Here is a 54,316-nt window from a genome sequence, read left to right on the forward strand (position 1 = left end):
GACGACGCCCAGGAGTTCTGCGGGGCGATCCGCGGCCGCCTCGCGGAGCTGTACTCTCAGGAGCCGGCCGACACCCCCCCCCCCCCCCCCCCCCCCTCCCTCCCCCCCCCCCCCCCCCCCCCCCCCGGGCCGCGCGAACCTCACGGACATCCGTGCGATGTCAACGAGTTCAGTGGGTGCTGAACGACACCGCCAGATACTCCTTGTCGTCCGGCGACGCCGACGCCCGCGGCTTGGAGAGAATCATGGCGGACAGGAAGACCCGCCCGTCGCGGTACAGGATCTCCGAGTAGTCCGGGGAGAAGCCGTTCTCGACGTCGTGGACGGTCTTGTCCGCCGGGTTCTCCAGGAGCAGCGTCTCCTTCATCGTTCCGCCGTCGATGGAGACGATCCGGCCGCCCTTGTCGTAGGGCGGTTCCTTGTACGCGATGACGTTGCCGCCGTCCATGCGGAGCGGGATCAGGGTGTACTTGTCACCCGCGTCCGCCTTCTCCGGCGCCGTCTTCCCGGTGGCCAGGTCGAAGGCGATGAGCTCGTTCGTCTCGTCGCCGTACTCCCCGCTGGAGCCCTCGTGCTCCTCGGTCGGCACGTACAGCCGGCCGTTGCCGACGAGCACCTTCGTGCACGCCTCGACCTTGGTCGAGCGGCAGCGGCCCGCGTACTGGTCGGCGTCCGCCGTGATCTTCGCCTTCAGCTTCCCGGTCTTCTCGTCGATGGAGAAGAAGTCCGAGATGCCACTGCCGTCACCGGCGCTGTCGCCGACGTCGGCCGCGACGACCAGCGGCTTGGTGGAGACCACGGAGGCGTACTTGGCGCCGCTCGGCATCTTGAACTGCGAGAGCGGCGCCCCCGTGATCGGGTCGAGGTTCTGGATCATCACGTACGGGGCGTTGTACGAGCCGCACTTGCGGACCGCGACGAGACCCTCGCCGCCGCCGTATCCCAGGTCGTAGCAGCCCTGGTCGTTGGCCTGCGGCTTCCAGCGCGGGTTGCCGTTGGCGACGTCGAAGGCGGCGCCGCCGTCGGTGCCGCCGGCCGCGACCGTCTTCCCGCTGAGCGTGATCTCGCCGAACCGGACCTTCTGGTCTCCGGCGGTGCCGCCGGTGACCGAGGTGGACCACAGCAGCTTTCCGGAGTTCAGGTCGACCAGGCCGACCTCGGTGCACTGCTGGTAGTAGCGGGGCGCGACCCGCTTCTTGGCCTCGAAGAGGATCGGCAGCTTGTTGTCGGCCGTCAGATGGCGCGAGCTGCCGCAGACCTGACCGGTCAGGGGCAGCGTCCACAGGACGGAGCCCTTGTCGCGGTCGTAGGCGACGATCGAGCCGATGCCCGTCTTCACGTACGCCTTGTCGGTGATCCAGGAACCCGTGACGTCGGTGACGTCCGGCACCCCGGGCTGCGCCACCTTGAACGTCATCTTCGCCTCGGTGTTCGCCGGCGGCTGCTCCTTGCCGCCACCACCGATGCCCTTGGTGTCGCCGGACCCGCCGTCGCCGGTGGTGCCCTGCGAGGTTCCGGCCGTGCCCTTGGCCTCGTCGTCCTTGCCGCCGCCGTCACCGGAGTTGGCGTACCAGATGCCGGCGCCGACGATCAGGACGACGGCGACGACCGCCGCGATGATGATCTGGAGCTGCGCGGACAGCTTCTTGCCGCCGCCCGGCGCCGCGGTCGGGACCGCGGCCGTGGCGGGCTGCTGGTATCCGCCGTAGGGCTGCTGCTGCGGGTAGCCGTACGGGGGCTGGACCGGCTGCTGGTAGCCGGCGCCGTAGGGCTGCTGCGGCTGCGTGGGCGGCTGCGCCGGGTAGCCGTACGGCTGCTGCGGCGGCGTCGCCGGGGGCTGTCCCCCTGGGCCCTGCGGCCCGGAAGGTGCCCCCAGCGGATAGCCGTAGCCCTGATCCGGCGCCTGCTGCGGGTAGCCGTACCCCGGGTCGTGCTGCGGCGGCGGTGCCTGCTGCGGGTAGCCGTAACCGGGCTCCGGCTGCTGCGGCGGGGGCGGCGTCGGCGCGCCGAAGCCGCCCTGCGGGTCGGGGGGCTGGTTCGGCGGGGGCGGGGGTGGCTGCGTCATCGGTCCGTGTACCTCACTTGCTGAAGGCCATCATCGTCTTGACCAGCTTTTCTTCCTTGTCGTTGGAGGCGGAGACGCGTCCGCTCGCCACGACGAAGGTGCCGGCGCCGTACGCGTAGCCCGGGCTGTAGAAGTTGTTCTCGACCTGGGCCGTCGACGCCGGGTGCTGGAGCAGGATCTTCGGCGCACCGCCGGTGGGGGCGATCGTCGCGACGGCGCCGCCCTTGTCGTACGACGGGTCCACGTAGACCAGGACCTGGCCGCCCTCCATGCGGAGCGGGATCATCGTCTGCTCACCGGGCGCCTTGGAGCGCCACTTGGCCTTGCCGTTCTTGAGGTCGAAGGCGACGACCTCGTTGGGCTTGCCGTACGAGGTCTCGGTGGCCATGTAGAAGGTGTTCGCGTCGGCCGCGACCCCGGTGCAGCCCTGGAGGTTCTTGCCGAAGATGATCAGGCCGCCGCCGCAGGAGGGGGCGAACTTGTCCTTGCCGCCCTGGATCTGCGAGCGCAGCGAACCGTTCGCGTTGAGCGCGAAGATGGTCCACTTCTTCTGCTCGCGCTGGGTGGCGGAGACGACGAGCGGGTCGACCGAGTAGACCCGGTCCACCTCCCAGTCGGTCTCCAGCTTGAAGGTCCACTTGGGCTTGCCCGTGTTCGGGTCGACCTGGCTGACGCCCTGGACCTTCTTGGTGGTGCTGCCCGACGGGCAGTCCATGGCGGCGATCAGCTTGCTGCCGCCGGCGTACGCGAAGGGCTTGCAGCCGGTCGTCGCGCCGGTGAAGAGCTGCTTGCCGTCGGTCAGCGAGAAGCCGTAGGAGCTGCTGGTGCCGGAGACGGTCACCGTGTTGCCGCTGATGGACAGGGTGTTGTCCGAGAAGGCGAACAGGCCCTTGGGCTTCGGTACGGCCTTCTTCCAGCCCGCCTTGCCGGTCTTCAGGTCGATCTGCTGGAGCGAGGTGCACTTGGCGCCGTCCTTGGCGCTCTCGGCGTAGGCGAAGACCATGACGCCGTTCGCCGAGGGCTCCGCGGGCGCGGCGCACAGCTCGAACGGCACGTCGACGTGCCACTTGGGGGCGCCGTCGCTCAGGTTGTAGGCGGAGACGCCCTTGTACATGGCCTTGACGACGGTATCGCCGACGATCCACGGACCGAGGACGTCGGCGCCGTTGCGGGGCAGGTCGACGTCGTTCTGGAGCAGCCAGTTGACCTTGGCCTCGCCGGCCTGGCGGCCGGCGTTGAGGTTGTCCTCGCCGCCCTCGGAGCCGTCGCCCGAACCGTCGCCCTTGTCCACCGACTCGGTGGGCTTGGGGGCGTCGGAGGAGGAGCCGGCGGTGGCGGTCGGACCGGCGATCGGGTCCTTGTCGTCGTCTCCGCCGACGACGGCCCAGGTGGTGACGGCGGCCACCAGGACGGCTCCGGCGGCGATGGCGGCGACGAGACCGGTGCGGCCCTTGAGGCCGCCTCCGGAGGGCGGCGGGGTGGGGGCGCCCTGGTACATCGGCTGGGTGGGGTACCCGCCGTAGGGGTTCTGCTGCTGACCGTACGGTCCCGGCTGCTGCGGCTGGCCGTAGCCGGGCTGCTGGCCCTGCTGCGGGTAGCCGTAGGGCTGCTGAGGGGGCTGCTGGCCGTACGGGCCGGGCTGTCCCGGCTGACCGTACGGACCGGGCTGTCCCGGCTGACCGGGCTGGCCCTGCTGCGGGTATCCGTAACCGGGCTGCGGCTGCTGGCCGTACGGGCCGGGCGCGGCGGGCGGCGCCGCCGGGGGCGCGGTCGGCGGCACGCCGGGCGGGCCGGCGGGCGGCGGCGGGGTCTGCGGTGCCTGCGGCGGGACGGGCGGCACGGGCGGCGTGCCCTGGTGCGGGCCCTGGTTCGGATCCTGGGGAGCTCCGAAGCCCCCCGGCGGCTGGTTGCTGGGCGGCTGGGTCATCAGCAGTTCCCCCTTGACGTGAGCGGGTTTTCTTTCTACCACTCACGCACTGGCGCAAAAGCGACCGGTCCACCCCTTGTACCCAAGGGAGGACCGGCCTGTGATGCCCTCGTTATGCGTCCTCGGCCAGCTCGAGCCAGCGCATCTCCAATTCCTCGCGCTCACCCGCGAGTTCCCGGAGCTCCGCGTCGAGCTTCGCCACGAGTTCGAAATCGGTGGCGTTCTCGGCGATCCGGGCGTGCAGCTTGCCCTCCTTGTCGGAGAGCTTGTCGAGCTGCCGCTCGACCTTCTGCAGCTCCTTCTTCGCGGCGCGGCTGTCGGCGGCGGAGACGCCCGGCTTCGCCTGCGCGGGCGCGGCGGCGGACGTCGGGACGGCCGCCTCGATCATCTTCCGGCGCCGCTCCAGGTACTCGTCGATGCCGCGGGGCAGCATCCGGAGGGTCTGGTCGCCGAGCAGCGCGAGCGTCCTGTCGGTGGTGCGCTCGATGAAGAACCGGTCGTGGGAGATGACGACCATGGAGCCCGGCCAGCCGTCGAGGAGGTCCTCCAGCTGGGTGAGGGTCTCGATGTCGAGGTCGTTGGTGGGCTCGTCGAGGAAGAGGACGTTCGGCTCGTCCATGAGGAGACGGAGCAGCTGGAGGCGGCGGCGCTCACCGCCGGAGAGGTCGCCGACGGGCGTCCACTGCTTCTCCTTGGAGAAGCCGAACTGCTCGCAGAGCTGCCCGGCGGTCATCTCGCGGCCCTTGCCGAGGTCGACCCGGTCGCGGATCTGCTGGACGGCCTCCAGGACGCGCAGGGAGCCGGGGAGCTCGGTGACGTCCTGGGAGAGGTAGGCGAGCCGGACGGTCTTGCCGACGGTGACGCTGCCGGCCGCGGGCTGGATCTCGCCCTGGCTGACGGCTGCGTCGGCGAGTGCGCGCAGGAGTGAGGTCTTGCCCGCGCCGTTGACGCCGACGAGGCCGATGCGGTCGCCGGGGCCCAGCTGCCAGGTGAGGTGCTGGAGCAGGGTCTTGGGACCGGCGGTGACGGTCACGTCCTTCAGGTCGAACACGGTCTTGCCGAGGCGGGCGTTGGCGAACTTCATCAGCTCGGACGTGTCGCGCGGCGGCGGTACGTCGGCGATGAGCTCGTTGGCGGCCTCGATGCGGTAGCGGGGCTTGGAGGTACGGGCGGGGGCGCCGCGCCGCAGCCAGGCCAGCTCCTTGCGCATGAGGTTCTGCCGCTTGGTCTCCTCCGTGGCGGCGCGGCGCTCGCGCTCGGCGCGGGCGAAGACGTAGTCGGAGTAGCCGCCCTCGTACTCGTGGACGTCACCGCGCTGCACGTCCCACATGCGGGTGCAGACCTGGTCGAGGAACCAGCGGTCGTGGGTGACGCAGACGAGCGCGGAGCGGCGCTCCTGGAGGTGCTTGGCCAGCCAGGAGATGCCCTCGACGTCGAGGTGGTTGGTGGGCTCGTCGAGGACGAGCAGGTCCTGGTCGTCGATGAGCAGCTTGGCGAGCGCGATGCGGCGGCGCTCGCCGCCGGAGAGCGGGCCGATGACGGTGTCGAGGCCGTTCTCGAAGCCGGGCAGGTCGAGTCCGCCGAAGAGTCCGGTGAGCACATCGCGGATCTTGGCGCTGCCGGCCCACTCGTGGTCGGCCATGACACCGATGACCTCGTGCCGGATGGTGGCCTTCGGGTCGAGCGAGTCGTGCTGGGTGAGGACGCCGAGGCGGAGCCCGCCGCTGTGGGTGATCCGGCCGGTGTCGGCCTCCTCCAGCTTCGCGAGCATCCGGATGAGGGTGGTCTTGCCGTCGCCGTTGCGTCCGACGACCCCGATCCGGTCCCCCTCGGAGACGCCGAGCGAGACGCCGTCGAGCAGTGCACGGGTGCCGTACACCTTGCTGACAGCCTCGACATTGACCAGATTGACGGCCACTTTGACTCCTGTACGGGGGATCGATCGATCTCCCAGAGTACGTTGCCGCGTATACCCCGACGACGGGTGGCATCGGCGGTAGCATAAGGAGCATGAGCGAGCCCACTCAGAAGTACTCGATCAGCATGCCGCGCGACATCGCGGAGGCTGCCCGAGCCCGCAGCGGGCCCTCGGGACTCTCCGCCTACGTGGCGGCGGCGGTCGCCCGGCAGATAGAGCGGGACGATCTCAACGAACTCATCGCGGTGGCCGAGGCCGAGCACGGACCGGTCACGGACGAGGAGATCCAGGCCCGGCGCGAACAGCTGCGCCGGGCCCGCGAGCAGCAGGGCGGCGCGGAGCCGACCGGGGCGAGCGCCGCGTGACCCGTACAGAGGCCGCCCCCGGCGGCACGCTGGTCCTCGACAGCGAGGGACTGGCCAAGGCCGTGCTGCGTGACCGCGAGGTCGCCGGCTGGCTCGCGCTCGCCCGCGCCGACGACCTGCGCGTCGTAACGAGCGCCGCCACGCTGGTGGAGGTGATGCACCCGCACATCAATCGCGCGGCCCTGGAATGGACCCTGTCCCGCCTCGTCGTCGAACCCGTGACGGACGCCGTCGCGCGTACAGCTGCAGCCCTGCTCGCCGAAGCCGGGCTGCACGGCCACACCCACGCCGTCGACGCCGTGGTCGCCGCGACGGCCCTCTCTGCTCCCGGCCCCGTCACGGTGCTCACCTCGAACCCGGAGGACCTGGCCGGCCTATGCGCCGGGCGCACGACCGTCGTCAAGATCTGACACGGCCTCCCTCAAGGACACCCGAACCGGCCATTATCCGATACCTCCACCCCGCGCGTCTCACGTTCCGTTATCGAGATGTCGCCTTTCGTGCTTGTGGTGCAGATTCTCGTTCCAATCCGACAACGCATCCTGGCCGAGGAACGAAATGACCGCACGAACCACGAGGGCCGCTGTCTACCTGCGTCTCAGCCTTAGTCACGAAGGCAGCACGTCCATCGCTTCGCAGCGCGAGGACTGCTACTCCCTGTGCCGATCGCGCGGCTGGGCTGTCGTGGCCGAAGAGGTGGACAAGGACACTTCCGGCTCACGCCCTATCGGCGAGCGCCCAGGGCTGAGGAGGCTCCTGGCGGATCTCCGCGGCTTCGATGTACTCGTCGTTGCGCAGGCCGACCGGGCCTCACGCTCCGTCGCCGTTGCTCTGGGCTTGCTCGCACGCCTGGACGCCACGGACACATCGCTCGTGACGGCCCGCGACCAGCTGGAGGCGACGACCCCCGCCGGTCGGCTGTCGTTCCTTTCCGCGGTCGCCACGGCCGAGGCCGAGAGCGGACTCATCCAGGCAAGGATCACCCGCTCCAGGGTGGCACTCCGCGACGTGCCCCGCTGGATCGGCGGCAACGCCCCGTACGGGTACCGCATCGTCCCGGACGGCACCGGAGGAAAGCGGCTGGCTGTGCACGAGGAGACTGCAGGACGCATTCGGGGAATCGTCGACCGAGTCATCTCAGGCGAGGTCATCGCCACCGTGTGCCGGGATCTCAACTCCGCCCTCGTGCCATCGCCGGGAGCAGTGAGTTCCAGAACCGGCAGGACAACCCCGTGGTCCCCGACAGTGCTTCGCCGCATGCTCAAGTCCCCGGCGTTGCTGGGACATCGGGTCACGGGCAACGGGCACGATCGCCGCGCTGTCGTCGACGCGCTAGGTCGGCCGGTACCTGTCGGACCCCCTTTGATCCCCCGGGGGACCTGGGACCGGCTGCAGGCAGCTCTGTCGTCGCGAAGCGCGACGACCCAACGCTCCCGACGCCCCGCGTCGCGGCTCCTCCACATCGCCCACTGTTCGGAATGCGCAGCCCCCCTGCACTACAACGCCCGCCGCCTGCTCCACGGGGGCGGAACCAACGACGTCTACCGGTGCCCCAACGCCTGCAAGGTGCTGATCTCCGCGACGCGGCTGGAAGAGACAATCCAGGGCTGGGCGCTTGCGGAGTTCGGTGCTCTTCCCTTCATCGCCGAGATCCCTCTCGACGTCCAGCCCTCCGCATGCGTCGACCAGGTCCGGTCCGAGATCGAAGAGCTGAGCCGTCGGCTCACAGGAATGCGGGGACCGGCTGCGGACGCGGTACAGGGACAACTCGAATCCCGGTCCGCCCTCCTCGAGCGAATCCGATCGGCACCCGACGACCGTCGGCAAAGGGCCCCCACCGGCACGTCGGTACGGGAGGAATGGGAATCCCGGGGCACCGGTGGCAGGCGACAGATCCTCCTCGACCTCGGCGTGCACGTCGCGGTGCGCCCAGCACACGGCGAGCGGCGATGGGACCCCGGCAGACTGCACGTCACGGCCAGCCGCTGAGTACGGCACCTGGGACGGGCAGCTGGGTACGGGCTGCGGCGCCGGCGACCGAGTAACGCACCCACGCGCGGTGCCAACCGGTCCCATGTCGTCGGCCACGCGGGCGACCTCCCGGCCCGGGCTGCCCGCCCCCCGAACCGACGGCCCGCCATGTTCTTCTCACACCCCCACCCGAGGAGAGCCCCATGACGAGACACCCACGCCTCGCCGCCGTCGCCACCGCCACCGCCGCCCTCGCCGTGCTCGCGGCGGGCCCCGCGTCGGGCGTCGATCCGACCGTGTCCGGTCCCCGCGTCGTCGCCCACTTCGACTTCGCCGCCGGGCAGAACGCGGAGAACATCGCCCTCGAACCCGACGGCTCCGCCGACATCACCTTCGCCTTCGCCCGTCAGGTCGCCCGCGTCACCGAGGAGGGCGTGACGACGATCCTCGCCACCCTGCCCGAGGTGCCGGACGCGCAGACGCCCGTCGGCGGGGCCGTCGCCCTGGGCATCGCCCGCGCCCATGACGGCACCCTGTACGTCACCTACGTCACCGGCACGGAGGAGACCGGCGTCTGGCGCATCGCCCCCGGCGGCGGCGAGCCCGAGCAGATCGGGTTCTTCCCGGCGGACGCCTTCCCCAACGGGCTCGCCCTCGACGAGAAGTGCGGCACGCTCTACACCGCCGACACGCGGCTCGGCACGGTGTGGTCCCTCCCGGTGACCGGCGGCACGCCCACGGCCTGGGCCACCGGAGCCGCGCTCGAACCCACCGCGCAGATCCCCTTCGGCGCCAACGGCCTCAAGATCCACCAGGACGCCGTCTGGGTGTCCAACACCGCCCACGCGACGCTGCTGCGCATCCCGATCGGTCCCGGGCCCGACCACGCGGCGGGTCCGGTCGAGACCCGGGCGACCGGCCTCACGTCCATCGACGACTTCGCGTTCACCGGCCACGGCGACACGGTCCTCGCCGCCCTGAACCAGGTCGACGAGCTGGAGCTCGTACGGCCCGACGGCACCCACACGACCGTGCTGACCGCGGCGGACGGGCTCGACAACCCGACCTCCGTCGCGGTGCGCGCCAAGACCGTCTACGTGAACAGCGCGGCGTTCTTCAACACGCTGGACCCGGACCCGAACCTGCTCCTGGCCCGGATCTCCAAGAACAAGCTCTAGAGAATCGTCGCGCCCGGCGCCGGTGACGTCGCCGCCCGTGCCGTACGGCAGGTGCCCGAGGCGATCAGGGCGGCGGCGACGGTCCCGGCGGACTCCGCGTCCTTCACCAGGAACGCGGTCGTCGGGCCCGAGCCCGACACCAGGGCCGCCAGCGCGCCCGCCTCGGTGCCCGCCGTCAGCGTCTCGGCGAGCGACGGGCGCAGGGAGAGCGCCGCCGCCTGGAGGTCGTTGGCGAGGGCGGCCGCGAGCGCGGTCGTGTCGCCGGCGCGCAGGGCGTCCAGGAGGACGGGGGAGGCGGCCGGCTCGGGGACCTCGACGCCCTCGGTGAGCCGGTCGAACTCGCCGAACACCACCGGGGTCGAGAGACCGCCGTCGGCGACGGCGAACACCCAGTGGAAGCCGCCGCCGACCGGCAGCTCCGTCAGCTTCTCGCCGCGCCCGGTGCCGAGCGCAGCGCCGCCGACCAGGCTGAACGGCACGTCGCTGCCGAGCTCGGCGCAGATCTCCAGGAGTTCCTCGCGGGAGGAGCCCAGTCCCCACAGCGCGTCGCAGGCGAGCAGGGCGCCCGCGCCGTCCGCGCTGCCGCCGGCCATGCCGCCGGCGACCGGGATGTCCTTGGCGATGTGCAGGTGCACGTCGGGGGCGATGCCGTGCCGGGCGGCGAGCAGCTCGGCGGCGCGCGCGGCCAGGTTGGTGCGGTCGAGCGGCACCTTGTCGGCGTCCCGGCCCTCGCAGGTGACGGTCAGCGCGTCGGCCGGGGTCGCGGTGACCTCGTCGTAGAGGGAGACCGCGAGGAAGACGTTGGCCAGGTCGTGGAAGCCGTCGGGGCGGGCCGCGCCCACCGCGAGCTGGACGTTGACCTTGGCGGGGACGCGGACGGTGACGCTTCCCGCGGCGGTCATGCCTTCGCCTCCGCGATCCGGGCGAACTCCTCCACCGTCAGCGCCTCGCCGCGCGCCTGCGGCGAGATCCCGGCCTTCACCAGGGCCTCCTCGGCGAGCGCGGGTGAGCCCGCCCACGTCGCGAGGGCCGCGCGCAGGGTCTTGCGGCGCTGGGCGAAGGCCGCGTCGACGACCGCGAAGACCTCCTGCCGGGTGGCGGTGGTCGCGAGCGGCTCGCTGCGGCGGACCAGGGAGACGAGGCCGGAGTCGACGTTCGGCGCGGGCCAGAAGACGTTGCGGCCGATGGACCCGGCGCGCTTGACCTCCGCGTACCAGTTGGCCTTGACCGACGGCACGCCGTACACCTTGTTGCCCGGCTTGGCGGCGAGCCGGTCGGCGACCTCGGCCTGGACCATGACGAGGGTCCGCTCGATGCTCGGGAACCGCTCCAGCATGTGGAGCAGGACGGGCACCGCGACGTTGTACGGCAGGTTCGCGACCAGCGCGGTCGGCGCCGGGCCCGGCAGCTCCTGGACCTGCATCGCGTCGGAGTGCACGAGCGCGAAGCGGTCGGCGCGGGCGGGCATGCGGGCGGTGATCGTGGCGGGCAGCGCGGCGGCGAGCACGTCGTCGATCTCGACGGCCGTCACCCGGTCCGCGGCCTCCAGCAGGGCCAGGGTGAGGGAGCCGAGTCCGGGCCCCACCTCCACGACCACGTCGTCGGGCCGTACCCCGGCCGTGCGGACGATCCGCCGGACGGTGTTGGCGTCGATGACGAAGTTCTGGCCCTTCTGCTTCGTGGGGCGCACGCCGAGGGCGGCCGCCAGTTCACGGATGTCGGCGGGGCCGAGGAGGGCGTCGGGGCTTTCGGGGCCGGTGGTGGTGCTCACCGGTACAGCCTACGGGGCCCCCGTGGGGCAGCCCTACGACTCACCCCGGCCCACTTCGCCTCACCCGTGCAGCCGCCGGCCGCAGTGGGGCCACGGACTCGCCCCCCGCTGCACGTACAGCTTCTTCGCGCGGAAGGTCTGCTCCGCGGCGGGCGCGTTCTGGGCGACTCCGCTGCCGCCGAGGGAGCGCCAGGTGCCGGGGTCGAACTGGTAGAGCCCGCCGTACGTCCCCGAGGGGTCGACGGCGTTCGGGCGGCCGCCGGACTCGCAGGCGGCGAGCGCGCCCCAGTCGAGGCCGTCGGCGCCCGCGACGGAGGTGGGCATGGGCCTGGTGCCGACCCGGACCTGCCGGCTGACGGGTTCCCGGACGATCTCCTCGCCGATCCGGCGGGGCCTCTGCCGGACGCCGTCGACCGTCCGCAGGCTGTACGTGACGCGGCGGACGCCGGCCGCGCCCTGCCGGTCGACGACCTCGGTGCCGACGAAGAGCTCGGGGTCGCGGGTCCGCTCGACGGCGTACGGCACGGCCTCCTCGCGCGTCACCTTCGAGCCGGTGATCCTCAGCACGGTGACCGTCTGGCCGTCGCGCGGGAACGAATCGGGGACGACGGAGGTGACGTCCTGCGCGGAGAGGGTGATCCCGGCCTCGGCGAGGGCCTCGCGGACGGTGGCTGCGTTCGTCCGGATGGTCCGCTCGCGCCCGTCGGCGAGGAAGGTGACCGCCCGCTCGGTCCGTACGTCGAGGGCGAGCCCGTTGCGGGAGATGGGGGCGCCGCGGGAGACCGAGAGGTACGCGCCCTCCGCACGGACCCCGAGCTGGCGCAGCGCGCCCTCGACGGTCCGGGCGGTCGTCCAGACCTGGCGGCGCTGCCCGTCGAGGGTGAGGGCGACGGGGCGGCCGTACCGGACGACGATCTCGTCGCCGCCGGCCAGTGCCTCGGTGGGGGCGGGGGCGACGATGTCGTGGGCGCCGACGACCAGGCCCTCGTCGGCGAGCAGTTCCTCGACGTCGTCGGCGAAGGTGTGGAAGGTCCGCGGGACGCCGTCGACGGAGAGCCGGACGGCCTTGTCGTCGGCGACGAAGGCGCTGGTGCCGCCGGCCAGGAAGGCGACGACGAGCGCCTGCGGGACGAGCCGCCGCAGGCCTTCCCCGGCGGGTCCCGAGGCCTTGCGGCGGCGGGCGGCCCGCCGGGACCCGGCGCGGGAGCCCTGCCCGGGGACGGCGCCGGGGGCGGCGACCGGGGCGGGGACGACGAGCGGTGCGGCCTGGGTCGGCTGGTCGTGCACGGGCAGGGGCGCGCCCCGCCGTTCGGCGCGGTGACTGCCCTGGGAAGTGCTCACGAGGCCGGGACCCTACCCGCGCGCCCCTCACACAGTGCGCTGATCCGGCTACGACACGTAACCGTTATGGATCAGTAATCGAAGGCGCGGGCCGTGTTCACCGCGATCGCCTCCGCCATGTCGTTCTCCCCGATGCCGCGCACCTCCGCCATCGCCCGGAGGGTGACCGGGATCAGGTACGGGGCGTTCGGGCGGCCGCGGTAGGGCGCCGGGGTGAGGAAGGGGGCGTCGGTCTCGACGAGGACGAGTTCCAGCGGGGCGACGGCGAGGGCGTCGCGCAGGTGCTGGGCGTTCTTGAAGGTGACGTTGCCGGCGAAGGACATGTAGTAGCCCTTGGCGGCGCAGATCTCGGCCATGGCGGCGTCGCCGGAGTAGCAGTGGAAGACGGTCCGCTCGGGGGCGCCCTCCTCGTCCAGGACGCGCAGCACGTCGGCGTGGGCCTCGCGGTCGTGGATGACGAGCGCCTTGCCGTGCCGCTTGGCGATCTCGATGTGGGCGCGGAAGGAACGCTCCTGCGCGGCGATGCCCTCGGGGCCCGTACGGAAGAAGTCGAGGCCGGTCTCGCCGACGCCGCGGACGTACGGGAGGGCCGCGAGCCGGTCGATCTCGGAGAGCGCGTCGTCGAGCGCGGAGTCGCCGCCCCCCTCGCGGGCCCCCTGCCGGGACCAGCCGTCAGGGTCGCCGAGGACGATCCGGGGCGCTTCGTTGGGGTGCAGGGCGACGGCGGCGTGCACGTGCTCGTGGGCGGCGGCGGTCTCCGCGGCCCACCGGGAGCCCTTCACGTCGCAGCCGACCTGGACGACCGTGGTCACCCCGACGGCGGCGGCCTTGACCAGCGCCTCCTCGACGGTCCCGGACTGGAGGTCCAGGTGGGTGTGCGAGTCCGCGACCTCCACGAGGAGGGGTTCGGGCAGCGGCGGCGGGGCGTCCTTGGCACTCATGACCCCGATCGTACGAGGGTCGCGAGTGCCGGCGCGCGGGGATGCGCCGGGCCCGGGGCACCTACGCCCCCGGCCCGGGGCGGGGCCGCTCCGGGACTACGGGTGACGCCGGAAGGGGTGGAGCAGGTCGGACAGATGCCAGTGGTGCGGCACCGGCGGCTGTTCGGAGTCGCCCTCGGTCAGCTCCTGGCCGATGGGTCCCGCCGGCGAGACGGGCTTGTTCTCCTTCGATCCCCGCCGGTGCTTCTCCGTCGCGGCGATCAGGTCCAGCACCGACGACACCTGCCCCGCGCGCATGATCCGGACGACGTGGCCGCCGCAGTTCATGCAGGTGGGGCTGGACAGCGGCGACGGGACCCGCTCCCCGTCGGCCTTGTAGACGACGAAATTGTGGCCTGCGGCGTCGATGTGGTGCTCGATCTCGTACGCCTGCTCCCAGCCGTACCCACAACGCATGCAGGCAAAGGCGTACGCCTCATGGGCGACGGATATGCCGGTGCCGGTGATCTCGGACATTCCAGCTCCTCTCCACTGGTCCAGTGGACGCCTTTTCGGGCCGGAGCGCATCAGCACGGGTCGAACCATGGAAGGCATTTGGCACTTCCCTTGCCAAGACCCCTGTCACGGGTCCCCGCGCCGGGTTCGGCTTTGCCTTTCAGATTAGTCCTTTACCGTTTCCGGGGCCCGGTCCAGCCGCATTCTTTGCCGCCACGACGGCATCGAACACCTCCCGCTTGGGAAGCCCCGCGTCGGCGGCGACCGCGGCGATCGCCTCCTTGCGCCGCTCGCCGGCCTCCTCGCGCACCCGCACCCTGCGCACCAGCTCCTCGGCGTCGAGTTCGGCCGGTCCCGTCGCGGGCGCGCCCTCGACGACTACGGTGATCTCGCCCCGTACGCCCTCCGCCGCCCAGGCCGCGAGCTCGGCCAGCGGGCCGCGCCTGACCTCCTCGTACGTCTTGGTCAGCTCGCGGCAGACGGCGGCACGGCGTTCGGCGCCGAAGACCTCGGCCATCGCGGCGAGGGTGTCGTCGAGCCGGTGCGGGGCCTCGAAGTAGACGAGGGTGCGGCGCTCGTCGGCGACCTCCCTGAGCCGGCCGAGGCGCTCGCCCGCCTTCCGGGGCAGGAAGCCCTCGAAGCAGAAGCGGTCCACGGGCAGGCCCGAGAGGGCGAGCGCGGTGAGGACGGCGGACGGGCCGGGGACGGCCGTCACCTTGATGTCCTGCTCGACGGCGGCGGCGACGAGCCGGTAGCCGGGGTCCGACACGGACGGCATGCCCGCGTCGGTGACGAGCAGCACACGCGCGCCGCCCACCAGGGCCTCGACCAGCTCCGGCGTACGGGCGGACTCGTTGCCCTCGAAGTAGGAGACGACACGCCCCGTCGTGTGGATGCCGAGGGCACGGGTCAGTCCGCGCAGCCTCCGGGTGTCCTCGGCGGCCACGATGTCCGCGTTCTCCAGTTCGGTGGCGAGTCGGGGCGGAGCGTCCGCGATGTCACCGATGGGGGTCCCTGCGAGTACCAGCGTTCCTGTCACACGGCCCATCCTCCCAGCCCGGAGAGGCGACGCGCACAGGCGCGTTCCCTACGATGGCGCGGTGACCAGTACCGCACCCGAGGCCCTGGAAGGCCAGCACCCCATGGCAGAGCCCGTGGCAGAGCCCTCTTCGTGGCACCAGCGGCTTCGGCGTTTCGGCTATGTGCCGCCCGCCGGAAGCGCCGCCCCCATCGGGCTGCGGGAGCGGCTCGTCCCCTCGTACGTCCGCCCGTCCAAGCGCGTGATGTCGCTGCTCGGCATCGGCCCCGACCGGTCCGAGCGGTTGTGGCGGCTGATGGCCTGGGGCGGTCCGCTCCTGGTCACGGCGGTCGCGGGGCTGCTGAGGTTCTGGAACCTGGGCAAGCCGAACGCGGTGATATTCGACGAGACCTACTACGCCAAGGACTCCTGGGCGCTGATCAACCAGGGGTACGAGGGGGCGTGGCCGAAGGACATCGACAAGACGGTCCTCAGCGACCCCGGCGCGGTCCTGGTGCCGACCGACCCCGGCTATGTCGTCCATCCCCCGATGGGCAAGTGGGTCATCGGTGTCGGCGAGAAGCTGATCGGCTTCGAGCCGTTCGGCTGGCGTTTCATGGTGGCGCTGCTCGGCACGCTGTCGGTCCTGATGCTGTGCCGGATCGGCCGGCGTCTCTTCCGCTCCACGTTCCTGGGCTGTCTGGCCGGCCTGCTGCTCGCCGTCGACGGTCTGCACTTCGTGATGAGCCGGACGGCGCTCCTCGACCAGGTGCTGATGTTCTTCGTCCTGGCGGCCTTCGGCTGTCTGGTCCTGGACCGCGACCGGACCCGGAAGCGGCTCGCGGGCGCGCTCCCGGAGGACGAGGAGGGCGTGCTGCGGCCGGACGCGGAGATCGCGGAGACGCTGCGCCTGGGCTGGCGGCCGTGGCGGATCGCGGCCGGCGTGATGCTGGGCCTCGCGGCGGCGACCAAGTGGAACGGTCTGTACGTCATGGTGGGCTTCGGCCTGATGACGGTGCTGTGGGACGTCGGCGGCCGCCGGACGGCGGGCGCGGTCCGCCCGTACCTCGCGGTGATCAAGAAGGATCTGGTGCCGGCGTTCGTGTCCGTCGTCCCGGTCGCGATCGCCACGTACCTGGTGACGTGGACCGGCTGGATCGTCAGCGACAAGGGCTACTTCCGGAACTGGGCCGCCGACCAGGACAAGCTGGACGGCGGCGGGACCTGGGGCTGGCTGCCGCAGTGGCTGCGCAGCCTCTGGCACTACGAGTCCGAGGTCTACAGCTTCCACGTGGGCCTCACCTCGCCCCACACGTACGAGTCGAACCCGTGGTCGTGGATCGTCCTCGGCCGCCCGGTCTCCTACTTCTACGAGTCGCCCGCGCCCGGCACCGGCGGCTGCCCGGCCTCGGCGAAGGAGAAGTGCGCGGCGGAGGTCCTGGCCCTCGGCACCCCGCTCCTGTGGTGGGCCGCCTGCTTCGCGATCCTGTACATCCTGTGGCGCTGGGCCTTCCGCCGGGACTGGCGCGCGGGCGCGATCGCCTGCGGCATCGCGGCCGGCTGGGTCCCCTGGTTCCTGTACCAGGAGCGCACCATCTTCCTTTTCTACGCGGTGGTCTTCGTTCCGTTCCTGTGTCTGGCGGTGGCGATGATGCTGGGTGCGATCGTCGGGCCCGCGGGTTCCTCGGAGAGGCGCCGCACATTCGGCGCGGTGGCGGCGGGCTGCATCGTTCTTCTCATCGTCTGGAATTTCATCTATTTCTGGCCGATCTACACGGGCACCCCGATTCCGCTGGACCAATGGCGGAACCGTATGTGGCTCGGCACCTGGGTGTAGCGGGGATGTGAAACGAGAGGGCGCGACCGGTGGTCGCGCCCTCTCTGCCGTCGTCGGCACGGGCCGTGGGCGGTGCGTGGGAGGTTCGGGCGCCCCGTCCTCCGGTTCCGCCGGATTCGTACAACCATCCGCACGCTCAGGAGTCGTACAGGGCGAGAGCGCCGTAGGCGTGTTCGCTTCGTTTCCAGGGGGACCCGCATGACTCACCGCATATCCCTGCGTGCCCGCGTGATTCCGGCCGCGCTCGCCGTCGGGATGCTCGTACCCGTCGTCGCGGGCGCGGCACCTGCCTCCGCCGCCACCGCGCCGCGGGTCAGCTGCACGTCCGGCAAGGCAGGGCTCGCCGCCAAGCTGCAGAGGGACATCACCGCCGCCCTCGCCTCGCGCATCGGCACCGTCGCCGTCGGCCTGCGTGACCGCACCACGAACACCACCTGCACCCTGCGCGCGACGACCGCGTACGACTCGGCCAGCGTCGTGAAGGTGACCGTCCTCGCCACGCTCCTCTGGGACGCCAAGAAGACCGATCGGCAGCTGACCTCGCGCGAGGCCACCCTCGCCACCGCCATGATCACCACGTCCGACAACGCGGCCACCAGCTCCCTGTGGAACCAGCTCGGCGTCACCAAGGTGAAGGGCTTCCTGGCCGCCGCCGGCATGACGCGGACGGTTCCGGGCTCCGGCGGGTACTGGGGGCTCACCCGGATCAACGTCACCGACGAGCAGCGGCTGCTCTCCCTGATCACCGCCAGGAACGCCGTCCTGAGCGACAACGCCCGCGCGTACATCCTCAAGCTCATGGGGCGCGTCGTCACCTCGCAGAAGTGGGGAACCCCCGCGGGCGCGCCCTCCTCCGTGGCCGTGCACGTCAAGAACGGCTGGCTGCAGCGCGCCACGCGCGGCTGGCGCGTCCACAGCATCGGCGCCTTCCAGGGCGGCGGCCACGACTACACCATCACCGTGCTCACCGATGGCAACAGCTCCATGACCTACGGCGTGAACACCATCCAGGCCGTCTCCAGGGTGATCCACCGGGATCTGACCCCGACCGCGAAGGCCGAGTCCCGTTACACGCCGCCCCTCGCGCCCGCAGAGGCGCACGTCACGGTTCCCCGGGGCTGACGCCCGGTCACGCTCAAGCCGTGCGCGGCCACGGACACGGCGACGGCGACGGCCACGGAGGGGCTGCCGGAACGTGACCTCTCCGTGTGACGGAGAAGTCCGAAGTTGCTCGACACACCCATGGGGCGCTGCTTGACTCGTGGGTTCACACGGGGAGGGAACGCAGCCATGCGCAGTGGAGCCAAGGTCGCGATCGTCGGGGGTGTGTTCGCCGTCGTGGCGGGCGGGGTCGGATACGGGGGCTACAACCTCTGGAGCGGCGTCATGGGCGGTGAGACGTCGCCGCGGTCCAACTCCGCCGCCGCGCCGAGAACGGGGCCCGTCACGGACGAGGAGGTCACCACGGCCGCACGGGACTTCCTGGCCGCCTGGGCCGCCGGGGAGCCGGAGAAGGCCGGGCAGCTGACGACCGACCCGGTCGCGGCGAGTCCGGCCGTGGCGGCCTACCGCGACGGCGCTGGCATCTCGGAGGCCGTGATCACGCCGGGGACGCCGGTCGGGACGACCGTGCCGTTCACGGTGAAGGCCACGATCACGTACGAGGACGTGTCGAAGCCCTGGTCGTACACCTCCCGGCTGAGTGTGGTCCGTGGGCAGACCACCGGCCGGGCGCTCGTGAAGTGGGCGCCGTCCGTGCTCCACCCGAAGCTCCTCACCGCGGACGCGACGCTGCGTACGGGCGTCTCGAAGACGGCCCCCGTGAGGGCGGTCGACCGGAACGGAACGGAGCTGACGGCCGCGAAGTATCCCTCGCTGGAGCCGATCCTGGCCGAACTGCGCACGCGGTACGGGGCGAAGGCGGGCGGCACGACCGGCGTCGAGACGTGGATCGACTCGGGCAGCGCGTCCGTCCCCGACTCCCCTCTCCTCGTCCTGTCGCAGGGGAAGCCGGCCACGCTGAAGACCACCATCGACGCGGACGTCCAGGCGGCGGCGGAGAAGGCGGTGAAGGCGTACGGCTCGGCGTCGGTGGTCGCGATCCAGCCCTCGACGGGTGCGGTACGGGCGGTCGCCAACAGCCCGGCGGGCGGCTTCAACACGGCTTTCTCGGGCTCGAAGATGCCCGGCTCCACGATGAAGATCGTCACGGCGGCTCTGCTTCTGGAGAAGGGCCTGGTCAAGGCGGACCAGGTCGCCGAGTGCCCGCCGAGTGCCATGTACTACGGCCGGACCATCACGAACCTGAAGAACTTCTCGCTGAACGGCGCGACCTTCGGGGAGAGCTTCGCCCGCTCCTGCAACACCGCCTTCATCAAGAAGATCGACGACGTGGAGAAGAGCGAGGGCGACGACTCCGGTCTGGCCCGCGAGGCCAGGGAGGTCTTCGGCATCGGCCTCGAATGGAAGACGGGCATCCGGTCGGTCGACGGCTCCGTCCCCGAAGCGACGGGCGGCGCGGCGGCCGAGCAGTACATCGGCCAGGGCACGGTGCAGATGAACCCGCTGAACATCGCCTCGATCACCGCGACGGCGAAGGACGGACGCTTCCGGCAGCCGTACCTGGTCCCGGCCGCCTTGGACGACCGGACCTTCGCCCAGGCCGAGCGGCAGCTGTCGCCTTCGGTGGCACGGCAGCTGCGGGACATGATGCGCACCACGGCCACGGCGGGCTACGGCACGGCGGTCGGCCCGATGGCCCCGGTGCGCGGCGACAAGGGCGCCAAGACCGGTTCGGCGGAGGCCGACGGCCAGGAGACGTCGGACAGCTGGTTCACGGGGTTCGCGGACGATCTCGCTGCGGCGGCCCTGGTCGAGGGAGCCGGCCACGGCGCGACGGCAGCCGGCCCGATCGTGGCGCAGGTGCTGAACGCGGACTGAGACCTGCACAACCCGGTCGCGTGGCCCGTACAACCACCGCTAGCGTGCGGGCCATGACCGCTGACGAGATCGCCTCCCTCGCCCACCCCCTGTTCGCCGCCGCACTCCAGGAGTCGGGTCTCGACGTCGAGATCCGCCGCTTCCCGGACGAGACCCGCACCGCGCAGCAGGCCGCCGAGGCCATCGGCTGCCAGGTGTCGGAGATCGTGAAGTCGCTCGTCTTCGCGGCCGACGGCGTGCCGGTCCTCGTGCTGATGGACGGCGCCTCGCGGGTGGACGTCGAGCGGGTACGGGTGGAACTGGGCGCCGGGAAGGTGACCCGGGCGGACGCGAAGGTCGTCCGGGAGACGACGGGGTACGCGATCGGGGGCGTCCCGCCGTTCGGGCACCGCACCCGGACCCGGGTCCTCGCCGACCGGGGCCTGCTCGACCACGCGCTGGTGTGGGCGGCGGCGGGCACCCCGCACACGGTGTTCGCGCTCGACCCGAAGTCGCTGGTGGCGCATGCCGGCGGGACCCTGGTGGACGTCCGGGAGCCCACGGCGTGACGCCGCTCGTCATGCTGGCCGTCCTGGTCGCCGCCGTCACGCACGCGAGCTGGAACGCGCTGGCGCACCACATCAGGGATCAGCTGCTCTCGTTCACGCTGATATCCGGCGGCGGCGCCCTCATCGGCCTGGCCACGGCCCTCTTCGTGCCGCTGCCGGCGCCGGAGGCGTGGCCGTTCCTGGTGGTCTCCGCGCTGCTGCACGTGGGCTACATGATGCTGCTCATGCGCTCGTTCTCACTGGGCGACTTCGGCCAGATGTACCCGATCGCACGCGGTACGGCGCCGCTGGCCGTGACGGCGCTCGCGGCGGTCTTCGTGGACGAGACACCCGACGGCCGGCAGCTGCTGGGCGTCGCGGTGGCGTGCGCGGGCCTGACGGGCATGGCGCTGTGGGGCATCCGGGGCAAGGGCGCGCGCCCCGACTGGCCGGCGCTGCTCGCGGCGGGCGCGACGGGCCTGGCGATCGCCCTGTACACGGTGGTGGACGGCGTCGGCGTCCGCGCATCCGGCACGCCGCTGGGCTACATCGCGTGGCTGATGGTCCTGGAGGGCCTGGCGATCCCGGCCTACGCCCTCTGGACCCGCCGGGCGGCCCTGCTCCCCCAGCTCCGCCCGTACGCGGGCCGGGGGCTGCTGGGCGCGGCGCTGTCGGTGGCCGCGTACGGCCTGGTGCTCTGGGCCCAGACGAAGGCCCCGCTGGCCCCGGTCGCGGCGCTGCGCGAGTCCTCGATCATCGTGGGCGCGGCCATCGGGGCCCTGTTCTTCAAGGAACGCTTCGGCGGCCCGAGGGTCGCGGCGGCCGGCCTGATGGTGGCGGGCATCGGGCTGATGCTGCACGTGGGGTGAGAGGGGCGGGCGCGGGCCGGGGCGCCGGGCGGGCGGCGACGGAGGGGTGAGCGGCGGGCGGGCGATGTCAGCCCCCGACGCCGGCGCCCACGCCCGCACCCGTGCCGGGGGCCGGGCCGTCCCAGGACGCGCGGAAGAAGTCCGTACGGATGCGGCGGAAGCCGGTGTGACCGGTGGCCTGGGCGTGGGAGAGGCACCAGACGGCGGGTCCCCGTCCGTCGTCCGCCGCGCCGGAGCCGTCGAGGCAGGTGGTGCACTCGGCCTCGGTGACGGTCCCGCTGCCCGTCCGGTCGGGACGTAACGCCCAGAGCCGGGGCCGTCGGGCGGTCCGGTGGTACGCCCCCGCCGCGCTCACCTCGACCCACCACCCGCGGCCTGCGGGGCCGTGAGTGGGCGTACGGCCGGGCGGTACCCCGGCCGGGACGGTAAGAGCCGGCGGACCGGGCCGGCACGGCGGACGCCAGGGTCGCTCACGTCGTCGCTCCTTCGAAGCGGTGGCCACGCCCCGGCCGTTCGCGCGGTCGCGGGGGTCTTGCTGTTTCTCGTACGGACCAGCAAGATCAACTCACCGTTACGGTCGAGATACGGCACGTGATCGCCATCACAGCATGCCCACGCGCACCGGAAGAATGCAAGGCTTGCGAACTCCCCCTTGGCGTTCCATGAGTTGAGGACCGGCGCGGCGACCGCGCACACCCGCGGACACCCGTCAGGCAGAGAAGGGACCGCATCATGCCGGCCAGGCGACCGCACCCGCCCACCGTCCGACTCCGGCGCCTCGCAGCGGAGTTGAGGAGGCTTCGCACCGAGGCCGGACTCACGCGCGAGCACGTCGCACAGCGGACCGGGATCAACGAGGCGACTCTCTACCGGATCGAGAGATCACGGGCGCGGCCCCAACGACGCACACTGGTCAGCCTGCTGGACGCCTACCGGGCCGACGAGGCGCACCGCGCCGACCTCCTTGCCCTGCAGAGCGGGGCCGGCGACCAGGACTGGCTGCGGCCGTACCACTCGGAACTGCCCGAGGAGTACACCGCGTACATCGGCTTCGAGGCCGAGGCGCGGACGGTGCGCAACTACGAGTCGCTGTTCGTTCCCGGGCTCGCACAGACGGAGCAGTACGCCACGGAGGTCGTCCGGGGCGTCCTCCCCTCGGCCAGCCGGAAGGAGGTCGCACAGCGCGTCCGGGCGCGCATGGAGCGCCAGGCCGTCCTCACCGGGGAGCACCCGCTGGAGCTCCGGGCGATCGTGGACGAGGCAGCCCTGCGGCGCACGGTCGGCGGGCGCGAGGTCATGCGCGGCCAGGCACGGCACCTGCTCGAACTGATGGCGGCCCCGCACGTCACGTTCCAGGTGATCCCCTTCGACAGGGGCGCGCACGCCGGCATGACGGGCAGCTTCGTCCACATGGACTTCCCCCACGCGGACGATCCCGGGCTGGTCTACCTGGACACGCAGGCCGGTGACCTGTTCCTCGAGTCGGAGACGGAGATCCGGCGCTACGAGTCGATGTTCGAGCACCTCCAGGCGGTGGCCCTCGGGCCGGACGACAGCGCCGGGTTGCTGGCCAGGGTTGCGGAAGAGTAGGACCGAGAGAGGGTGTTCTCAGTGCAGCACGACCCGGCCGAGCCGACATGGCGGAGCAGCAGCTACAGCAGCGGGAACGGCCAGTGCGTGGAGGTCGGCGACACCGCCCCCGCCTGGGCCCGAGTCCCCGCCCCCGCCCAAGCACCTGCCCAAGCCCGCGCCCAAGCCCGTGTCCAAGCCCGCGCCCGGGGCTGCGTCCGCGTCCGCGTCCGCGACAGCAAGACGGCCCCCAGCGGCCCCCGCCTCTCCCTCGGGGACGGGGCGTGGACATCCTTCGTGGCCGCCGTCAGGACCGGGCGGCTGTAGCCCGGACGGGAGGGCGGCACGGGCCCCGGCGCGAGCACATGGATCACGGCGCGGGCCGGTGCAGCAGGAGCCAGGAGTCGACCGTGGCGAGATCCGCCGGGGTGAGGCCCGTCGTGGAGTTCACCTGGTGGAGGAGGGCGGCGCCCCGGTGATGGGTCGCCACCCAGGCCCGGTCGAGGTCGGTCGGCTCGTCGTCCATCCAGACGAACGGCCGGCCGGCCGCCGTCTCGACCAGGGCCCGCGTCTTCCAGTGGAGGACGCCCGGCTCGTCCTCCTCCGGAGGTTCCGGCAGGGGGGCCACCGGGAGGTCCGGCATGCCCAGGAGCGGGGCCATCACCTTGTTGGCGTCGTGCATCCACGCCGTGGCCCACATCAGCTCGCAGGGGAGGGCGGCCAGGCGCGGGCCGTGTTCACGTACCACCTTGGCCAGTTGGGGGTTGTCCGGGCGCTGCCACCGGTCCCACTCCTCGGGCGTGGACGGCAACTGCGCCCCGCCATAGGGCAGAAGCGTTCCGTCGACGTCCAGGAAGAGCAGCGGGGAGTCCTGTGCCGTGTCGGTCATGACGGCACCGTATCGACAGCGAACCCGCCCCCTCTCAGTCCCCCAACACCTCCGCGAAGTGCCGGTTCACCGCCAGCAGTCCGCCGTCCACCCGCAGGACCGTGCCCGTGATCCAGGACGCGTCGGCCGAGGCCAGGAAGGCGACCGCCGCCGCCACGTCCTCCGGGGTGCCCACCCGCGACAGGGGGTAGACCCGGTCGGCCAGGGTCCCCAGTTCACGGTCCCTGCCCGACCACGCCGTCGTCGCGATCGTGCCCGGGTTGATCTGGTTCACCCGCACCCCGCGCCCCGCCGCGTCGCCCGCGAGCGTGCGGGTCAGCGACGCCAGGCCCGCCTTCGCCGCGCTGTAGGCGTGGCCGCCGAAGTCCGTCTCGGCGTTGACCGAGCCGATGTTCACGATCGCCCCGCGCCCGCCGGCCGCCGCCAGGTGCGGCAGCGCCGCCCGCGAGCAGCGGACCGCACCCATGAACGTGACGTCGTGCTGGACGGTGAACACCGCGTCCGGCTCGTCCTCGAAACGGTCCCGGTCGGGCGCCACGGGGCCGAGGGCGTTGTTCACGAGGACGTCCAGACGCCCGAAGGTCTCCACCGCGTAGGCCGTCGCCTCGTCCACCGACGACTGGTCGCCCACGTCGCAGTACCGGTGCTCCGCGCCCGGAATCCCCGCCGCCGTCTTCCGCGCCGCCGCCTCGTCCACGTCGGTGACCAGGACCCCGGCCCCCTCCGCCGCGAGCCTTCGCGCCGTCGCCGCGCCGATGCCGCGCGCCGCGCCCGTGATCAGTACCGCGTATCCGCCGAAGCGTTCCCTGAGGTCCATGCGCCCGATCTCAGCACCCGGGTCCCGGCCGCGCCAGCCCCCCGTAACATCCCGTTCATCAATTACCCCCGCCGCTATGCATGGATAAAGTGCGGCTACGGCAATTCGGCCAGAGCCGAAAGGCTTTGACACACCCCTGGCGTAAATACAACGATCTACCTCGCGACGACCACGCATTCATCAGGGGGAAAACCATGTCCACGTATCAGTCCGGTGTCGAGGAAATCGCCGAGTCCCTTTCCTCCCGGAGCTACGACCTGATCTCCGGGGAGAAGGTGAAGCAGCTTCTCCTGCAGCGCTCCGAGACCGCCCTCGACGATCTGGAGCCGTTCCGCGACAGCTGGTCGCGGATGCCGCTCGACGGCTACATGGCGGACGGCGGACGCTACCGCCGCCGCCGGCACGCCACCCTGAGCGCGCCCCGCGCCGGCGCCGACCACCGCATCGAGGAGCACCAGCCGCACTACCAGGGGCTCGACTACAACACCCTCAACGGCGGCGTGGCCAGGCACTACGAGCCGTTCGAGGACCAGATCCTGCGCGGCCGCACCATGGACAGCCTGCTCACCCTCGGCTGCGACATCTTCGGCCGCCTCGCCCCGTATTCGGGCTGGCACATCGAGGCCCACCAGTTCCGCATCGAGGTCGACGGCGAGGGGGCCGGCCTGCCCACGCCGGAGGGCGTGCACCGCGACGGTGTCACGTTCGTCCTGATGGCGATGGTCGGCCGCTCGAACGCCACCGGCGGCGAGAGCACCGTCTTCAACCTGGACAAGCAGCCGGTCGAGAAGTTCTCCCTGACCGACCCGCTCGACGTGGCCCTCGTCAACGACGAGCGCGTCTACCACGGCGTCTCGCCGATCGAGCAGATCGACCCCGCCACCCCGGCCTCGCGCGACGTGCTGGTCATCACCTACCGTCACAAGCCCTGATGCCAGGGGCGGGTGGGAGGGGGCGGGTCCGCGCGGACCCGGACCCTCCCACCCGCTCACCCCTTGAGTGAGTACGTGAGCGAGAAGGCGGGAAGTCGGGAACATGGGTCAGCTCATCGCCGTGGCGGTCATCACCGTTCTGGCTGTCATCAGCCCCGGCGCGGATTTCGCGATGACCGTCCGCAACAGTTATCTGTACGGAAGGACGGCCGGCGTTCTCGCGGCCGCCGGAATTGCGCTCGGCGTTCTCGTCCACGTCACTTACACCATGCTGGGTGTAGGACTTCTGGTCTCCCGGACGCCGATGCTTTTCACGGCGATGAAACTCATCGGCGCCGCATATCTGGTGTACATCGGCTACAAGACGTTCGTCACCAAGGCACAGGTGGACATCGACCTTTCGGAGGACGGCGGCCTTTCGAAGGCCGGCGCGCTGCGCACCGGCTTTCTGACGAACGCGCTCAACCCGAAGACGATGCTGTTCGTGCTGAGCACGTACACCCAGGTCGTCAGTGCCGACACCCCCGTCTTCCAGCAGGTCGGCTACGGGCTCTTCATGTCCTTCGCCCACCTGGTCTGGTTCGCCCTCGCCGCGGTCCTCTTCTCCAACCAGGCCCTGCGGTCGCGGCTGTTGCAGCGGCAGACCGTGCTCAACAAGGTCATCGGCGCCGTGCTGGTCGGACTGGGCATGCTGCTGGCGCTGACGCCCGCGATGGCCTGACCGGCCCGATCGACCTGACCGGCCCGATCGGACCCACCGGACCCGCCTGCCTGGTCCCGCCCATCGGTCAGTCCGTCGAGACCCGCTCCACGCGCGGCTCCGCGATCGCCCTGTAGTCCTCCGACGACAGGGCGATCGAACGGTCGAGGCGCGCGGCGTTGAAGTAGAACTCCGGGTGCGCCAACAGCTCCGGGTCCACGAGGAGTTCGAGTCGCTCGTCGAAGGCGAACGGCAGGATCGTGCCGCTCGGCGAACCCGCGAGGTCCTCCGCGATCTCCGGGGACGCGAAGGAGACGTACGTGCCGCCGTACAGCGCCTTCACCGCGTTCAGGTCGATCCGCCGGTCACCGGGGACGACGACCAGCGCGAAGCGCTTCTCCTTCTTGCCGATCTTCACCATGGCGATGATGCACTTGGCCGCCTCGGCGAGCGTGTGTCCCCGGAGCGCGCTGACCGCCTCGGTGCCGCCCTCGGGGGCGTGCTCGATCACCCGGTGGGCGGCTCCGCGCTCGTCCAGCAGGGCGAGCAGCTTCTCGTACGTCCCGTGATCGGGCGTCACGTCGGTCGCTGCATCGGTCTCGGCCTCGGGCGCTGCGTCGGTCACGGCGTCGGCGGTCATGGGGTTCCTCCTTGTTGCGGCATGTTTCAAGTGGTTTCGTACGACGGCGCGTTGACCCTACGCCGGTTGTCCAGGTGTCTGAGCAGCGCGACACCCGAGGCGTCCAGTTCGTACAGCACCCGTACGCCCGCCCGGCGCCTGCGCACCACGCCCGCGGCCACCAGGGACGTGAGGTGCTCGGAGACGGTGCTCGGCGCCAGGCCGAGCACCGCCGCCAGTTCCGAGGTCGTGGTCGGCGCGACGAGGCCGCGGACCACCCCGGCCCGGCTGCGGCCGAGCAGGATCTCGAGCCGGTCGCCGCGCGCGGGGTCGTCGGCCCCCTCGTCGGCCCGTCCGCCCGCCCGCCGCCCGGGCCGGATCTCGCAGGCCAGGACGGCGGCCCCCTCGGCCTGGTACGAGACCGCCGCCACCCCGTTCGGGGCGAAGCCCAGGAGCGACGCCCCCCGGCCGAACACCAGGGGGACCAGGACGATGCGGGAGACGTCCCTCTTCACCGCGATCCTGCCCGGCGGTCCCGCGTGCAGCCGCAGGACGTCGCCGCGCCGCGAGACGGCCCCGTTCAGGGTGCCGAGGAGGCGGTCCGGGCCCTGGGTGGCGAGCACGCGGGCGCGGAGCAGGATGTCGTCGTCCGTGACGGTCCGCAGGGAAGCCTCGTACGGGGCGAGGGCGGCACGTACGTAGCGCGGGAGGAAGGCGCACAGGTCGGCGATCCGCGCCCCGGGATCGGCGTACAGCGGGCGTACCTCGGCGGGGACGCCCTGCGGGAACCAGCGCTGCAGCTCCTCGCGCACCCGGACCGGCGGCACCCCGCGGAGCAGCGCGATCTCGTCCGCCAGGTCCGGCTGCCGGGCGGAGGAGGGGACGGGGAGGAGGAACGACGGCAGGGTGCCGCCGCCTGCCCGGAAGAGGTGGACGAGCCACCCCGGCAGGGTCACGTCGGCTCGCAGCAGCGAACGGCGGGCCGCCCGACCCCAGTTGGTGTACGGCCATGGCGCGAGCCCCCGGCAGGCGGACAGCAGCCCGATACTCCCGAACGTCTCCCACAGCCGGCTGTCGGCGATCCGGAGGGCTCCGGAGTGGGTCCCGTGTTCGGACGTCGCCAACGAAATCTCGATCACATGCGCCCCCGTGCGCCTGGTCCACCGAACGGTGGAGCGGGCACACGCTAGCGCCCGGATGATCAACGATCCGTGCCCCGGAAGCGCAGAATGTCAGGTCGCGCCCGGAGGAATGTCAGGTCGGGGAGATCCCGGACGCCGCCGCGGCCGGAGGCCTCGTCGCAGGAGTCGCCCGGAGCGGTTCACACCGCCCCGTTCACCACCGACCCGACCGCCCTCACCAGCGCCTGCGCCCGCGGATCCGCCGTCACCGTCCTGCGCATGCCGTTCGTTACGTACCCGAAGGCGATACCGGCGTCGGGGTCGGCGAAGCCGAGCGAACCGCCGCGGCCCGGGTGGCCGAACGAGGACGGGCCGAGGAGTGGGGACGCCGGGCCGTGCAGCATGTGGCCGAGGCCGAAGCGGGTGCCGACCAGCAGCACCCGGTCCGCGCCCGCCGACTGCTCGGTCCGGGCGAGCACGAGGGTGTCGGGGGTGAAGAGGCGCTCGGCGCCGTCGACGGGGCCGAGGGTGGCCGCGTAGAAGCGGGAGAGGGCGCGGGCCGTCGCCACCCCGGCGGAGCCGGGCAGTTCGGCGGCCCGGTAGACCGGGTCGTTCTCGTCGGGCTTGGGGTCGATGACGCCGAAGGCGCGCCGGGTCAGCGAGTCCGGGTCCTTGTACGCCTCGGTGACGGAGCGCTTGGCGCGGAGCTTGAGGGCGCCGCTGCCGGGCGGCTCGATCTCCTCGACGGGGCCGAGGCGGCCGACCCGGTGGGCCTCCGCGTCGGGGAGTCCGATCCACAGGTCGAGGCCGAGGGGGGCGGTGATCTCCTCGGCGACCCAGCGGCCGATGGTGCGGCCGGTGACCCGGTGGACCAGGCCGGAGAGCAGCCAGCTGAAGGTGTGGGCGTGGTAGCCGTGGGCCGTGCCGGGCTCCCAGACGGGGGCCTGGGCGGCCATGGCGCGGGTCGCGGTCTCCAGGTCGACGGCCTCGGCGAGGGTGAGCGGCCGGTCGAGTACGGGGACGCCGGCGCGGTGCGCGAGCAGCTGTCGTACGGTCACGCCGTCCTTGCCCGCCGCCTTGAACTCGGGCCAGTACGCGGCGACCGGGGCGTCCAGGTCGAGCAGCCCGCGCTGGTGCAGGAGCAGGGGCACGGCGGCGGCGACGCCCTTGGTGGCCGAGCGGACGACCTGCGCGGTGTCCTCGCCCCAGGGCGCCTCGCCGTCGACGTCCCGGGTACCCGCCCGGAGATCGACGACCAGGGCCCCGTCGTGGTGCACCGCGACGGCGGCCCCGCGCTCACCGCGCTGCTCGAAGTTGCGCAGGAACGCGTCCCTGACCGGCTCCCAGCCCGCCGCCACCGTGCCCTGGACGTCCACGTCCCCACTCCTCACTCGCCGATCCGACCCCCCATGGTGCAACGCGGAGGGAGGAGGCCCGATTCCGGGGCCTCAGACGACGGAGCCGGGCACGAAGCCGAAGGGCAGTTCGAGGCGGTGCCTGGCCATCAGCTCCTCGTCGGCGAGGATGTCGCCGGTGCGCCCGTCGGCGGCGATGACGCCCTCGCTGAGGATCACCGCGCGCGGGCAGAGCTCCAGGGCGTACGGCAGGTCGTGGGTGACCATGAGGACGGTGACGTCGAGCGAGCGGAGGATGTCGGCGAGCTCGCGGCGCGAGGCCGGGTCCAGGTTGGACGACGGTTCGTCGAGGACGAGGATCTCCGGCTCCATGGCGAGGACCGTCGCGACGGCGACCCGGCGGCGCTGCCCGAACGACAGGTGGTGCGGCGGCCGGTCCGCGTACTCCGCCATCCCGACCCGGTCGAGGGCCTTCCGTACGACGGCCTCCAGTTCGGCGCCGCGGAGGCCGGCCGCCGCCGGGCCGAACGCCACGTCCTCCCGCACGGTCGGCATGAACAGCTGGTCGTCGGGGTCCTGGAAGACGATGCCGACCTTGCGCCGGATCTCGGCGAGGTGCTTCCTGCCGACGGGCAGCCCGGCGACGGTGACGCCGCCCGCGCCGCCGGTGAGGATGCCGTTGAGGTGGAGGACGAGGGTGGTCTTGCCCGCGCCGTTGGGGCCGAGGAGGGCGACCCGCTCGCCGCGGCCGACGGTCAGGTCGACGCCGAAGAGGGCCTGGTGGCCGTCGGGGTACGCGTACGCCAGGCCCCGCACGTCGAGCGAGGGGGCGGTCGTCGGGGGGACGGGCGTCGAGGAGGCGGTCATAGGGTCCATCCCAGCAGGCAGATCAGAAGGGCGGTGAGCGGGAGCGCCGCCGCGTAGCTCCACTGGGCGCGGGTGGCGGTGACCTCGTCGATGACCGGCATCGTTCCCGTGTAGCCGCGGCTGACCATGGCGAGGTGGACCCGCTCCCCGCGCTCGTACGAGCGGATGAAGAGCGCGCCCGCGGACTTGGCGAGGACGCCCCAGTGGCGGACGCCTCGCGCCTCGAAGCCGCGCGAGCGGCGGGCGACGGACATCCGGCGCATCTCGTCGGTGATGACGTCGCCGTACCGGATCATGAACGAGGCGATCTGGACGAGCAGCGGGGGCAGCTTCAGCCGCTGGAGGCCGAGGAGCAGCTCGCGCAGTTCGGTGGTGGAGGCGAGGAGCACGGAGGCGGCGACGCCGAGGGTGCCCTTGGCGAGGACGTTCCAGGCGCCCCACAGGCCGGGGACGCTCAGTGACACCCCCAGGACGGTCGTCTGCTCGCCGGGCACCACGAAGGGCATGAGCAGCGCGAACGCGACGAACGGCACCTCGATGATCAGCCGCTTCAGCAGGAAGCCGGCCGGGACGCGGGCCTTCGCCGCCACGACCGCGAGGAGCAGGGCGTAGAGGGCGAAGGCCCACACGGCCTCGCGTGGCGTCGAGACGACGACCACGACGAAGCCGAGGACAGCGGCGAGCTTGGTGTGCGGAGGCAGCTCGTGGACCGGCGAGTGCGCGTGCCGGTAGAGCCTGTGGGCGTGCCCCGCTCCCATGTCAGGCGCTTCCCGTGCCGTCGGGTCCCATGTCAGACCGTCGCTTCGGCGTGGGCACGGCGGCGGCGGGCGACCCAGAACACTCCGGTGCCGACGGCGAGGGTCGCGCCGACGCCGATCGTGCCGGCCAGGCCGCCGGAGAGGCGGACGGTCTCGATGCCCTTGACGCCGTAGTCGGCGAGCGGGGAGTCGGCGGCCGCGTGGTCCTCGACCTTGCTGTCGATGCCCTTGTCGGCGGCGACCTTCTCCAGGCCGTCGGGGCTTGCGGAGGCGTAGAAGGAGACGAAGCCGGCGAGGACGAGCGCGGTGACGACACCGCCGATCCACAGCTTCTTCGGGGATCCGGCGGGCGCGGCGGCGGGCGCGGCCGGAGCCGCGTCGACCAGTTCGCCGCCGACGCGGAGCTTGAGCGGGGCGGTCAGGCCGCGGGCGCCGTGGACCAGGTCGGGGCGGACGGCGATGACCGCGCCGACGGTCAGCATGGTGATGACGGCCTCGCCGATGCCGATGAGGACGTGGACGCCGACCATGGCCGTGAGGACCTTGGGGAGCGGGACGTCGGTGGTGCCGCCGATCGCGTAGAGGCCGGTGAAGGCGGCGGCCGCGGCCGGTACGGAGACGACCGCGGCGACGAAGGAGGCCGCGGTCACCGAGGCGCGGGTGCGGGGCAGCAGCAGGACGAGGCCGCGGAAGAGTCCGTACGCGACGACGACGGTGACGACGCCCATGACCGTGATGTTCACGCCGAGCGCGGTGAGGCCGCCGTCGGCGAAGAGGATGCCCTGCATGAGCAGGACGACGGCGATGCAGAGGACGCCGGTCCACGGACCGACGAGGATCGCCGCGAGTGCGCCGCCGAGGAGATGTCCGCTGGTCCCGGCGGCGACCGGGAAGTTCAGCATCTGGACGGCGAAGATGAAGGCGGCGACGAGCCCGGCGAGCGGAGCGGTCCGCTCGTCCAGCTCCCGCCGCGCCCCGCGCAGGCTCACGGCGACGGCGCCGGCGGCGGCGACACCGGCGGCGACCGATACGGGGGCGTTGATGAATCCGTCAGGTACATGCACGCCCTGAATGATGAGCGCTCCTGCAAAGTACTTGCAAGAGCGCACAGGTCACAGAACAGCGGCGCATGGGTCGTGCGCACGCCGGGAAGGAGTGGGACATTAGTCGATAAGAGGACAAACGGTGAGGAGCCCCCGATGGCTGCCGCAGACGATCGCGCACTCGACCACGAAGCCGCCCACCCAGTCGACCGCGACACCGACCTCGCGGTCGAGGACCACGCCAGGGGACGCATCATCAGCGACGCCCCTCTCTCCCGCCCCGTCCCCGTCGACCTCCGCTACGACCCCGGCTTCTCCCCCGCGACCGTCCGCTTCGTCTTCCCCGGAGACGTCGAGTGGGCCTTCCCCCGCGTCCTCCTGGAGACGGGCCTGCGCGCCCCGACCCGCCGCGGCGACATAGGCGTCTGGCCCTGCGGCCGCGTCCAGACCGTCGTCGAGCTCCACAAGGACGACGGGTTGGTGACGGTCGTCCAGTTCGACACGACGGCGCTGACCCGGTTCCTGAAACACACGTACGCCGCCGGCTCGTCGATGACGACGAGCTGACGGCGCACGAGAGGTGGGGCGACCCCGGGGCCCGGTACCCGGGGGTCTCGCCCGGGGACCGGACTCCGGGGATCAGACCGGGGGAATCGGACTCCGGGGATCAGACCCGGGGAATCAGACCCTGGGGATCGGACTCCGGTGATCGGACTCCGGGGGATCAGACCTTCACGAGGTCCGGCTTGGAGCCGGACGCCCCGTCCGCGGGCATGTCCTTGGCGAGGCCCTCGCCCTCCACGTCCACGTTCGGCAGGATCCGGTCCAGCCACTTCGGCAGCCACCAGGCCTTGTGGCCGAGCAGCGCGAGGACGGCCGGGACGATCGCCATGCGGACCACGAAGGCGTCGAAGAGGACCGCGACGGCCAGACCGAAGCCGATCATCTTGATCATCTGGTCCGTCATGCCGATGAAGCCGGAGAAGACCGCGATCATGATCACCGCGGCGGCGGTGACCACCCGGGCGCTGTGCTTGAAGCCGGTCACGATCGCCTCGCCGGGCCGCTCCCCGTGGACGTACGCCTCCCGCATGCGGGTGACGAGGAAGACCTCGTAGTCCATCGCGAGACCGAAGACGACGCCCACCATGAAGATCGGCATCATCGACATGATCGGGCCGGTCTGCTCGACCCCGAAGAGGCTGCCGAGCCAGCCCCACTGGAAGACCGCGACGACCGCGCCGAGGGCCGCGACCACCGAGAGCAGGAAGCCGAGGGCCGCCTTCAGCGGGACGAGGATCGAGCGGAAGACCACGGTCAGGAGCAGGAAGGCCAGGCCGACGACGAGGGCCAGGTACGGCACCAGGGCGTCGTTCATCTTCTGCGAGAAGTCGATGTTCATCGCGGTGGCGCCGGTGACGAGGACGTCGTCGCCGGTGGCGTTCCGGATGTCGTGGACGAGGCTCTCGGTGGCACCGGAGGACGGGCGGTCCTTCGGGACCACGGTGATCATCGCGGCGTCGCCGGCCTTGTTCGGGGTCGCCGGGGTGACGGCGGCCCAGCCGTCGAGGCCCTTGATGGTGGCGACCGTCTTGTCGGCGGTCGCCTTGTCGCCGTCGACGACGACGAGCAGCGGGCCGTTGAAGCCGGGGCCGAAGCCGTCCGAGAGGGCGTCGTACGCGCGGCGCTCGGTGGTGGAGGTCGGCTTGACGCCGTCGTCCGGGAGGCCCATCTCCAGGGAGGCGGCGGGCAGCGCGATCGCGCCGAGGCCGAGGACGCCGATCAGCAGCACCATGACGGGGCGGCGGATGACGAAGCGGGCCCAGCGGGTGCCGCCGTTCGGCTTGTCGGCCTTCTTGTCGCCCGCCGACACGCCCTCGGCGGTCGCTGCGGCCTTGCGCTGCTTGCGGCCGATGACCTTGTCGCCGGCGAAGCCGAGCAGGGCGGGGATCAGGGTGAGCGCGATCAGTACGGCGATCACGACCGTGCCGGCGGCGGCGAAGCCCATCTTCGTCAGCATCGGGATGTTGACGACGGCCAGGCCGACCAGGGCGATGACGACGGTGAGTCCGGCGAAGACGACGGCGGAGCCCGCCGTGCCGACGGCGCGGCCCGCGGCGTCCTCCTTCTCGCGGCCCTCGGCCAGCTCCGCGCGGTAGCGGGAGACGATGAAGAGGGCGTAGTCGATGCCGACCGCGAGGCCGATCATCATCGCGAGGGTGGAGGTGGTGGAGCCGAGGTCGAGGACGTTCGCGAGCGCGGCGATCGACGAGACGCCGATGCCGACGCCGATGATCGCCGTGAGCAGCGGAAGTCCGGCGGCGACGAGCGAACCGAAGGTCAGGACGAGGACGATGCCGGCGATGACGACACCGACGATCTCGCCCGCGCCGGTCTCCGGCATGGTCTGGAGGGCGTCACCGCCGACCTCGACGGTCAGCCCCTTGCCCTGCGCGTTGTGCCCGGCCTGGGTCAGCGCCTCGCGCGTCCCGTCGGTCAGCTCCATCGAGTTGACCTTGTAGGCGACGGAGACGTAGGCGGTGGAGCCGTTCTGGGAGACGGCCTGCGCGGTGTACGGGTCGGTGACCGAGACGATCTGGTCCGAGCCGGACTTCAGCGCGGCGACGGTCTCCTCGACGACGGCCTTGTGCGCCGGGTCGGTCATCTTCTGGCCCTCGGGGGCCTTGAAGACGACACGGGCGGTGGCTCCGTCGGCGCCGGCGCCCGGGAAGCGCTCTTCGAGCAGGTCGAAGGCGCGCTGGGCCTCGGTGCCGGGGATGGAGAAGGAGCCCGAGGTGGGGGCGGGCGCGGTGGCGGCGCCGATCCCGGCGACCGCCAGGAGGGCCACCCAGAGGAGGGCGACGAGCCGTCGGCGCCGGAAGGCGGAACGGCCCAGCTTGTACAGGAACGTGGCCACGGGGGCGTACTCCCATTTCGTGGTGGGACAGGGCATGGGGAGCCGGCCCGACGGCGTGAGCGGTTCGACGTCAGGTGGAGCGTGCGGAACGGGTACTGCGGGGGTCAGACGCCGAGTGAGGGGAGCACGACGGCGTCGACGTACGCGCTGAGGAACGCGCGGTCGACCGGCTGATCGTCGATCAGCGGCCGGGCGATGAACGCACCGATCAACATGTGGGGGATGAGCTTCAGCGCCGGGTTCCCGGCGTCGACCTCACCCCTGCGGACCGCTCTGCGCAGCACTTCGTCGAGGCCGTTCATCTCGGGTTCGATGAGCAGCTCGCGCAGCGCCCGGTGCAGTTCGGGGTTGGTGTGGACGGCGTGGGCGAGGCCCCGCATCAGTGCGGAGTCCTTCTCCATCTGACAGTCGTCCGTCCGATCCATCAGTTCGTGGAAGTCGCCGCGCAGCGAGCCGGTGTCAATCTCGGAGAGGTCGGCCGGCTTGTTGGCGCGCAACGCCCTGGCGACCAGCTCGGGCTTGCTCCCCCACTGGCGGTAGAGGGTGGCCTTGCTGGAGTGGGTGCGGGCGGCGACGGCGTCCATGGTGAGGGCGTCGTAGCCGACCTCGCGGAGGAGGTCGAGCACGGCTCCGTACAGCTCGGACTCACGCTCTGGGGTGAGCCTGCTGCGGGCCATGACCGGACTCCTGCCGAACGAAACGGTTTCGTACAGTACGAAGATACCCCCGACCTCATCGAAACGAAACCGTTTCGTACGTGTCCTGGGCCACACCGAAGCGCGTCACGACCACGAAGACGCCCGCAAGCACGTACGAGTTGCCGCACCCCCTTCGCTTGGAAAGCATGAGGAGGTGAGTGACGACGTCGCGTATCTCCGTTTTCCGCACCTCCACGACGACCTGCTGTGCTTCGCCGCCGAGGACGATCTCTGGATCGCCCCGCTCGTCCCCGAGGGCCACCGCCCCGGCCGGGCCTGGCGGCTCACGGTCGACCGGACGCGGGTCGGCCACCCGCGCTTCTCACCGGACGGCCTGCAGATCGCGTACACGAACTGGCGCAGCCTCGACCCAGAGATCCATCTCGTCCCCATCGAAGGCGGATCCGCCCGGCGGCTGACCTACTGGGGCTCGACGGACACCCGCGTCTGCGGCTGGACGCCCCCCGACCGGGACGGCCGCTCGGACATCCTCGCCGTCTCCTCGCACGGGCAGCCCTTCTCGTACTACTCGTGGGCCTACAACGTGCCCACCGACGGCTCCCCGGGCGGCCGCCTCCCCTGGGGTCCGGTCTCCGACATCGCCGTCACCGAGCAGTTCGCCGCCGGGAAGGCCGGCGGCGAAGGCGGCGGGAAAGCCGACGACGGAGCCGGCAACGGACACGAGGCCGAACGCCGCACCCTCCTCCTCACCGGAAAGCCGCCCCACGAGCCCGCCGCCTGGAAGCGCTACCTCGGCGGCGCCACCGGCCGCCTCTGGCTGCACGGCGAACGGCTGCTCCCCGACATCGGCGGCCACCTCGACTGCCCGATGGCCGTCGACGGCCGGGTCGCGTTCCTCTCCGACCACGAGGGCGTCGGCAACCTCTACTCCTGCCTGCCCGACGGCACCGACCTGCTCCGGCACACCGACCACGACGAGTTCTACGCCCGGCACGCCTCCAGTGACGGGCGCCGGGTCGTCTACCAGTGCGCCGGCGACCTGTGGGTCGTCGACAGCCTCGCCCCCGGGTCCCGCCCCCGGAGACTGGAGGTGCGGCTCGGCGGCCAGCGCGTCGGCAGGCGCCCGTACCAGGTGCCCGCCGCCCACCACGTCGACGCGGTCTCCGTCGACGAGACCGGCCGGGCCAGCGCCGTCTCCGTGCGCGGCAGCCTCTACTGGCTGACCCACCGCGACGGCCCGGCCCGCACGATCGTCGACACCCCGGGCGTCCGGGTCAGGCTGCCCGAGATGCTGGGCAGCGGCGGCCAGGTCGCGTACGTCACCGACGCCGGGGGCGAGGACGCCGTCGAGGTCGCCTATCTGCCGCGCGCCAGCGGCGACCGGCCGCCCCGCCGCCTCGCCTCGGGCGACCTCGGCCGGGTCGAGGAACTCGTCGCCGACCCGGACGGCGAGCGGCTCGCCATCGCCTCCCACGACGGCCGGCTGCTCCTGCTCGACACCACCGAGGACCCCGAGGACATCTCCGGGCCGGACTCCTCCGCGGACACCCCCGGGCCGGACTCCTCCGCGGACACCCCCGGGCCGGACTCCTCCGCGGACACCCCCGGGCCGGACTCCGAGGGCAGCACCCCCCGGACGGAGTCCGCAGGAGGCCGGGTCACCGAACTCATCCGGTCCGTCAACGGCCCCGTCCGCGACCTGGCCTTCTCCCCCGACGGCAGCTGGCTCACCTGGTCGCACCCGGGCATCGGCCGCTCCCTGCGCTCGATCAAGATGGCCCGGATCTCCGGCCCCGGCGCCCGGACCGTCGTCGACGTCACCAACGGCCGCTTCGAGGACGAGAACCCCGTCTTCACCCGGGACGGCCGCTACCTCGCCTTCCTGTCCTGGCGCGGCTTCGACCCGGTGTACGACGTGCACACCGGCGACCTGTCGTTCCCGCTGGGCTGCCGCCCCTACCTGGTCCCGCTCTCCTCCGCGACGCCCTCGCCGTTCGCGCTGCTCCCCGACGGGCGCCCGGCCGCCGGCGGTCTGGACCCGGCCGACGACGACACGGAGCCGGCCACCGACGGCACGGTCACCGTCGAGATCGAGGGACTCGCCGACCGGGTCACGCCGTTCCCCGTCACCGCCTCCAAGTACTCGGCCCTGCACCCGGTGAGCGGCGGCGGTCTGGTCTGGCTGCGCTGGCCCATCTCGGGCGCACTCGGCGAGACCTTCGCGAACCCGGCCGACACCTCGGGCCGCCCCACCCTGGAGTACTTCTCCATCACCAAGGCCCGCAAGAGCGAACTCGCCAAGGACCTCGACTGGTTCGCGGTCAGCGGCGACGGCACCCGGCTCGTCGTCGCCGACGAGGGCGATCTGCGGGCCGTGCCCGCCACCGAGTCCGGGGACGGCGACTCCACCGTCTACCTGGACCTGCGGCGCATCCTCCACGAGGTCGAACCGGGCGCCGAGTGGCGGCAGGCCTTCGACGAGGCGGGCCGGATCGTCCGCGCCTACTTCTGGGAGCCCGACATGGGCGGGGTCGACTGGACGGCCGTCCTCGACCAGTACCGGCCGCTCGTCGAACGGGTCGCCTCCCCCGACGAGTTCGCCGACCTGCTCCGCGAGGTCCTCGGCGAACTGGGCACCTCCCACGCGTACGTGACCCCCGCCCGCCGCAACGAGGGGCCCCCGCACTACCAGCGGCCGATGGGCCTCCTCGGCGCGAACCTCGTGCCCCGCGAGGCCGGCTGGACGGTGAAGCGCATCCTGCCCGGCGAGTCCTCCGACTCCAAGGCGCGTTCCCCGCTCGCCGGTACGGGCATCCGCGAGGGCGCCGTCCTCACCCATGTCGACGGCAGGCCCGTGAACCCGGCCACCGGCCCGTACCCGCTGCTCTCCGGCACCGGCGGCACCACCGTCGAGCTCACCTTCACCCCCGCCGAGGGCGAGGGCCGGGCCCGTCGCGTCGCCGTCGTCCCGCTGATCGACGACCGTCCGCTGCGCTACCAGGACTGGGTGGCCAAACGCCGGGCGGTGGTACGGGAGATCAGCGGCGGCCGCTGCGGCTACCTGCACATCCCCGACATGGGCGGCTCCGGCTGGGCCCAGTTCAACCGCGACCTGCGCATGGAGGTCTCCCGGCCGGCCCTGATCGTCGACGTACGGGGCAACGCCGGCGGCAACATCAGCGAGCTCGTCATGGAGAAACTGACCCGCAGGATCCTCGGCTGGGACCTGACCCGCAACGCCCAGCCCGTCGCGTACGCCTCCAACGCCCCGCGCGGCCCGATCGTCGCCCTCGCCGACGAAGCGACCTCCTCCGACGGCGACATGATCACCGCCGCGTTCAAACTCCTCGGCCTGGGGCCCGTCGTCGGACAGCGCACCTGGGGCGGAGTCGTCGGCATGACCGGCCGCCACCGCCTCGGCGACGGCACCCAGATCACGGTCCCGATGAACGCGGCCTGGTTCCCCGAGTACGGCTGGTCCCTGGAGAACCACGGCGTCGAACCGGACCTCGCCGTCCTGCGCACCCCCCTCGACTGGGCGGAAGGCCGGCACGCCCAGCTCGACGACGCGGTCGAGGTGGCCCTCGCCCTCCTCGCGGAGACCCCGGCGGCGAGCCCCCCGAGCTACGAAGACCTCCCGGACCGCTCCCGCCCGAAACTGCCGCCGCGGGCGACGGCCGAGGAGTGACCCCGGGAGGGCGTGCAGGGCGTCGCGGGGCGGGCGGGAGCTGGACGACGGGAACTAGAGCGTGGTGCCGACGGCGGTGCTTCGTCCGAGGGAGTCGGCCAGATCCAGCTCGTACGACGTCCCCGCCCGCCCGTCGATCGTCACGCTCCCGACCGCGCCGAACCCGACGCGCCCCAGCACGGCCCTCGACCCGTTGTTGTCGAGGGTCGTGACGGCGGTCAGCCGGCTGAGCCCGTACTCCTCTCGGGCCAGCCGGCACACCTCCCGCACCCCGGCCGTCGCCACGCCCCGCCCGGTCGCCTGCTCGGCGACCCGGTAGCCCAGTTCGGCAGCCCCGTCGGCGACGTCGACGAGGTTGAACCGCCCGAGGATCTCGCCGCCCTCCCCCACGAGCACATGGAAGTGGATCCCCCCGGACTCCTGCTCGTCGAGCAGCGCCCGGTGCCGCTCCTCGAAATCGGTGAAGTACGCGTCCCCCCGGTCGGGCACGGACGCGGCGAAGTACCCCCGGTTCTCCCGCTCGAAGACGAGCAGGGCGGGGGCGTGATCGGATCGCAGTCGCTCAAGTACGGCCATGGGCGCCACGGTACGAAGATCCGGCGCCGGACGCGCGTGGGTTATGCGCCATGATCGAACCGTGTACACGCTGACCAGAACCGCGGACGACCACGTCTGGGGCGTCTGTCCCGAGGTGGAGGGGCTTTTCGGCGAGCCCCCGCGCGAGACGTACGAGTTCCACGGCTGGGAGCCGGAGGGGGACGGGTTCCGGGACGGCGACTGGCTGGGAAGCCGGGTGTGGCTGGTACCGGAGCGCACGCGGACCGCGGCCGGGGAGCCCGACGACGACGAGGAGGACGACGCCTGGCTCCTTTCGGACGTGGAGGCGTCGCGCACCGCCTCCGGTCTGGTCCTCACCGGTGAGGACGACTGCTCGGGCCCGCCCGAGGGCCACCGGGGCCCCGTCCGGCTGCACGACGGACACCGATGGCTGGGCTCCTGCCGGGAGTTCGCCGTCGTCATGACGGCGGAGCTGCCCGATCCCCCGCTCGTCCTGCGCGGCCTCGCCCCGGGTGACGAGCTGCGGCGGGCCCTGACGAAGGGCACCCGGCGGGCCCTGGAGCTGGACGAGGCCGAGCTGGAGGTCCGGGACGTGCGGGGCGCACCACTGACGAGCCGGCTGATGCGGCCCGTCGTCACCGGGTGGGAGCCGTCGGCGCTCGGACCTGAGCTGATCGACCTGACGCTGGACCGGGGCTTCGATCCCGTGCCCACCTGGGCCCGTGACGTGTGGGAGCGGTGGCTCGCCGGGCCGCCGGCCGCGTCCGGCGCCTGGGCCGGGCTCGACACCCGGCGGCGCGGCGCCTGGCACGACCTGGTGCGGGAGCGGGCCTGCCACCGCCCGCACGAGGACCGGCCGGCGGGGACCGCGTACACGCTCGACGGGCGGCACGTCACCGACGAGCCGAGTCTCTGGCTCGCGCTCGGCGAGGCGGTGAACGGGCCGGGCGGCTACCTCGGCGGATGCCTCCAGGCACTTCACGAATGCCTGGGCGGCGGCTTCGGCTTCACCGCCCCGTCCACCCTGACCTGGCGGAACTCCGACGTCGCCCGGGCGCACCTCTCCCGGGCGCTGTCCCCGGACGGCGAGCCGTACGACCTCTTCGCGTCGACGGTCCGCGCCCTGGAGGAGGGTGGGTTGCGGGTCGTGCGGGCGTGAGCGCGCGGACGCACGCGGAGGCGCACCCGTCGTACCGGGTGCGCCTCGCTCGACACGGCCACGCGATGAAGGCGTGTCAGGCGTCGTAGTCCTGGTTGAGACGGTCCTGGGCCTCCTGCTGGGCCCTGCGCGTCTCGTCGTCGGTGCGCCCGCGGCCCTGGGACGCGCGCTCGGACGCCTCGTCCTTCGCCTTGCCCATGGCCTGCTTGGCCTGCTGCTTCAGCTGCTCCGACGTGTCCTTGAACTGTTCTGCCTTGCCCATGAAGGTTCACTCCTAGACGGGTGAGAGGGGACGGAGGCGATGTGCCTCCTGGGCCTCGACCAGCCTTGCATGAGCGAACATTCCACGCATTTCGATCAGTTACGGACGGCTACCGTGCGGGGAGCCGCGGCCGGCCGCACGGCGGGGTCCCCTCCCTCCCGCACGGCCGGAGCCGCATCAGCGCGCCGCCGAACCGCCCGTCCGGGCCTCCTCGTCGGCCGCGCCGCCCGCGCCCACCAGACCCTTGGAGACCGAGCCGAGGCGCGGCTCGAAGCGCTTCATCTCGCGCTGCCCGACGGTCGCGATCATGCCCGGAAGATAGCCGCGGACCGACTGCATCCCGCGCAGCCACCACTGCGCGTAGACGTGCGCGGAGCGCCGCTCGATGCCCGCGACGATCCGGTCGACGGCCGGGCCGAGGGGGTACGTGCGGTTCGCCGGCCACGGCAGCCGCTGGCGCAGCTCCCGCATCACGTCGTCCTCGTCGGCGCCCCGCACCATGTCCGTGTCGGTCCAGGAGAGGTAGCCGACGCCGACCTTCACCCCCTTGTACGCGACCTCGGCGCGCAGGCTGTGCGCGAAGGCCTCGACGCCCGACTTGGACGCGCAGTACGCCGTCATCATCGGGGCCGGGGTCAGCGCGGCGAGCGAGGCGATCTGGAGGAAGTACCCCCGCGACTCCATGAGGACCGGCAGGAACGCCCGTCCCGTCACCGCGCCGCCGATCAGATTGACCTCGATGACCCGCCGCCAGGCGGCCGGGTCGGACTCCGCGAAGGGGCCGCCCGCCGCGACGCCGGCGTTGGCGACGACGATGTCGACCTTCCCGAAGCGCTCTTTCACCTCGGCCGCGACCTTGGCCATCGCCTCGTGGTCGGTGACGTCGGCGTGCCACCAGTCGGCCTCGGTGTGCAGCCGCCCGGCGACCTCCTTGAGCTGCTCCGGCTCCAGGCCGACGAGCGCGATCTTCGCCCCGCGCGCGGACAGCTTGCGGGCGAGGAGCTCCCCGACGCCGCGGGCCCCTCCGGTGACGACCGCGACCTGTCCTTCCAGGCTCACCCGGCTCATGCCTTCTCCTTCACTTCCAGGTACGTGGCGCTCAGTTCGCGGATCCGCGCGGTGACGGCCTCGGGGGCCTCCACCGGTGTCATATGCCCCATACCCGCCAGTTCGAGCAGTCCCACGCACTGCGGGAGCGCCTCGGCCATGGCGCGCGAGTGGACGGGCGGGGTGAGCCGGTCGGCGGTGCCGACGACGACCGCGACGGGCAGGTCGAGCGCCCGCAGGCCGGGCTCCAGGTCGAGCTCGGAGAGGACCCTGGACCAGCCGACACGGGCCCCGCGCGGACAGGCGTGCACGATCCGGGCGCAGGCGTCGACCCGCTCGGGCGCCGAACCGGGGCCCATCGTCGCGTACTTGAGGATCCTCTTCGAGACGGCGTTGACGGGTCCGAGCGGTGCCTTCGCGCCGAGGACGCCGCGGGTCAGCCGGGTGCGCCGGCCGCTCGGCCGGCCCGGGACGACGGTGGCCTCGGCGGTGAGCCGCGAGGGCCCGGTGGAGCAGAGCAGCGCGGCCGCCGCGTGCTCACGGAAGCCCGGCCGGTCGGCGGCGGCCATGAGGGTCATGCCGCCCATGGAGTGACCGGCGAGGACGGCCTTCTCGCCGGGGGCGAGGGTGGTCGCGAGGACCGCTTCGAGGTCGTCGGCGAGCGCCCGGGTGGCGTATCCGGAGGGCGCGGCGGGGGCCGGGGACCGGCCGTGGCCGCGCTGGTCGTAGGCGATGACCCGGTGGTCCGCGGCGAGGGCCCGTATCTGCTCGGCCCAGAAGGCGATCGAGCAGGTCCAGCCGTGGGCGAGGACGACGGCGGGCGCGCCCTCGGGGCCGTACACCTCGACGTGGATCCGGGAGCCGTCGGCGGAGACGGCGGTGAGTTCGCGGGACGAGGTCAGCGAGGTCAGGTGCCGGCTCACTTGGCGGCCTCCTTCTTGCGGGAGGCGGTACGGGGCTTCGCCGCGGCGGTCTCCCCGGCGGCCTGCACCGGCTTCGGCGCGCGCACGACCTCGTACTCGGAGAGGTCGACCTGCCGGGTCTCGCGCCGGAACTCGCCGGTCGTGCCCGGCCACAGCGTGGTGTTGCGCCCGTTGGCGTCGAGGTACCAGCTCTCGCAGCCGCCCGCCTTCCAGACCGTCCGCTCCATCCGGGCCTGCACCTTGCGGTTCCAGGCGCCGACGGCGGAGGGCCGGACGGCGAGGGCGGCGCGCCCGCCCAGGACGTTCAGCTGGCGCAGGTAGTCGGCCATGTAGTTCAGCTGGGACTCGATCATCAGGATCATCGAGGAGTTCCCGAGGCCCGTGTTGGGGCCGATGACCGTCATGAAGTTGGGGAATCCGGCGGCGGTGGCGCCGCGCAGCGCCTCCATGCCGCCCTTCCAGGTCTCGGCGAGGGTCCGTCCCTCGGCGCCGACGACCCGCTCGGCGATCGGCATGTCGGTGACGTGGAAGCCGGTGCCGAAGATGATCGCGTCGACCTCGGTCTCGGTGCCGTCGGCAGCGACCACGGTCGAGCCGCGGACCTCGCGCAGGCCGGAGGCGACGACGTCGACGTTGGGCTGCGCGATCGCCGGGTAGTACGTGCTGGAGAGCAGGATGCGCTTGCAGCCGATGCGGTACGACGGGGTCAGCTTGGCCCGCAGGACCGGGTCCTTGACGGCCTTGGCGATGTTGGCCTTGGCGAGCTTCTCGACGATCCCGAGCTCGTTCGGGTGCTTGGTGAAGGCGCCGACCTGGAGTTCGCGGATGCCCCAGAGGAGGCCGCGGCGCAGGGTGCCGGTGACGGGCAGGGCCCGGTGGAGCCAGCGCTCGGGGCCGCTGATGGCCCGGTCCATGCGGCGCATGACCCACGGGGGCGTCCGCTGGAAGAGGGTCAGCTTCCCGACCTGCGGCTGGATCGCGGGCACGATCTGGATGGCGGAGGCGCCGGTGCCGATCATGGCGACGCGCTTGCCGGTGAGGTCGTAGTCGTGGTCCCAGCGGGCCGAGTGGAAGACCTTGCCGGGGAAGTCGGCGATACCGGGGATGTCCGGGATCTTGGGGTCGGAGAGCGGCCCGGTCGCGGAGACGACGACCTCGGCGCTGAAGGAGCCCTCGCTGGTCTCGATCTCCCAGCGGAGCGCCTCGGCGTCCCATTCCATCCGCACGACCTCGTGGTTGAGTCGCAGGTGGGGGCGGATGCCGAAGGTGTCCGTGACGTGTTCCAGGTACGCGCGGATGTGGCGCTGTCCGGAGAAGGTCCGCGGCCAGTCGGGGTTGGGCGCGAAGGAGAAGGAGTAGAGGTGGGAGGGGACGTCGCAGGCGCAGCCGGGGTAGCTGTTGTCCCGCCACGTGCCGCCGACGGAGTCGGCCCGCTCCAGGACCACGAAGTCGGTGATCCCCTCGCGGCGCAGTCGGACGGCGGCGCCGAGGCCACCGAATCCCGATCCGATCACCGCCACACGTACCTGCTCGTGCTTCGCCATGCCGCCTCCCACGCGCCCGGCCAATCACGCCAGCAATCACTGGCACAGTCGGGACTGTAGAGCAGCTCCATACCGAGCGGTAGGGGTCGGACGAGGGAAAGTTACCGGCGGTACAACATAGGCTTGCGTCCGTGGCTGAAGGATCAGGCAAAGGGACGCGCGAAGGATCAGGACCCGACACGGTGACACACGAGGGCGCACGCGAGGACCGGCGGGCCGGCACGGGCGCGAACCCGCGCCGGGTCACGCCCGTAGACCCCGAGCCCGAGGGCGTACGCGAGTACCGCATGGAGGAGCTGGCGGCCGCCGCCGGCATCACCGTGCGCACCCTGCGCTTCTACCGTGAGCGCGGCCTGATCCCCCCGCCCCGCCGCGAGGGCCGGATCGCCTGGTACGACGAACAGCACCTGGCCAGGCTGCGCACGATCGCCGCCCTCCTGGAGCGCGGCCACACCCTCAACGGCATCGCCGACCTCACCACCGCCTTCGAGAGCGGTCGCAACGTCCGCGAGGTCCTCGCCCTCGGCGCCCCCAGCGAGGAGGAGCCGGTCCGCCTCACCCCGGAGGAGCTCGCCGACCACTTCGCCGGCGAGGTCACCCCGGAGAACCTCGCCGCCGCACTGGACCTCGGCTACCTCGTCACCGACGGGGAGGAGATCATCCACATCAGCCGCCGGCTGCTCGACGTCTCCGCCGCACTCGTCCGCGAGGGCGTCCCGCTCGCCGAGGTCCTCAAGGCCGGCGCCCGCGTCCGCGAGCACGCCGACGCCCTCGCAGAACTCTTCACCGACCTGCTGCGCACCCACGCGGCCGAGGACGACCTGTGGCGGCTGCGCCCGCTCGCGAAGAGCGTGGTGGAGGCGGAGCTGTCGATGGCGCTCGACCGCCGCCTGAGCCCAGGAGCCCCGCCACAGGGCCCCTGAGCACTCCCCCGACGCCCTACAGCCCGTAGACGGCGGTCACGGGCGCGTGGTCGCTCCACCGCTCGGCGTGGGTGGCGGCCCGCTCGACGTACGCCTTGACGGCCCTGGCGGCGAGCCCCGGGGTGGCGAGCTGGTAGTCGATGCGCCAGCCGCTGTCGTTGTCGAAGGCACGGCCGCGGTAGGACCACCAGGAGTAGGGCCCCTCCTGCCCGGGGTGCAGGGCGCGCACGACGTCCACGTACCCCCCGTCGCCCTCCTCCAGCACCTTCCCGAACCACTCCCGCTCCTCGGGGAGGAAGCCGGCGTCCTTCTTGTTGGCCTTCCAGTTCTTGAGGTCGGCCTCCTGGTGGGCGATGTTCCAGTCGCCGCAGACGACGACCTCGCGCCCGTCGGCGGCGGACCGCTCCCGGAGCTCCTTCAGGTACGGCAGGAACTCGCCCATGAACCGGTACTTCTCGTCCTGGCGCTCGGTGTCGACCTCGCCGGAGGGCAGGTAGAGGCTGGCGACGGTGACGCCGGGCAGATCGGCCTCGACGTACCGGCCGCTGGTGTCGAACTCGCTCGACCCGAAGCCGACGCGCACCCGGTCGGGCTCGCGGCGCGTGTAGAGGGACACCCCGGCGCGGCCCTTGGCGGCGGCGGGCGCGTGGACGGTGAACCAGCCCTCGGGCGCCCCCACCTCCGGCGGCAGCTGCGCCTCCTCGGCGCGCACCTCCTGGAGGCAGACGGCGTCGGCGGAGGTCCCGCCGAGCCACTCGACGAAGCCCTTCTTCGCGGCGGCACGGAGACCATTGACATTCACGGACGTCACAGTGAGCATCCCGGGAGAATACCGACACCATGCGCCGCATACATGTACGATACTTCGCATGAACATCCAGCCCACGCCCTACGACCACCCCCACGCCGTCGAACTCGACGACGCGGTCCAGGCGGAGTACGCCGTCCGCTACGGCGACGAGGGCGACGCCACACCGCTGGACGCCGGGATGTTCCTCCCTCCCCAGGGCCTCTACCTCCTCGCCTACGACCCCGAGGGCAAGCCGGTCGCCACGGGCGGCTGGCGCACCCAGGACAAGAACGACGAGGGCTACGAGAACGGCGACGCCGAACTCAAGCGCATGTACGTGATCCCGGAAGCCCGCGGCCTGGGCCTGGCCCGCCGCATCCTCTCCGCCCTGGAATCCGACGCCCGCAAGGCCGGCCGCACCCGCATGGTCCTGGAAACGGGCACGGCCCAACCGGAGGCGATAGCCCTCTACACCTCGAGCGGCTACGAACCCTGCTCGAAATTCGGCATGTACCGCGACTACGACAACAGCCGCTGCTACGCCAAGCCGCTGATCTGACGCCGCCCGCCCCGACGGCACCCGGACCGAGGGCACCCGGCCGCTCTCAGCCCCCGACCGCCGACAGCGGCCGTGCGGCCTCGGCCGCGGAGTGCGCCGCAAGGGCACGGGAGATCGAGACCAGGAGGTCACGGTCCTCCCGCTCCGCCGTGCGCACGGCGACCACCGCGGGGGCGCACCGTTCCGTCGGGGGTTCCGGCTCACGGGCGCGGGCGTCGGCCGCCGCCACGTACATGGCCGCGAGTCCGGCCGCCACGGCTTCGCGCTCCGGCGCCCCGGCCCCCTTCGCCCGCCGGTACGACCGCTCGCGGACCTCGTCCGCGCAGTAGGCGCTCAGGTCGAGCATCCAGTCGTGGATGGCGGTCATCCGGTAGAGCAGCACCTGCTCGGGTCCGGCGTACCAGGGCGGGGAGGGGAACACCCTGCTCCTGTCGGCAGGCCGGGAACGGCCGGCCAGGCGCCACAGGGGCCGCAGCGCGTGGAGGTCGAGCAGGGGGCGGCCCACGCGGTCGACGAGTCCAGGACCGTAGACCGGCACCAGCAGCCCGAAGCCGATCACCATCCCGCACACCGCCATGAAGGTCGACAGGCTCTCGTTCAGCGCGTCCCAGTCCCGGCCCGCCCAACGGGCGGCGATGGCGGTCAGTTTGACCGAGCTGAAGACGATGTTGCTCACGGAACCGAGCACGAGGACGAGCAGCCCGACCCACAGGAACCGGTCGACCGCCGTCCTGGTCCCCCCGCCCGCCGCCCTTCTGCCGATGTCGAGCATCCAGTTCCCGCACACGAGGGCCATGGCCACGCCGGCGATGACGTACGCGAGCAGGTAGAGCACGAGCATTCCGCTGATGTACGGGGTGGTGGCGTAGTACGTGTCGAAGTTCCGCGGCTGCTCCACCGGGACGTCACCCAGGGCGAAGAGCACCGTCAGGGCCACGATCACGGCGCAGCAGCCGGTCCACCACGCCCGTGCGCGTCGACGCGCACGGGCACAGTCCTCCGACTGCCCCTTCCAGTAGTTCAGCAGCACCAGGCTCGCGCACGCGTACGCGGTCATGAGGCAGTGGACGAGGAGGGCCGACAGGTTGCTGATGCCGGTGAACCGGTTGACGGCGGTCACGGTGGGCGCGGCGGACAGGATGAAGCCCAGGCAGGGCAGGAGCAGCAGGATGTTCACCGTCCGGACCGTGGGGCTGTGCCGGCCGCGCACGAGGCCGGGGAGCCTCGCGAGCACGGCGGCGCCCAACACGCCCGCGGGAACGTAGTAGTAGTCGACTCCGTCCGGCGCCATCAGCCGGCCAGGGAGGCCCAGATGCGCCCGGCCACGTCGCCCGGGGGCGTGCTGTCGTGCGCGCCGAGCAGGAAGGGGCGGAACTTCGCCGCCAGCAGGCGGCCGAACGTCTCCGCGCGCCGTTCCTCGGCGACGCTGTGGTCGGTGCGCGCCGCCACGTGGGCCACGGCTTCCTCCAGGTCCCACCGGTCCCCGAGCATCCGCGCGGCCGCCGCTCCGCCGGCGGGGCTGCCGGGCTGCCCGCACCGGCCCTCCTTGCGGTGCCACAACTCGTGCCCGAGGATCACCATCTGATGGAACGGCAGGGTGTTCTTCTCCACCGCGATCACTTCGTGGTCACCCAGGTCGAGCCAGAGCCCACTGACCGTGTCGGGCGGGAACGGCTCCAGCATCAGCCGGACTTCACGCCCGCCGCTCTCGCTCACGCAGTCACAGATCGCCTTCAGCAACGCCTGCGGTTCCTGCCCGACCGGGCGCGCCGTTCCGGCGAACAGTTCGTCCCGATGGCGCTTCATCGCACGGGATACGGCCAGCGCGCCCCACATGTCTCCCCCACCCGGACGCATCCCCCACCGGTACACCCGGTCTTCGAGTCCACGGACGCGCGGGCGGCACTTGGTCGGTTGCCGCCGCCCGTCCAGGAGAGACCGGCCCTGGGACCGGCGCTCACCCGTCCGCGACAGTATCCACTCGCGTGCGCGCAGGCAACTGCCGCCGCTGCCCATCGTGCCTGGCCAGAGGGTGTTTTCAGGATGCGGAAAGCCGGTCGGAGCGCCCGGCTAGCGGGCGCCGTCCGCGTGTCCCTCCCGCGCGCGCTCCTCGCGCGAGCGGCGGGCGATGGACTCGATGAGGGCGATGATGGGCTGCGCGGTGTCGTCCGGCACGTCGGCGAGTGCGCGCGCGGCGTAGCCGACGACGCCGAGATCGGCACCGGAGGGGCCGGAGTCCTTGAGGCGCTGGATGTCCTCGTCCTGGCGGGCGACGGTGCGCTCCAGCAGATCCTTGTGGATCAGCTGGAGCACCCGGTCGAGCGCCTCGGCGGGGGGAGCGACCAGGAATTCGATGCTCTCGCCGAAGAAGCGCGCGATGCCGGCCGCGTGATCGAGGTTGGGCGCCTTCCCCGTCTTGATCATCTTGTCGAGCCACTGGGCGCTCGTCCCCGCGCCCGCCGCGATCTCCGCCAGCGAGTACATGCGCCGCTGCCCGTCGGGCGAGCTCCAGAGCCGGGTGCGGCGCAGGAAGACGATCCGGGCGACCACTCGGCTGTGGCGCTCCTCTACCGGGTCCGTGCCGCCGCCGTCGATCTGCGGCGGCTCGCCGCGGAGCAGCCTGCGGACGTCCTCCTCGTCGAGCCCCGAGGCGTGGGCGAGCCCGCCCTCCCCCTCGACGCGGAGCACGTCCTCGGGGTCGAGCCCGGCACGCTGGAGCAGCGAGGTGACGCGGCGAGCCGTCCCGACGGGGTCCGCGGCGAACCTCTCGCTCATTCCTGCTTCCCGACTCACTGGCCGACTCCTCGCCGATGGCGTGCTTGAACGTCAAACATTAACGACTTCAGCTGAGCGTCATCAACCACGGATGACGGAGATCGGCGTTCTCCGCGGGCCGGGCTCAACGCGACGAGCCCCGCCCCTCATCGGGACGGAATCCTGATGAAGGGCGGGGCGACGGTGCGAGGTACTACCGCGTCGTGACGGCGGTGAGGTCGACGGGGCCGGTGAGGGTGCCCGGGACCTCGCGCCACGACGTCCAACCGCCCGTCCGGGCGTCGAGGGTGATGTTCCGGACCTTGTCTTCGCTTCCGGTGGCGTAGACGTGGACGTTGCCGGCGGCGGAGGCGCTGGTGACACGGGTCAGACCGCTGCCGCCGATCCTGGTCCACGACGGCTTCCACATCCCGGCGAGGTAGTCGGCGCTCTGGTTGTACAGGGCGCCGTCGGAGCCGACGGCCTGGACCTGGACGGTCTCCCCGACGCGGGCGGCCGAGATGTCCGTGGCGCCGGTGAGGGAGCCGGGGATCTCACCCCAGACGGTCCAGGTGCCGTTGCGGGTGTCGAGGTCGCGGCCGTAGGCCTTGCCGCCCGCGATCCCGTAGAGGCGGACGAAGCGGCCCGCCTTCACGCTGGTGAGCCGGGTCAGGCCGGTGACACCGCTCACCGGGGTCCAGGTGTCGTTCCAGCGCCCGGTGTTGTAGTTGCCGACCTGGGTGTGGAGGTCGCCGCCGGAGCCGATGATCTGCACGTACAGGACGTTGTCGATCATGCTGGCGGACACGTCCTTGACGCCGCCCGCGCCGCCCGGGATCTCGTACCAGTCGGCCCAGGTGCCGGTCCGCGGGTCGTACTCGCGGTCGTAGACCTTGCCGCCCGCGACACCGATGTAGCGGACGATGTTGCCGTGGGCGACGCCGGTGAGCGAGGTGATCGGCGCGCCGCCGATGTCGTTCCACCGGGCGCCGAAGGCTCCGGTGGCCAGGTTGTCGCTCTGGGCGAACATCGTGCTGCCCGCGGCCGCGCCCAGGGTCACCGTGGAGGGCGTGACGGAGACGGCCGCGCTCACGTCCGCGGCTCCGGAGAGGCTGCCCTGGAGCTCCTCGAACGCGCTCCACTCGTCGGTGGCCGTGTTCAGCGCCGCGTTGGTGATCCTTCCGCCGGCGCCGATGGCGTAGAGCTCGACGGAGTCCCCGGACGGGACGCTGGTGATGCGCGTGAGGCCGGAGCCGCCGGCCTTGCGCCACGTCTCGTTCCAGCGGCCGGCGTCGTAGTCGCCGAACTGGGTCCAGATCGCGCCGTCGGAGCCGATGATCTGCACGTGGACGTTGTTGCCGATGGTGCTGGAAGCGATGTCCACGGCGCCGCCGGCGCCGCCCGGGACGGCGCCCCACGCACTCCACTTGCCGGTCCGGGTGTCGAAGTCGCGGCCGTAGACCTCGCCGCCCCCGATGCCCTGGACCCGGACCGTCGTGCCGGAGACGGCGCTGGTGATGTGGGAGAGCCCGGTGGCCCCGATGGCGGCCCAGGTGTCGTTCCAGCGTCCGGCCCGGTAGTCGGCGGCCTGGGCGTACAGGTTGCCCTCCGAGCCGACGATCAGCACGTGGACGGTGTCGCCGACGAGCGCGGCGGTGACGTCCTTGGCGCCCGCGGCGCCGCCCGGAACCTCGCCCCACCCCGACCACCTGCCGGTACCGGTCTCGAAGTCCTGGCTGTGGACCCGGCCGCCGGCGATGGCGTACGCGCGGATCACGTCGCCGTGGCGGACCGTGCTCACCCGGGAGACGTCAAGGCCGTCCACCTTCCCCCAGGACGACCCGAACTCGCCGTAGCCGAGGTCCCCGGACTGCGACCACATCGTCCCGCCGCCCCCGGCGAGCAGGGCGACCTGACCGCCGTTGCGCGGGGCGACGACCTGGTCGATCCACTGGCCGACGTTGTCGGTGCGGGCGGAGACGGCACCCGTACGGGTCTCCGTCTCGCCCAGGCAGCCGCCCTGCCAGGAACGCGAGTTGATCGCGACGAGTTCGCCGGCGGCGTTGAGGAGCGGGCCGCCGGTGTCGCCCTTGCACAGGACGTCGGTGCCCTTGCCGGTGACGGCCAGGGTGGTGGCGGTGCTGGAATCGGCGGTGAAGGTGCCGGTGTGGAGCTTCTCCGGGACCCACTCCGTCTTCGTCCGCCCGAACCCCGCCGCCGTCAGCTCGGTCCCGACCGCCGGAGCGCCGGTGGCCCGCTTGACGGGAGCGATGTCGGTGACGGGGGAGGCCAGACGGGCCAGGACCAGATCGCGGTCGGCGGCGCTCGCGGAGACCTCCACGATCCGGCGGGTCTGGCCCCCGGTGAAGGTGGCCGTGGTCCGCGCGGCCGGCTCCCCGGCCTTGACGGCCTCACCGGGCGTGGCGGCCAGGCAGGACGCGGCGGTCAGGACCCAGCGCGCGCTCACCAGCGTGGCGGTGCAGGCACGGCTGTCGGTCTCGTCGCCGACGCTCAGCCTCGCGGCGTAGGCGTACGTGCCGGTGCCGGCTTCGGGGCCCGCGAGGGCCTGGGCGGAGCCGGCCGAGACCAGGCTCGCGGCGACCGCGGTGGCGGTGACGAGCAGGCAGGTCATCCGCACCGCGCGGGGACGGGATTCAGGCATGAGTTTTCCTTCGTGAAAGGCGCTCCGCGACGGCGCGCCGGTGTCCGCCGAGCCCGAGGGCCGCGCGGACACCGGGCAACGCGCGTGACGGGGAATGTCACCCGGAGGTGAGGCGTGGCGGGCGGATCACGCCGCCCGCCCCGCCGTCACGGGGTCCAGGTGGCGGTGATGGCGAGGCTGCCCGGGGCGGCCGGCAGGCCCTGGAGGGGGACCGTGACAGGGGTGTCCCAGGTGCGGTCGGCGTGCCGGATGGTGTGCAGGGTCCTGTTGTCGGCCGTGGTGACGGCGAGCTGGAACTCTCCGTCGACGGAGGCCGCGGCCACGGACGTGGCGGTGACGGTGCCGAGGACGTCCTTCAGGTCGCCGAGGGGCGACCAGGAGCCGTTGGCGTGGCGGATGGCGTGGTACTGGCGGGTGCCGTTGTCGGTGGCGAGGACGAGCTGCGCGTCGCCACCGGTGCCGGCCATGGTGACTCCGGTGATGGGGCCGGTGGAGCCGAGGACGCCTGCGACGTCGCCCCATCCGGCCCAGTGGCCGGTGGTGTTGCGGAGGGTGTGGTAGGCCTTGCCACCGCTGACGGCGGTGACCTGGATCTGGCCGCCCGCGCCGGCCACGGCCGCGGCCGTGACCTTGCCGATCGGTCCTGCGGCACCCGCGACGTCACCGAAGCGGGTCCAGTGTCCGGCGGCGTTGCGGACGGTGTGGAAGACCTTCCCGTCGGCGACGGCGACGACGTGGAGGTCGTATCCGATGTTGACGGCGGTCACCTGGGTGAGGTTGCTCAGGGGGTTGGTCTCGCCGAAGACGTAGCCGAAGGTGCCCCACGTACCGTCCTCCTTGCGGATGGTGTGGAACAGATCGCCGCTGCCGCTGACGGCCAGGACGTGGGTGTCGCCGTTCATGCCGACGACGGCGGAGGAGCGGATGCCGCCGAGGTTCCCGGCCTTGGACTGGACGTCGGTGAAGCCGGTCCAGGAACCGTCGGGCAGCCGGATGCCCTGGTAGACGCTGTTTCCGGACTGCACGGCGGTGGCCGTCTTCCAGCCGGAGGTCCGCGAACGGTGCTCGTCGATCCACTCGCCCAGGTCGTCCGTGCGAACGGAGACGGCACCCGTACGGGTCTCGGTGGCGGGGACATCGAGGCAGCCGCCCTGCCAGGAGCGGGAGTTGACGCCGACGAGTTCGCCGGCGGCGTTGAGGAGCGGGCCGCCGGTGTCGCCCTTGCACAGGACGTCGGTGCCCTTGCCGGTGACGGCCAGGGTGGTGGCGGTGCTGGAATCGGCGGTGAAGGTGCCGGTGTGGAGCTTCTCCGGGACCCACTCCGTCTTCGTCCGCCCGTATCCGGCCGCCGTCAGCTCGGCTCCGGCCGCGGGGGCGGCGGTGGCTCGCTTGACGCCCGCGATGCCGGTCGCGGGGGTGGCCAGGCGGGCCAGGACCACGTCACGGTCGGTGCGCGGGGCGAGCTCGCTGACCTCGACGGTCCTCGCGTCGCCGAGGGTGACGACCGTCTTGAGGGCCGGCTTTCCGGCCGGGACCGCGTCGCCCGGCGCGGCGCCGAAGCAGCTCGCGGCGGTCAGGACCCAGGAGGCGTCGACGAGCGTGCCCGTGCACCCACGGCTGTTCGTCTCGTCTCCGATGTTCAGCTTCACGGTGTACGCGTGCCGGCCGGCCTGGGCTTCGGGGCCGTGGAGGGCCATGGCGGGGCCGGCCGATACCAGCCCGGCGGCGAGCGCGGTGGCCGTGGCGAGGAGGCAGGTCATCTGCGCGGTGCGCGGACGGAGGGCATGCATGCGGAACTTCCTTGCGAGTCAGGGGTCGGTGCGCGGGCGCGTCGGAGGACGGCGGCGCGGGTGGTCGAAGGCAGCCGGAATCCGGCGCGGGCCTCCCAGGAGTGCGAGGCCGTCCCGCGCGGTGTCGACGGCTGCCCGGTCGACGACTGTCCCGTGGTGCGGTGGTGGGGGCGGGTGTTACCTGGCTGCGACGATCTGCAGCAGGGTGAAGTCACGGCCCTGGGGGTCGGCGGTCTCGCCGACGTTGT

50 protein-coding genes are annotated in these 54,316 nt (G+C 72.2%); 19 read left to right on the forward strand and 31 right to left on the reverse strand.

What is annotated here, in order from left to right:
• Positions 1 to 169: 169 nt before the first annotated feature.
• The 3 genes from ACZ4XX_RS32710 to ACZ4XX_RS32720 all read right to left on the reverse strand — a co-directional run bounded on the left by ACZ4XX_RS32710 (position 170) and on the right by ACZ4XX_RS32720 (position 5,910).
• On the reverse strand, positions 170 to 2,065 hold the full coding sequence (locus tag ACZ4XX_RS32710; RefSeq protein ID WP_468511482.1) for an outer membrane protein assembly factor BamB family protein: 1,896 nt from the start codon (positions 2,063 to 2,065) through the stop codon (positions 170 to 172).
• A 13-nt stretch (positions 2,066 to 2,078) separates the two neighbouring features.
• Positions 2,079 to 3,992: an outer membrane protein assembly factor BamB family protein gene (locus ACZ4XX_RS32715; RefSeq protein ID WP_468511483.1), complete on the reverse strand. Its 1,914-nt coding sequence runs from the start codon at positions 3,990 to 3,992 to the stop codon at positions 2,079 to 2,081.
• Between the two features lie 112 nt (positions 3,993 to 4,104).
• On the reverse strand, positions 4,105 to 5,910 hold the full coding sequence (locus ACZ4XX_RS32720) for an ABC-F family ATP-binding cassette domain-containing protein (RefSeq protein ID WP_468511484.1): 1,806 nt from the start codon (positions 5,908 to 5,910) through the stop codon (positions 4,105 to 4,107).
• Between the two features lie 92 nt (positions 5,911 to 6,002).
• Between ACZ4XX_RS32720 and ACZ4XX_RS32725 the strand changes: the two genes are divergently transcribed.
• From ACZ4XX_RS32725 to ACZ4XX_RS32740, 4 genes are all read left to right on the forward strand, one after another.
• Complete coding sequence (locus tag ACZ4XX_RS32725) at positions 6,003 to 6,275, forward strand: CopG family transcriptional regulator (RefSeq protein WP_468511485.1); 273 nt, start codon at positions 6,003 to 6,005, stop codon at positions 6,273 to 6,275.
• Positions 6,272 to 6,685, forward strand: a complete 414-nt coding sequence (locus tag ACZ4XX_RS32730) for a DNA-binding protein (protein WP_468511486.1) — start codon at positions 6,272 to 6,274, stop codon at positions 6,683 to 6,685. The genes ACZ4XX_RS32725 and ACZ4XX_RS32730 overlap by 4 nt, the downstream gene beginning before the upstream one ends.
• Positions 6,686 to 6,833: 148 nt before the next feature.
• On the forward strand, positions 6,834 to 8,264 hold the full coding sequence (locus ACZ4XX_RS32735) for a recombinase family protein (protein ID WP_468511487.1): 1,431 nt from the start codon (positions 6,834 to 6,836) through the stop codon (positions 8,262 to 8,264).
• Positions 8,265 to 8,449: 185 nt separating this feature from the next.
• Positions 8,450 to 9,424, forward strand: coding sequence for an NHL repeat-containing protein (locus ACZ4XX_RS32740; RefSeq protein WP_468511488.1), 975 nt, complete (start codon positions 8,450 to 8,452; stop codon positions 9,422 to 9,424).
• On the opposite strand, the gene ACZ4XX_RS32745 is transcribed toward ACZ4XX_RS32740, so the two are convergent.
• From ACZ4XX_RS32745 to rsmI, 6 genes are all read right to left on the reverse strand, one after another.
• Entirely contained in the window at positions 9,421 to 10,326 is a 906-nt protein-coding gene (locus ACZ4XX_RS32745; RefSeq protein WP_468511489.1) for a 4-(cytidine 5'-diphospho)-2-C-methyl-D-erythritol kinase, read from the reverse strand. The genes ACZ4XX_RS32740 and ACZ4XX_RS32745 overlap by 4 nt on opposite strands.
• Positions 10,323 to 11,195: a 16S rRNA (adenine(1518)-N(6)/adenine(1519)-N(6))-dimethyltransferase RsmA gene (gene rsmA / locus ACZ4XX_RS32750; protein ID WP_468511490.1), complete on the reverse strand. Its 873-nt coding sequence runs from the start codon at positions 11,193 to 11,195 to the stop codon at positions 10,323 to 10,325. Before rsmA ends, ACZ4XX_RS32745 begins: the two co-directional genes overlap by 4 nt.
• Positions 11,196 to 11,255: 60 nt before the next feature.
• Positions 11,256 to 12,536, reverse strand: a complete 1,281-nt coding sequence (locus ACZ4XX_RS32755) for a ubiquitin-like domain-containing protein (protein WP_468511491.1) — start codon at positions 12,534 to 12,536, stop codon at positions 11,256 to 11,258.
• A 71-nt stretch (positions 12,537 to 12,607) separates the two neighbouring features.
• Positions 12,608 to 13,477: a TatD family hydrolase gene (locus ACZ4XX_RS32760; protein WP_468511492.1), complete on the reverse strand. Its 870-nt coding sequence runs from the start codon at positions 13,475 to 13,477 to the stop codon at positions 12,608 to 12,610.
• A 96-nt stretch (positions 13,478 to 13,573) separates the two neighbouring features.
• The gene (locus ACZ4XX_RS32765; RefSeq protein WP_468511493.1) at positions 13,574 to 13,993 is read right to left on the reverse strand and encodes a hypothetical protein; all 420 of its coding nucleotides are present in this window, start codon (positions 13,991 to 13,993) and stop codon (positions 13,574 to 13,576) included.
• Positions 13,994 to 14,132: 139 nt separating this feature from the next.
• Positions 14,133 to 15,020 carry a 16S rRNA (cytidine(1402)-2'-O)-methyltransferase gene (rsmI, locus tag ACZ4XX_RS32770; protein ID WP_468511494.1) on the reverse strand — a complete coding sequence of 296 codons (888 nt, stop codon included), beginning with the start codon at positions 15,018 to 15,020 and terminating at the stop codon, positions 14,133 to 14,135.
• Positions 15,021 to 15,072: 52 nt separating this feature from the next.
• On the opposite strand from rsmI, the gene ACZ4XX_RS32775 reads away from it, so the two are divergent.
• The 5 genes from ACZ4XX_RS32775 (at position 15,073) to ACZ4XX_RS32795 (ending at position 21,163) form a co-directional block, all read left to right on the forward strand.
• Positions 15,073 to 16,827: a dolichyl-phosphate-mannose--protein mannosyltransferase gene (locus tag ACZ4XX_RS32775; protein ID WP_468511495.1), complete on the forward strand. Its 1,755-nt coding sequence runs from the start codon at positions 15,073 to 15,075 to the stop codon at positions 16,825 to 16,827.
• A gap of 198 nt (positions 16,828 to 17,025) precedes the next feature.
• Positions 17,026 to 17,949 (forward strand): serine hydrolase, encoded by a 924-nt coding sequence (locus ACZ4XX_RS32780; protein WP_468511496.1) that lies wholly within the window; start codon positions 17,026 to 17,028, stop codon positions 17,947 to 17,949.
• 168 nt (positions 17,950 to 18,117) lie between these two features.
• Positions 18,118 to 19,767 carry a penicillin-binding transpeptidase domain-containing protein gene (locus tag ACZ4XX_RS32785; RefSeq protein WP_468511497.1) on the forward strand — a complete coding sequence of 550 codons (1,650 nt, stop codon included), beginning with the start codon at positions 18,118 to 18,120 and terminating at the stop codon, positions 19,765 to 19,767.
• Positions 19,768 to 19,820: 53 nt separating this feature from the next.
• Positions 19,821 to 20,315: a YbaK/EbsC family protein gene (locus ACZ4XX_RS32790; RefSeq protein WP_468511498.1), complete on the forward strand. Its 495-nt coding sequence runs from the start codon at positions 19,821 to 19,823 to the stop codon at positions 20,313 to 20,315.
• Positions 20,312 to 21,163 carry an EamA family transporter gene (locus ACZ4XX_RS32795; protein ID WP_468511499.1) on the forward strand — a complete coding sequence of 284 codons (852 nt, stop codon included), beginning with the start codon at positions 20,312 to 20,314 and terminating at the stop codon, positions 21,161 to 21,163. Before ACZ4XX_RS32790 ends, ACZ4XX_RS32795 begins: the two co-directional genes overlap by 4 nt.
• A 67-nt stretch (positions 21,164 to 21,230) precedes the next feature.
• Here ACZ4XX_RS32795 and ACZ4XX_RS32800 read toward each other — a convergent pair whose 3' ends face one another.
• The gene (locus ACZ4XX_RS32800) at positions 21,231 to 21,518 is read right to left on the reverse strand and encodes a DUF7848 domain-containing protein (RefSeq protein WP_468511500.1); all 288 of its coding nucleotides are present in this window, start codon (positions 21,516 to 21,518) and stop codon (positions 21,231 to 21,233) included.
• A 377-nt stretch (positions 21,519 to 21,895) separates the two neighbouring features.
• On the opposite strand from ACZ4XX_RS32800, the gene ACZ4XX_RS32805 reads away from it, so the two are divergent.
• Positions 21,896 to 22,753: a helix-turn-helix domain-containing protein gene (locus ACZ4XX_RS32805; RefSeq protein WP_468511501.1), complete on the forward strand. Its 858-nt coding sequence runs from the start codon at positions 21,896 to 21,898 to the stop codon at positions 22,751 to 22,753.
• A gap of 21 nt (positions 22,754 to 22,774) precedes the next feature.
• On the forward strand, positions 22,775 to 23,059 hold the full coding sequence (locus ACZ4XX_RS32810; protein WP_468511502.1) for a DUF397 domain-containing protein: 285 nt from the start codon (positions 22,775 to 22,777) through the stop codon (positions 23,057 to 23,059).
• 43 nt (positions 23,060 to 23,102) lie between these two features.
• Here ACZ4XX_RS32810 and ACZ4XX_RS32815 read toward each other — a convergent pair whose 3' ends face one another.
• Both ACZ4XX_RS32815 and ACZ4XX_RS32820 read right to left on the reverse strand, forming a co-directional pair.
• Entirely contained in the window at positions 23,103 to 23,621 is a 519-nt protein-coding gene (locus ACZ4XX_RS32815) for an HAD domain-containing protein (RefSeq protein ID WP_468511503.1), read from the reverse strand.
• A 34-nt stretch (positions 23,622 to 23,655) separates the two neighbouring features.
• Complete coding sequence (locus ACZ4XX_RS32820; protein ID WP_468511504.1) at positions 23,656 to 24,438, reverse strand: SDR family NAD(P)-dependent oxidoreductase; 783 nt, start codon at positions 24,436 to 24,438, stop codon at positions 23,656 to 23,658.
• Between the two features lie 194 nt (positions 24,439 to 24,632).
• Here ACZ4XX_RS32820 and ACZ4XX_RS32825 point away from each other — a divergent pair, with 194 nt between their 5' ends.
• Together ACZ4XX_RS32825 and ACZ4XX_RS32830 are read left to right on the forward strand one after the other, a co-directional pair.
• Positions 24,633 to 25,370, forward strand: a complete 738-nt coding sequence (locus ACZ4XX_RS32825; protein ID WP_468511505.1) for a 2OG-Fe dioxygenase family protein — start codon at positions 24,633 to 24,635, stop codon at positions 25,368 to 25,370.
• 103 nt (positions 25,371 to 25,473) lie between these two features.
• Positions 25,474 to 26,091: a LysE family translocator gene (locus ACZ4XX_RS32830; RefSeq protein ID WP_361846551.1), complete on the forward strand. Its 618-nt coding sequence runs from the start codon at positions 25,474 to 25,476 to the stop codon at positions 26,089 to 26,091.
• 67 nt (positions 26,092 to 26,158) lie between these two features.
• Here ACZ4XX_RS32830 and ACZ4XX_RS32835 read toward each other — a convergent pair whose 3' ends face one another.
• From ACZ4XX_RS32835 to ACZ4XX_RS32860, 6 genes are all read right to left on the reverse strand, one after another.
• Positions 26,159 to 26,710 (reverse strand): YbaK/EbsC family protein, encoded by a 552-nt coding sequence (locus ACZ4XX_RS32835; RefSeq protein WP_468511506.1) that lies wholly within the window; start codon positions 26,708 to 26,710, stop codon positions 26,159 to 26,161.
• 26 nt (positions 26,711 to 26,736) lie between these two features.
• Positions 26,737 to 27,813, reverse strand: a complete 1,077-nt coding sequence (locus ACZ4XX_RS32840; protein WP_468511507.1) for a helix-turn-helix domain-containing protein — start codon at positions 27,811 to 27,813, stop codon at positions 26,737 to 26,739.
• Positions 27,814 to 28,010: 197 nt separating this feature from the next.
• Positions 28,011 to 29,186, reverse strand: coding sequence for a serine hydrolase domain-containing protein (locus ACZ4XX_RS32845; protein WP_468511508.1), 1,176 nt, complete (start codon positions 29,184 to 29,186; stop codon positions 28,011 to 28,013).
• A gap of 72 nt (positions 29,187 to 29,258) precedes the next feature.
• Positions 29,259 to 30,041 (reverse strand): energy-coupling factor ABC transporter ATP-binding protein, encoded by a 783-nt coding sequence (locus ACZ4XX_RS32850; protein WP_468511509.1) that lies wholly within the window; start codon positions 30,039 to 30,041, stop codon positions 29,259 to 29,261.
• The gene (gene cbiQ / locus ACZ4XX_RS32855; RefSeq protein ID WP_468511510.1) at positions 30,029 to 30,790 is read right to left on the reverse strand and encodes a cobalt ECF transporter T component CbiQ; all 762 of its coding nucleotides are present in this window, start codon (positions 30,788 to 30,790) and stop codon (positions 30,029 to 30,031) included. Before cbiQ ends, ACZ4XX_RS32850 begins: the two co-directional genes overlap by 13 nt.
• 32 nt (positions 30,791 to 30,822) lie before the next feature.
• Positions 30,823 to 31,854, reverse strand: coding sequence for an energy-coupling factor ABC transporter permease (locus tag ACZ4XX_RS32860; RefSeq protein ID WP_468511511.1), 1,032 nt, complete (start codon positions 31,852 to 31,854; stop codon positions 30,823 to 30,825).
• A 135-nt stretch (positions 31,855 to 31,989) separates the two neighbouring features.
• On the opposite strand from ACZ4XX_RS32860, the gene ACZ4XX_RS32865 reads away from it, so the two are divergent.
• On the forward strand, positions 31,990 to 32,400 hold the full coding sequence (locus tag ACZ4XX_RS32865) for an SsgA family sporulation/cell division regulator (protein WP_468511512.1): 411 nt from the start codon (positions 31,990 to 31,992) through the stop codon (positions 32,398 to 32,400).
• 157 nt (positions 32,401 to 32,557) lie between these two features.
• Here the strand turns inward: ACZ4XX_RS32865 and ACZ4XX_RS32870 are convergent, their stop codons facing one another.
• Positions 32,558 to 34,750: an MMPL family transporter gene (locus ACZ4XX_RS32870; protein ID WP_468511513.1), complete on the reverse strand. Its 2,193-nt coding sequence runs from the start codon at positions 34,748 to 34,750 to the stop codon at positions 32,558 to 32,560.
• A 104-nt stretch (positions 34,751 to 34,854) separates the two neighbouring features.
• Positions 34,855 to 35,427, reverse strand: coding sequence for a TetR/AcrR family transcriptional regulator (locus tag ACZ4XX_RS32875; protein WP_468511514.1), 573 nt, complete (start codon positions 35,425 to 35,427; stop codon positions 34,855 to 34,857).
• A gap of 175 nt (positions 35,428 to 35,602) precedes the next feature.
• Here ACZ4XX_RS32875 and ACZ4XX_RS32880 point away from each other — a divergent pair, with 175 nt between their 5' ends.
• Positions 35,603 to 39,097 carry a S41 family peptidase gene (locus tag ACZ4XX_RS32880; protein ID WP_468511515.1) on the forward strand — a complete coding sequence of 1,165 codons (3,495 nt, stop codon included), beginning with the start codon at positions 35,603 to 35,605 and terminating at the stop codon, positions 39,095 to 39,097.
• Between the two features lie 54 nt (positions 39,098 to 39,151).
• On the opposite strand, the gene ACZ4XX_RS32885 is transcribed toward ACZ4XX_RS32880, so the two are convergent.
• Positions 39,152 to 39,673: a GNAT family N-acetyltransferase gene (locus ACZ4XX_RS32885; protein ID WP_468511516.1), complete on the reverse strand. Its 522-nt coding sequence runs from the start codon at positions 39,671 to 39,673 to the stop codon at positions 39,152 to 39,154.
• 43 nt (positions 39,674 to 39,716) lie between these two features.
• Between ACZ4XX_RS32885 and ACZ4XX_RS32890 the strand changes: the two genes are divergently transcribed.
• Positions 39,717 to 40,814 (forward strand): barstar family protein, encoded by a 1,098-nt coding sequence (locus ACZ4XX_RS32890; protein WP_468511517.1) that lies wholly within the window; start codon positions 39,717 to 39,719, stop codon positions 40,812 to 40,814.
• A gap of 76 nt (positions 40,815 to 40,890) precedes the next feature.
• On the opposite strand, the gene ACZ4XX_RS32895 is transcribed toward ACZ4XX_RS32890, so the two are convergent.
• The 4 genes from ACZ4XX_RS32895 to ACZ4XX_RS32910 form a co-directional block, all read right to left on the reverse strand.
• On the reverse strand, positions 40,891 to 41,076 hold the full coding sequence (locus tag ACZ4XX_RS32895; RefSeq protein WP_468511518.1) for a hypothetical protein: 186 nt from the start codon (positions 41,074 to 41,076) through the stop codon (positions 40,891 to 40,893).
• A 177-nt stretch (positions 41,077 to 41,253) separates the two neighbouring features.
• The gene (locus ACZ4XX_RS32900; RefSeq protein WP_468511519.1) at positions 41,254 to 42,144 is read right to left on the reverse strand and encodes an SDR family oxidoreductase; all 891 of its coding nucleotides are present in this window, start codon (positions 42,142 to 42,144) and stop codon (positions 41,254 to 41,256) included.
• Complete coding sequence (locus ACZ4XX_RS32905; protein WP_468511520.1) at positions 42,141 to 43,046, reverse strand: alpha/beta fold hydrolase; 906 nt, start codon at positions 43,044 to 43,046, stop codon at positions 42,141 to 42,143. Before ACZ4XX_RS32905 ends, ACZ4XX_RS32900 begins: the two co-directional genes overlap by 4 nt.
• A complete protein-coding gene (locus ACZ4XX_RS32910; RefSeq protein WP_468511521.1) occupies positions 43,043 to 44,590 on the reverse strand; it encodes a flavin-containing monooxygenase in 1,548 nt (515 codons plus the stop codon). The genes ACZ4XX_RS32905 and ACZ4XX_RS32910 overlap by 4 nt, the downstream gene beginning before the upstream one ends.
• A gap of 287 nt (positions 44,591 to 44,877) precedes the next feature.
• On the opposite strand from ACZ4XX_RS32910, the gene ACZ4XX_RS32915 reads away from it, so the two are divergent.
• Positions 44,878 to 45,513, forward strand: coding sequence for a MerR family transcriptional regulator (locus ACZ4XX_RS32915; RefSeq protein ID WP_468511530.1), 636 nt, complete (start codon positions 44,878 to 44,880; stop codon positions 45,511 to 45,513).
• Between the two features lie 16 nt (positions 45,514 to 45,529).
• Here ACZ4XX_RS32915 and ACZ4XX_RS32920 read toward each other — a convergent pair whose 3' ends face one another.
• On the reverse strand, positions 45,530 to 46,333 hold the full coding sequence (locus ACZ4XX_RS32920; protein WP_468511522.1) for an exodeoxyribonuclease III: 804 nt from the start codon (positions 46,331 to 46,333) through the stop codon (positions 45,530 to 45,532).
• Between the two features lie 49 nt (positions 46,334 to 46,382).
• Between ACZ4XX_RS32920 and ACZ4XX_RS32925 the strand changes: the two genes are divergently transcribed.
• On the forward strand, positions 46,383 to 46,862 hold the full coding sequence (locus ACZ4XX_RS32925; protein WP_468511523.1) for a GNAT family N-acetyltransferase: 480 nt from the start codon (positions 46,383 to 46,385) through the stop codon (positions 46,860 to 46,862).
• A gap of 46 nt (positions 46,863 to 46,908) precedes the next feature.
• On the opposite strand, the gene ACZ4XX_RS32930 is transcribed toward ACZ4XX_RS32925, so the two are convergent.
• The 5 genes from ACZ4XX_RS32930 to ACZ4XX_RS32950 form a co-directional block, all read right to left on the reverse strand.
• Positions 46,909 to 48,153, reverse strand: coding sequence for a DUF6545 domain-containing protein (locus tag ACZ4XX_RS32930; RefSeq protein ID WP_468511524.1), 1,245 nt, complete (start codon positions 48,151 to 48,153; stop codon positions 46,909 to 46,911).
• Positions 48,153 to 48,668, reverse strand: coding sequence for a toxin-antitoxin system, toxin component (locus tag ACZ4XX_RS32935; RefSeq protein ID WP_468511525.1), 516 nt, complete (start codon positions 48,666 to 48,668; stop codon positions 48,153 to 48,155). The genes ACZ4XX_RS32930 and ACZ4XX_RS32935 overlap by 1 nt, the downstream gene beginning before the upstream one ends.
• A gap of 264 nt (positions 48,669 to 48,932) precedes the next feature.
• Entirely contained in the window at positions 48,933 to 49,637 is a 705-nt protein-coding gene (locus ACZ4XX_RS32940) for a hypothetical protein (protein WP_468511526.1), read from the reverse strand.
• Positions 49,638 to 49,830: 193 nt separating this feature from the next.
• Complete coding sequence (locus ACZ4XX_RS32945) at positions 49,831 to 52,278, reverse strand: trypsin-like serine protease (RefSeq protein WP_468511527.1); 2,448 nt, start codon at positions 52,276 to 52,278, stop codon at positions 49,831 to 49,833.
• Between the two features lie 146 nt (positions 52,279 to 52,424).
• The gene (locus ACZ4XX_RS32950; protein ID WP_468511528.1) at positions 52,425 to 54,068 is read right to left on the reverse strand and encodes a S1 family peptidase; all 1,644 of its coding nucleotides are present in this window, start codon (positions 54,066 to 54,068) and stop codon (positions 52,425 to 52,427) included.
• A 60-nt stretch (positions 54,069 to 54,128) separates the two neighbouring features.
• Here ACZ4XX_RS32950 and ACZ4XX_RS32955 point away from each other — a divergent pair.
• Positions 54,129 to 54,316: hypothetical protein (locus tag ACZ4XX_RS32955; RefSeq protein WP_468511529.1), on the forward strand; the 188-nt coding region annotated here is incomplete at its 3' end.

The organism is Streptomyces sp. NPDC029956, assembly GCF_055574655.1.

What these genes read in the sequence shown, in the direction of transcription:
- ACZ4XX_RS32710 (WP_468511482.1), bottom strand. Translation starts at nt 2,065, where the DNA reads ATGACGCAGCCACCCCCGCCCCCGCCGAACCAGCCCCCCGACCCGCAG.
- ACZ4XX_RS32715 (WP_468511483.1), bottom strand. Translation starts at nt 3,992, where the DNA reads ATGACCCAGCCGCCCAGCAACCAGCCGCCGGGGGGCTTCGGAGCTCCC.
- ACZ4XX_RS32725 (WP_468511485.1), top strand. Translation starts at nt 6,003, where the DNA reads ATGAGCGAGCCCACTCAGAAGTACTCGATCAGCATGCCGCGCGACATC.
- ACZ4XX_RS32735 (WP_468511487.1), top strand. Translation starts at nt 6,834, where the DNA reads ATGACCGCACGAACCACGAGGGCCGCTGTCTACCTGCGTCTCAGCCTT.
- ACZ4XX_RS32740 (WP_468511488.1), top strand. Translation starts at nt 8,450, where the DNA reads ATGACGAGACACCCACGCCTCGCCGCCGTCGCCACCGCCACCGCCGCC.
- ACZ4XX_RS32745 (WP_468511489.1), bottom strand. Translation starts at nt 10,326, where the DNA reads ATGACCGCCGCGGGAAGCGTCACCGTCCGCGTCCCCGCCAAGGTCAAC.
- ACZ4XX_RS32760 (WP_468511492.1), bottom strand. Translation starts at nt 13,477, where the DNA reads ATGAGTGCCAAGGACGCCCCGCCGCCGCTGCCCGAACCCCTCCTCGTG.
- ACZ4XX_RS32765 (WP_468511493.1), bottom strand. Translation starts at nt 13,993, where the DNA reads ATGTCCGAGATCACCGGCACCGGCATATCCGTCGCCCATGAGGCGTAC.
- rsmI (WP_468511494.1), bottom strand. Translation starts at nt 15,020, where the DNA reads ATGGGCCGTGTGACAGGAACGCTGGTACTCGCAGGGACCCCCATCGGT.
- ACZ4XX_RS32780 (WP_468511496.1), top strand. Translation starts at nt 17,026, where the DNA reads ATGACTCACCGCATATCCCTGCGTGCCCGCGTGATTCCGGCCGCGCTC.
- ACZ4XX_RS32785 (WP_468511497.1), top strand. Translation starts at nt 18,118, where the DNA reads ATGCGCAGTGGAGCCAAGGTCGCGATCGTCGGGGGTGTGTTCGCCGTC.
- ACZ4XX_RS32790 (WP_468511498.1), top strand. Translation starts at nt 19,821, where the DNA reads ATGACCGCTGACGAGATCGCCTCCCTCGCCCACCCCCTGTTCGCCGCC.
- ACZ4XX_RS32805 (WP_468511501.1), top strand. Translation starts at nt 21,896, where the DNA reads ATGCCGGCCAGGCGACCGCACCCGCCCACCGTCCGACTCCGGCGCCTC.
- ACZ4XX_RS32815 (WP_468511503.1), bottom strand. Translation starts at nt 23,621, where the DNA reads ATGACCGACACGGCACAGGACTCCCCGCTGCTCTTCCTGGACGTCGAC.
- ACZ4XX_RS32820 (WP_468511504.1), bottom strand. Translation starts at nt 24,438, where the DNA reads ATGGACCTCAGGGAACGCTTCGGCGGATACGCGGTACTGATCACGGGC.
- ACZ4XX_RS32825 (WP_468511505.1), top strand. Translation starts at nt 24,633, where the DNA reads ATGTCCACGTATCAGTCCGGTGTCGAGGAAATCGCCGAGTCCCTTTCC.
- ACZ4XX_RS32830 (WP_361846551.1), top strand. Translation starts at nt 25,474, where the DNA reads ATGGGTCAGCTCATCGCCGTGGCGGTCATCACCGTTCTGGCTGTCATC.
- ACZ4XX_RS32835 (WP_468511506.1), bottom strand. Translation starts at nt 26,710, where the DNA reads ATGACCGCCGACGCCGTGACCGACGCAGCGCCCGAGGCCGAGACCGAT.
- ACZ4XX_RS32850 (WP_468511509.1), bottom strand. Translation starts at nt 30,041, where the DNA reads ATGGACCCTATGACCGCCTCCTCGACGCCCGTCCCCCCGACGACCGCC.
- cbiQ (WP_468511510.1), bottom strand. Translation starts at nt 30,790, where the DNA reads ATGGGAGCGGGGCACGCCCACAGGCTCTACCGGCACGCGCACTCGCCG.
- ACZ4XX_RS32865 (WP_468511512.1), top strand. Translation starts at nt 31,990, where the DNA reads ATGGCTGCCGCAGACGATCGCGCACTCGACCACGAAGCCGCCCACCCA.
- ACZ4XX_RS32875 (WP_468511514.1), bottom strand. Translation starts at nt 35,427, where the DNA reads ATGGCCCGCAGCAGGCTCACCCCAGAGCGTGAGTCCGAGCTGTACGGA.
- ACZ4XX_RS32885 (WP_468511516.1), bottom strand. Translation starts at nt 39,673, where the DNA reads ATGGCCGTACTTGAGCGACTGCGATCCGATCACGCCCCCGCCCTGCTC.
- ACZ4XX_RS32890 (WP_468511517.1), top strand. Translation starts at nt 39,717, where the DNA reads ATGCGCCATGATCGAACCGTGTACACGCTGACCAGAACCGCGGACGAC.
- ACZ4XX_RS32895 (WP_468511518.1), bottom strand. Translation starts at nt 41,076, where the DNA reads ATGGGCAAGGCAGAACAGTTCAAGGACACGTCGGAGCAGCTGAAGCAG.
- ACZ4XX_RS32900 (WP_468511519.1), bottom strand. Translation starts at nt 42,144, where the DNA reads ATGAGCCGGGTGAGCCTGGAAGGACAGGTCGCGGTCGTCACCGGAGGG.
- ACZ4XX_RS32910 (WP_468511521.1), bottom strand. Translation starts at nt 44,590, where the DNA reads ATGGCGAAGCACGAGCAGGTACGTGTGGCGGTGATCGGATCGGGATTC.
- ACZ4XX_RS32915 (WP_468511530.1), top strand. Translation starts at nt 44,878, where the DNA reads ATGGAGGAGCTGGCGGCCGCCGCCGGCATCACCGTGCGCACCCTGCGC.
- ACZ4XX_RS32920 (WP_468511522.1), bottom strand. Translation starts at nt 46,333, where the DNA reads ATGCTCACTGTGACGTCCGTGAATGTCAATGGTCTCCGTGCCGCCGCG.
- ACZ4XX_RS32925 (WP_468511523.1), top strand. Translation starts at nt 46,383, where the DNA reads ATGAACATCCAGCCCACGCCCTACGACCACCCCCACGCCGTCGAACTC.
- ACZ4XX_RS32930 (WP_468511524.1), bottom strand. Translation starts at nt 48,153, where the DNA reads ATGGCGCCGGACGGAGTCGACTACTACTACGTTCCCGCGGGCGTGTTG.
- ACZ4XX_RS32935 (WP_468511525.1), bottom strand. Translation starts at nt 48,668, where the DNA reads ATGAAGCGCCATCGGGACGAACTGTTCGCCGGAACGGCGCGCCCGGTC.
- ACZ4XX_RS32940 (WP_468511526.1), bottom strand. Translation starts at nt 49,637, where the DNA reads ATGAGCGAGAGGTTCGCCGCGGACCCCGTCGGGACGGCTCGCCGCGTC.
- ACZ4XX_RS32945 (WP_468511527.1), bottom strand. Translation starts at nt 52,278, where the DNA reads ATGCCTGAATCCCGTCCCCGCGCGGTGCGGATGACCTGCCTGCTCGTC.
- ACZ4XX_RS32950 (WP_468511528.1), bottom strand. Translation starts at nt 54,068, where the DNA reads ATGCATGCCCTCCGTCCGCGCACCGCGCAGATGACCTGCCTCCTCGCC.